The sequence below is a fragment of the Hungatella sp. L36 genome, assembly GCF_014288035.1.
Genome location: NZ_JACOPC010000003.1, coordinates 1 through 57,671, shown reverse-complemented (window position 1 = coordinate 57,671; position 57,671 = coordinate 1). Strand labels below are relative to the sequence as shown.

The following is a 57,671-nucleotide window of genomic DNA, read 5'->3' as shown; positions in this document are numbered from 1 at the left end:
TATCGGCCGTCTCAGCCAGAATATTAGCTTCAAATTCATCGTTTAAATCATAGACATTGCAGGCGAACATTAAGTCCTGCCAGACCAGAATTCCGTAACGGTCACAGGCGTCATATACGTAATCCTCCGGATAGTAACCGCCTCCCCAGATCCGGATGCAGTTAAAATTAGCCCTGGCGCAGTCACGGATCAGCCGCTCACTGCGTTCCTCACTCAAATGGCCGAGGAGATTGTCTTCCGGTATGTAGTTGGCACCCATGGCAAATATCTTCTGGCCATTGACCACAAAGGCAAACTGGTTCCCCCACTCATCCGCATCGGTGCAGACCGTAACGGTCCTTAAACCAATCGTTCTCTCCCACACATCGAGAACAGAATCCGACATCCTTAACTCCACACGGACCGTGTACAGCGGCTGCGCGCCGTATCCGTTCGGCCACCACAGCTGCGGGGCTTCGATAAGGGCTTCGATGGTTTCATTTATGCCGACCTCTTTTTCCACGGTAAGTACGGTTCCGTCCGGTGCTGTGATTTTACATGCAAGCATACCGCTTCCAGCCGTGTCACTTTCGCTGAGCTTCCTTACACTGCTTTCAACCGACAGCTTCACCCCGCCGGCTCCGTGTTCCTGGCGGATTCTCACATCATCGAGACGGGCGATGGAAAAGCCGGACAGATAGACACTTCTGAAGATTCCGGCATCGGGAAGCTGAGGGCCCCAATCCCATCCAAACATATAATGGGCCTTTCTGAGCGCTCCGTTTCCTTTCATGCAGCCGGTAGAAGCATAAAAGATATCTCCCTCCCGGTCCGCCTTTTCGATAAAGGCGGTGGGGGAATGGAACGCAACAGCCAGCCGGTTTACAGCCTTTAACTTTCCCTTTACATCAATTCTCCAGGTGCGGTGCATATCATTTACCGCGAGGAGCAGTTCATCGTTCAAATAAATGTCTGCGATTGTATCAAGTCCCTCGAACACAAGGCACTGTTCTTCTTCCCGGAAAAAGCTTTCCGGCACTTCAAACTCTCTTTCATATCGGTAATCGCTGCGGGAAAGCTCCCGTGTCTCATACTCATTCGTCCGCCAATAGGGATCTTCGATGAGACCGCCATCCATCATATCGGTCAAAACAGTTCCCGGTACAGATCCCTTATGCCATTCCTTCGATTCCATATCGCACCAGTTCCAGGTGCCATTCAGTGTAATTCGATGTTCCATAATCTGCTCCTGTTAGCCTTTGATACCGGACGTAGCAATACCTTCTACGAAGTTCCTCTGGAAGAACAGGAAGAAGATCACGACCGGAATTACGAAAATAGTTGCTGCCGCCATAAGGTGCGTCCAGTCAACCGAGTACTGGTTTAGGAAACCCTGAAGACCTAAGGACAGCGTCAGTTTTTCTGTCTTGTTGATATAAATGAGCGGTGCCAGGTAATCGGACCAGGCATTGATAAACGCATAGATACCGACGGTTGTCAGCGCAGGTCTTGAAAGCGGAAGTGCAATGGCGATGTAGCGTTTGAATTCGCCTGCTCCGTCAATCTTCGCCGCCTCCATTAAGGAGTTGGGGAGACCCGCAAAAAACTGTCTCATAATAATGATGTAGAACGGGCTGCCAAAGAATGTCGGCAGAATCAGCGGTACATATGTATTGGTGAAGCCCAGTTTAGACCAGATCTTATATAACGGGATCATGGTTACCGTATAGGGGATCATCATCGTTCCCATAATCAGAGCGGATATGATGGGGGCTCCTTTCCATTTGATCTTGGCAAGAGAGTAGGCTACCAGCGGGGTAGCTACCATCTGTCCCACTACGGAAAGCAGCGTGATGAAAATGGTGTTCATCATATATCTGACATAAGGAATCTTCGCCATGGCCTCCGGGAAATTGTTCCAGATGATCTCTCTCGGGAACAGTCTGACCGGCAGCTGAAAGGCGTCCGCGTTTGTCTTAAGGGCCGTCGTCACCATGATTAAAAATGGTGAAAAGAAGACGAGACTCAGCACGATGACAAGTACATACTTCGGAATCGGTTTTAAACGTTTTTTATAATACGCGCTATTGTTTTTCATCCTTATTCACCCCCTACGCCATTCTCGGATACCTTCTTCGTGATCCTGGTCATTACCAGCGTCAGTACAAATACAATGACAAACAACAGCCATGCCATCGCAGAAGCCCGCCCCATCTTCATATAGGAGAAAGCCGTATTAAACAGATACAGAGGATACATTAAGATCGAGTTAGCCGGCCCGCCGCTGGCATTGCTGGCGCCGCCGCCGGAGCTTGCATTAATAATAACATATACCTGTGTAAAATACTGGAACGAGTTGATGATATTCAAAATTCCCTGATAAACCAGAACCGGCGCCACACACGGCATCGTAATCCGGAAAAACTTGTCAAAAGCATTAGCTCCGTCGATCTCGGCAGCTTCATAATAGCTGTTCGGCACATCCTGAAGCGCCGCAAGGCAGATCAGCATGGTCGTACCGGTACACCAGGTACCCATTAATACCAGCGCCCACTTCGTGTAGGCCGGATTAACCAGCCAGGACGGCCCGTTGATGCCGATCATCTCCAGGACACGGTTGATATAGCCGTATGTAGGGTCGAACATCCAGATCCATACCATGGTAGCCGCAACCATCGGGATAATGGAAGGCATGAAGAAAATGGTTCTCGCCACACCTCTGCCCTTAAACTTACTATTTAATAAGGAAGCAAGGAGCATTGCAATGAATAAGTTGATGGGAGTGGATACAAAGGCCATGAACAGAGTATTTCTCAGACTCTTGAAAACCAGCGGGTCCTGGAAAATATACTGGAAGTTCTCAAGGCCGATCCATTCCGGCGGCTTCACCGGGTTAAAGGACGTGAAGCTGTAGTAAAACGAGGTGAGCAGCGGTATCAGGCTGAAACATACGAATCCAATAATCCATGGAAGTGCGAACAGAAATCCATTGATATTGTCCCGCCGTTCTGATTTGCTCATTTTCTTGGCAGTCGGTTTTGACATTGGACTACTCCTTTCTGATGTGTGCGATCGCAAAAACGATCCGGATATCAGTACCCATTCAGCCGTATAGCTGAATAAATACGAATATCACATATGTGCTGCGGCATCATATGTGATATTCGTTACCGCTCACAGGGTAAACAGTAATGATATTCTGATTGTCACGGTGACCCGCTGAGCTATCGGTTACTGAAGCATCTTTGCCTGGTCGGCAAGGCCCTTCATGGCCTCCTCCGGCGTCTGCATACCGTTGTAAGCATAGTCAAGATACTCTTCAATTAAGGAAGTATATTTTGCAAGATCTTCAATCTTCGCATACTGGATGCCGTTTTCTGTCTTAAGTGCTTCAATAAACATATCGAAGTTCGGCTGTGCCAGAATATCCGGATCATCATATAATGCAAGCTGTGTCGGCAGGTTTGCCATACCGATTAACAGTTCTTTTGTTGCCTCAGAGTTTGTGAAGTACTTAACGAAATCCCATGCTCCCTCTTTTTCATTCGCTACGACCGGAATGCTTAAGGAGTTGGTCTCATAACGGCTGGTTCCTGCGATCTCCGGATGTGCTTCGGTTCCAGGGATCAGCGCTACGCCGTAGTTTACGTCGGAGTTGAAGTTCTTCATCATGGCTGCCATCCAGGTTCCGTCAAAACGGAATAACTGCTTTCCGGCGAAGAACATGTCGTTCTCTGTATAACGGTTGGTGTTGGCGGTTGCTACGAATTCCTGAACCTTCTCAATTCCGTACTGGCTTCTGAAGTCGATGTTCATCTTAAGACTGTCGAGGATCGCCGGATCATCCGGTGTTAAGGTTAATCCGTCATCTGACCACCACTTTCCGCCGAATGCGTAGATCAGTTCCTGTCTTGCACTTGCCAGCGGGAATAACGGATAGCCGAGTCTTGTAATGGTTCCCTTATCGTCAACCTCAGTGGCCTTTACCGCCATCTCATACAGCTCTTCCATGGTCTTCGGAGGCTCTGTGTAGCCGATCTCCTCAAGAATGTCCTTATTATAGAACATCTGAATAATCATGGATGCCAGCGGGGCGCCGTATACGGTGCCATCAAGAGTGTTGGCTTCCAGGGATTGGTTTGAAAATACGCCCGGCAGATCGTAATTATCAGCCGCTGCCAGATCGGAGATGGACTCTACCAGACCGTTGGTGGCGTAGGAAAGAACATCCTGGTTGGATACCTCGATAACGTCAGGCGCCTCATTGCCGGAAATGGAAACAATGATCTTCTGCTTATCGGATACGCTCAAACCCTCTACAAAGTACTTATCCTGGCTCTCGTTATAAGCCTTAATCGCATTCTCAAAACAGGTAGCCTCATCACCTGTATGGGAATACCAGAAAACAACTTTCTTTCTGTCACCACTCTCTGCCTTTGTATCCCCCGCTGCCTCTCCGGCTGTTGTCTCTTTTGCGTCTCCGCCTGCAGCCGCAGTGGTGTCAGTTGTGGTGCTCTTTCCGCCTCCGCACGCTGTCAGTGAGGTAATCACCATAGCAGTCGCCAGCAGGCAGGACATAAATCTCTTCTTCATATAATTCTCCTCCTTCTCTTTGCATAAAAGCAGTTATTAATATTCGTCATATTATTCAAACTTTTTTTATGCTTTTTTAAATCATTTTTTCTTTTGGTGATTTTAGAATATCATACTTTTTGTTAGTTTTCAAGTATTTTTTTTCTTTTTTTTCGGCTTTTTTATCACTTTTTTTAATTAACCGCTTACTTTTTTTAATTCCCTCTCTTTTTTTATATGTTTTTTAGTTTGCTTTTTCATACTTTATGTCTGGTTTTTATATATTTCCGCAATTATTCCAAACAATTTGGCAACTGACGTGACCCAGACTTCTTTGTAGGTAGACTGGTTGCCGCCGGGCCAGTACGGGATATCGGAATTGCCGTCCGTCTCAATTCCCACAGGCAGCTGTCCCACACAGGTACCCGGAAATGTGGAGAAAAGCTGCTGATATCCTCTGCCTGCACCGTACATAAGAGAGCGTCCGAACGGATTTTTGCCGAACAGCCAGTCCGTCTGGGAGGCCGCGGCTTTCATCAGAAATGTATCCTTTAGATATCCGCCCACAGCAGCCGCGCCTTTTGCCGCGGACAGCATCACCGCCGTATTTCCCCGAAAGGAAAACCATACCGGGAACTGGCGCACTCCATAGCCCGGTTTCACTCGGGTTCCCGCTTTTACCTGAAGCGTGTGATTATCTTTCTCTGTCTCATAATCCGCCTGCAAATGAAGCAGGCGGAAAATATCAGGATCCTCCGCTGTCTCCGAATAGAGTCCGGCCGGAAGCATTTCATAGGGGGAGGCATGCCCCAGCAGATCCTTTAAATATTTTCCGTACAGACGAATTCCCTCTTCCCACAAGATCTTGTCGGGATGGTTTTCCAGCACGCGGCACAGCAGTACAAGTGCCGTGGCCGGAACGTGTTCCCTGGCCTGGTGATTGTAGTGGATGATATCCTGATGGGTCTCGTCCCTGTAGAAGAAGCCGCGCATTCCTGTCTTCGAGGAATCCTTTTCCTGGCAGTCCAGAAGTTTCCTTCCATACTCTGCCGCTGCCTCCGCGTACTCCTCCTTCTCCGTCACTTTCCAGATTCTGGCGGCGGCGGTCACGATCTCTCCGTAATAAAGCGCCGCAGAGGAAGAGTATGTGTGTTCCCACGGAAGCGGCAGTTCCATGCCATGGGTCTGGTAGCGTTCCTGCGCAAATCGGAAGTCCTCCTCCGCTGCCCCCGCACACCGCCAGGCCAGCTCCCGGTCGTAATCGCCCAGACACTCGGCTGCCAACGCAAAGACTCCGGCGCAGATAAAATTCTCGAGGGCGTGGTTATGGACCCGCACATTGGAAGCGTCATCGTCATTGCCTATTTTTCCATCGGTCCACCGGATCAGACCGAGGCTGGTGGCCCGGTAGCCGTCTCCGAATCTCGTCCGGAAGATGAATTCAAGTCCCCACAGGGCCTCTTCCATCAGTCTCTGACAGAGCAGCGTGCTCTCTCTTCGCTCAGCAGCGAGCTCCAGAAGGCTCTCTACAGTCTCCGCGGTCTGGACCGTCTGCTGGGACATGTCGCCCGCGTCGTGCCAGCCGCCGCAGTAGGGAAGCTTCAGGCCTTTATGCTCCGCGTATGTGTCCATATGGCAGAGGCCATGCTTGCCCGGAACCGGATAACCGCACCGCTCACAGAACAGGAAGTTTATTCCTTTCCACGTTACGTCCTCCAGAACACCGTCCCTTATCGGAAACCATTCTCCTGCCATGCCGCCTGCACAGATTCGGTATTCCCCCTCCTGCGTCAGCTCTGAAAAGTCCGCGATTTGGAAGTTTTCTCCCCTCCAGGCCACATTTTCCAGACGTTTCTCCAGGCAAACCTGTCCCTTTCGGTCCTCAATTGTAAATGTATCCGTATCCGCCCCCGCTGCCAGCACCGCCTTCTTAGACGCACCTGGCTCATAGCCGCAGGTGGAATAGCAGAATCGATTTGACTCCGGGAGCCATCCGCTTTCCTTTCCCGGATTTTCCACGGTCTCCAGCCAGATTTCCTTTACATAGAAGACGGCGTTCTCGCCGCTGGCGGTATCCCGGCCATTGATCCGGTAGCGGAACCCAAATCCGCTCACGCAGTCCCGGGGCAGAGACGGGAACTCCCAGATACAGTCGTTCCACTGGTGGTTATTTAAGTTCATCATGTGAAAACCCCGTCGGCGGTACCGGTCCGGTACTTTGAGTTCTCCGTCATTTTCCAGATACATGGAGAGACTGACCGTTCTCGATCCGTCGCACTCCGGCCTGATCAGGGCGCGTACGCGGTGAAACGACGTCCAGTCCGCCTCCTTCACCGGAAATGCCGCATGAATATGGCCGTAATATGCGCAGTCCCCATCCTGCGGCATCCCTTCTGGCCAGCACTGGCACAGGAGAGGGGCCTCCATGGCCAGCACATTTTCCTCTTCTATCCGGACAGTTTCCACCGTTCCGCGTTCCATAGACACAGGATTGCCGCAGCAGCCCTCCCCGTCTCCGCTCCAAACGGTTCGCCTCGCCGTCACCTTTTTTTCTCTCTCCGTCTGTTCCAGAGATGCCTCCTCGTGGAGAGGCAGCGGTCTGTGAATGTAACCGCTCTCCATCAGTTCCTGCTGAAACTCTGTATTTATCTGCATATTCCGTCCTTTCTGTCATCACTCCGCATTCCGCCGGGAGACCGGGATTTATATTCCTGTCAAGCTTAAAAGGCTGGTAACGTCTATAAAGCTAGTACAGCATTGCATAAATAACTAAGTAATAGCGCCTGATATCTGCGTCAGGTGTGCGTCTGCGAAGCGACGGCGTAGTGGACCCTACGGCTAGCTTCGCAGGCGTGCTCCTGGCGTAGATAGCGGGTGCTATTACTTAGGAATTTATGCAGCGCTGTACTAGTACAGTACTGGCTGCCTCACGATCCAGAAGCACCTCGCAGTTCGGATGCAGCTGCAGAATGGAGGCCGGTACCGCTTCAGTCACAGGTCCTTGCAGGGCCTGTCTTATAATCTCCGCCTTGTGTGCTCCCTTTGCCGCCAGAATAATCCGCCTGCTCTGCATGATCGTCCTGATCCCCAGTGTCAGGCCGCCCAGCTCGTGCCCGTCGGGCACTCCCGTCTCTCTTCTCACCCTTGCCTCGAAAATCTCGTCCATGGGAGACACCCAGGTATCGCTGCCAAACGGTGTTCCCGGCTGATTGATCCCGATATGGCCATTCCAGCCGATTCCCAGTATCTGCAGATCCGCACCGCCGTGTTTTCTGATACTGTCCTCGAATTTTCTGCTCTCCAGCTCAAAATCATCACTCTCTGTGAGCGGCATCAAAAAGCGCTCATCCGGCACGCCTAAATGGTCCAGCAGCTGGGTGCGTATCATGGCATAGCAGCTGCCCGCATAGCTCCGCGGTAGATTCGTCAGTTCATCTACGTTAAAGAACACGGCTTCCGAGACGTCAAAGGGATGGAGCTCATACAGCTCGCTGACAATTCTGTGCATATTTGTAGTCGTCTGCCCTGTGGAAAGGCCGATTACGGAATTCTTCTTCTCCAGAATCTGCCCGATGATTCTCCAGGCAGCGATTTCGTCAAATTGTTTTTCATTTTCTGCAATGGTTATCTTCATGATTTATTCTCCTGTTATTAAATGCTGTTTATTCGTTCCCTTTCTTCCAACTATTCCGCCTTCAGGCACCCTACGGCCGCCGCACCGATTACACCGGAAAATGCCGCCTCGAAGCCGGATACCCGGAATCCTTTTGATACGTGGCGCATGGTCACTTTCTCCAGGAGATTTTCCACGCGCCGGAAAAACCACGGATCTGACATCAGGCCGCCTCCGGCCACCACCATATCGGGATCTGACATGCGCACCAGATTCATAATGGTACAGCTGAGCACCGCAGCGGCTTCCTCCGCAATGGAAAGGCAGAAGTCATCGCCCTCCCGGGCCAGCCGGAATACGGCCGCCGCCGGATATCTCCCGTTCAGTCCCAGCTCCAGAAGTTCCGCAGGGGCCTCCCCCTGCCTCTCTTCGACCATCTTGTGGATTCCGATTCCGGAAGCTGTGAGTTCACAGCAGCCCCTTCGTCCACAGACACACTCTCTGCTGCTCCTGTAATCCACAACCATATGGCCGATTTCCCCGGCATCACAGTGGGCCCCATGCAGCACCTTTCCGTCAATCACGAATCCGGCAGCCAGCCCCGTTCCCGCATTCACGTAGATAAAATCAGAACAGTTCTTTCCCTCGCCCCACAGAAGCTCCGCCGTCGCCGCACTCCTGACATCGTTATCGATTCCCGCCGGCACTCCCAGCCGATCAGCAACCATTTGCGCCAAAGGAATTGGAATTCCTTCTTCATGATTCACGGAATGCCAGATCCCATTTCTGTAATCGCTGATCCCTACAATGCCGATTCCTGCTCCCCGGACTCTGTCCCCCGGGGCTTCCTCTGCCACATAGTTATCGAGACACTGTAGCAGATGAGCCGCTATTTCCTCCTGTCCGGTCAGCCCGGTCGGATATCTCCTGTAGCGCAGAAGCTCGCCGTCCTCCCGGACTTCTCCGATGATAAGCTTCGTTCCTCCATAATCAATTCCCAGATACGTATTCATTCCCTTTACTCCCTTTTTACGCTTGAAATTTATGAAAAGGTTTTCATATTTTTACAATACCATCCGGTTATCCGCTTGTCAATTCGTGATATTTCATAAATTTAATCCCGTATTTTTGTGAAAAGGGTTTCATTGCAATTTCATTTCGTTCGTGATATACTGGGAAGACCCCCGGTTCTTTATTCGTGGGAATCCGCCAGATCTTTAGGAGGGGCAGTTTATGAAATCAACGATTACAATTACCCAGATCGCCCAGGAAAGTGGCGTCTCGGTCGCCACCGTCTCCCGTTTTTTAAATGGCAAAGTGCCGGTCTCTGCTGATAAAAAAGCCCGGATCGAAGCAGTCGTCAGAAAATATGATTTTACGCCCAACGCGCTCGCACGCGGGTTAATATCGAAGAGAACCATGACGCTGGGTGTCATTTTGCCGGATATCACCAATCCATATTTTGCGACCATTTTTCAGGAAGTCCAGAGATGCGCCGCTGAGGAGGGATACTCCGTCTATCTGTGCAACACCCGTTTTCACCATGGAGATGCCCCGATCGACGAGACAGGATATTTCCGTATGATGATGGATAAAAAGGTGGATGGAATTCTGATCATCGGCGGACAGCTGGACATGGCCGAAATCAGTCCTGCCTATAAAGAGGCACTGAACAAGCTTTCAGCCTCGCTCCCCGTCGTGGCGGCAGGCCGCGAGATTCCCGGCGCCGGCTGCATCTTTATTGACTCAGAGAACGGAAGCGGCGTCACGACTGCCTACAACTATCTCTCCTCGCTGGGACATAAAGATATCGCCTTCGTCGGAGGCCAGCCCGGCGTCACCATTACAGAGACCCGTCTGGAATCATACAAAAAAGCTGCCGCTGCATCAGGCCGCGAGGTACGTGAGGATTTGATATCCCTCTCCGACTATTATCTCCCGGATGGATACCAGGCCGCCGAGGCCCTTATATCCAGAAATGCGCCATTTACCGCCGTGATCACCATGAACGACAATGTGGCCCTCGGCGCCATCCGCGCATTTGCCGACCACGGCCTCTCAGTCCCGCGCGACGTAGCCCTCATCAGCTGTGACCGTTTCTACTTCGCCGACTATACGATCCCCCGCCTCACCAGCATCCATCACCACAGCCGCCGCTGGGGACAGATGGTCGTCCGCACCCTGATCCAGGCCGTCCAGGGCTCCACCGAAAACGCACGCATCACCTTCCCTCCGGAACTGATTATCGGTGAAAGCTGCGGAACACATCTGCAGCATTAGGTTTCGGCGTAACCTTCATACTTTTTTTCTGATTTTTCTATTGTTTAAAAACTTTTAATATGATATACTGAGTTTATAAACAGTATTTGGAACTATATTCTTATTTTTTTTCATATTTGAGAGGTGATACGATGAAAACCCTTGATGAAATTATGCCAGTACTTCAGCAGCTCCTCACATTAGTGGAACAGCACTTTGGAACCAAATGTGAAGTCGTGCTCCACGATCTCACGAAGGATTACAACCATACCATTGTCGATATCCGCAACGGAGACATTACGCACCGTTCCATAGGCGGCTGCGGAAGCAACTTAGGACTGGAGGTCCTTCGCGGCACCGTGCTGGATGGGGACCGTTTTAACTACGTTACCACCACACAGGATGGAAAGATCCTGCGCTCCTCATCCATTTATCTTAAAAATGATCAGGGAGACGTCATCGGATCGATCTGTGTGAATCTGGATATCACGGAGACGCTTCAGTTTGAAGGCTATTTACGCCAGTTCAACCAATTTGATAACTTTACATCCAACGACGAGGAGATTTTCGCTCCCGACGTGAACAATCTTCTCAGCCATCTGATTCAGATGGGACAGGAACAGGTCGGAAAGCCTGCCCTGGAGATGAACAAAAACGAGAAGATCGAATTTATCCGTTTTCTCGACCAGAAGGGCGCTTTCCTCATCACAAAATCTGGGGAACAGATCTGCGAACTTTTGGGAATCAGCAAATTCACCTTTTATAATTACCTCGAAATCAGCCGCAGCCAGTCCGATTCTTCTGACAGCGACCAGACCTGACACGACACGCGGGAGACAGCATTATGAAGGAGCGCTCATCAACTTCACTGACTGAAGGGCCCATCACCCGGTCGATTCTGCTGTTTACAGGCCCCCTCATCATCGGGAACCTGTTCCAGCAGCTTTACAACACCACGGATTCCTTTATCGTAGGCAATTTCGTAGGCAGCGGTGCGCTGGCCGCCATCGGCGCCAGCGCCCAGATTATCAATCTGTTCATCGGTTTCATCATCGGCCTGACCACCGGTGCGGGAATCATCATCGCACAGTATTACGGCGCAGGGGATGGCACCCGTCTTCACTCAGCCGTCCATACGTCCTTCTGGTTCTGTATCCTGGGAGGAATTCTGGTTTCTATCGCAGGCTGTCTTCTCTCCCCCCTTATTTTAACCGCCATGAACACCCCATCCGAGGTCATTCCCGACGCGGCGCTCTATCTGCGCGTCTATTTCCTCGGGGCACTGTTCAATATCCTTTACAATATGGGAGCCGGTACGCTGCAGGCGACAGGAGATACGAAGCACCCGCTCTACTATCTCTGCCTCTCCTCTGTGGTCAACGTGGTGCTGGACATACTCTTCGTCACCGTCTTCCACATGGCCGTGCTGGGGGTTGCGCTGGCCACTTTAATCGCCCAGCTGGTCTCGGCTGTCTGTGTGTTATGGAAGCTGACTCATACCGATGACATATACCGTCTGGTTCCTTCACAGATACGTTCCGACCAGGCCATGCTGGTAAAGATATTAAAATTCGGCATTCCCACCGGGCTTCAGACCGCCATCACCTCCCTGTCCAATGTCATTGTACAGAGCTATTTGAACGGCTTCGGTTCCCTGGCCATGGCTGGCAGCAACATTTACGGGAAGGTAGACAGCTTTGCTCTGCTCCCGGCCAACTGCCTGTCCCTGACCACGACCACCTACATCGCTCAGAACATGGGGGCCAGGAAGTTCAACCGTGTGAAGAAGGGCTTTAAAAGCTTTCTGTGGCTCGGCAACCTCTACGCAGTCGTCATGGGAATCCTGCTCTGCTTCTTCAGCGCGGGCCCGCTTAGGCTCTTCACCTCCGACCCGGAGGTCGTCCATTTCGGAGGCATGATGGGGCAGGTTCTCGGACCGGGTTATATTCTGCTGATTACGTGCCAGATCCTGATCGGAACCGCCAGAGGCGCAGGGGATACGTTCAGCACCATGCTTCTGTCTATCCTGAACTTATGCGGACTCAGAATCCTGTGGCTGACCATCATGATCCCCCTCTTCCCATCCATCTACACACTGTATCTCGGCTATCCCGTTACCTGGGGAACCGCCGCGGTCTGTATGGGAATCTACTACCGCAAAAAAATCAAACCGCGCCTCGGGCTGTCCTGAATGTCATTCATGAGAGTTTTGACGTTATTCCGATTTCCAGAAACTACATTCTGCAGATGCACAAAATCATGTACAGCCACATGAATAACCCGATTGCCGGACAGACAAAAAATGTTCAAAACTATATCAGTGCTGCCTACCCGGATGGACACACAGAAATTTTATTTACTCCACTTGCTCCCTTCGAAACGCCGGAAGCCCTTGATAGAATTTGCGAAGAATATAATCGAGTCATCGGAAACATGGAAGTTGAGCCCTTGATTGCAATACCGGTATTTATTCATGACTTTTTATGCATCCATCCCTTCAATGAGGGAAATGGCCGAATGAGCCGCTTACTCACGACACTGCTTTTATACCGAAATGGTTTTTATGTTGGAAAGTACATCTCACTGGAGTCTAAAATTGCACAGGCGAAAGACCTTTATTATGACGCCCTTAGCCGATCACAGGCTGGATGGCACGAAGGCTGCGAGGATACCATTCCATTCATTAAATACTTGCTTGGTACTATACTGGCGGCATATAAGGATTTTGAAGATAGATTTTCCATTGTTGAGACCAAATTACCTGCGATTGACATGGTAAGAAAAGCAGCTCAAAACAAAATCGGAAGATTTAATAAGCAGGATATCCGGGAGCTGTGCCCGTCCCTAAGCATCAGTTCCATTGAGGGTTCTTTGCGAAAGCTGGTAAAGTCCGGTGAATTAAAACGTGAAGGCGCAGGAAAAGCAACCTGCTATATTCGGTTGAAATAAATGATGGAAGATGCGTATTTTTGCGATTTGGCTGCCAGGGCAGCTCTCCCTTAAATACCGCATCTTCTTTTCATATCAATTATACATAATATATTTGAATCTCAACCTCAAACATCCGGTTCCATGGCATCCAGAGGTCAAACCGGTACGGTTCCTGCGGAAAGTACTTCGCCTGGAACTCCTCCAGCCGCTTCTTCACAATCTCACGAACGACCGGTTCCTTATCCTTTAAATCGAGACGGTTCAGAGCCGGATCGATATCCATCAGATGATCGGTCACGTCTCTGCGCACCTCCGCCATATAGCCCCAGTCCTCCAGATACCGGAAGAACAGGAATTCTTCGGACGCTTCCCGCACCGCCTCCGATAAGCGCCCCAGCTTCTCCGCCGCGTTCCATGCGCACAGATGGGACAGCACCGTTCCAAGGGTGTTGGATGAGGTGTTCCATCCGCCGTAGGCAGCCAGCTCCTTCAGCATGTCCTGCTCGTATAGAAACTGCATCAGCGCCCGGTCGGCCCCATTGGGAATCGCACAGTCGGCAATTCCCACCGCCAGCCCTCTTTCCCTGTATCTCCTGATTCTTGCAAGAAATGCGGGCAGGTTCCGCTCACTCTCCAGAATAATGTCGTCGGTAAGGATTTCCTTTTCCAGCTTTAAGCTGAACGGTGTAGGCGGATTGACCGCCAGCACGAAATCTGCCTCCGCAGATGTCTCCGCCTCGCCGCATCCGGCTGCCAGCAAGTGGGACAAAACCGTCTCACCGATACTGCGGTCCTCATACGATGGAATCTGTGTCTTTCCGCGCAGGGAGGAGTAATCGACGTAAACGGCAGGCGTCAGACCGCTCTGTCCATTGACCGCCCGGGCAAGCAGCGTACAGCCGATCTCATCCGCCCCCGGATACATGGCAATACGGGAAAGCAGATTTTTCTTTGCCATGACGGAGCTGAGTTTTTTCCGTTCAGAGGGAGCGTAACCGTACTCCCGGCAGTCGTCCAGAGGTATAATCATATAGTCGATAACGCCCTCCTCCACCAGTTCGATGGAACGGATATGGTTGTTAAAATTGATGCGGCGGCGCTCTAAGAAATCGTTTAAGTATTCCTCCGGCACTTCCCGGCAGATGGTCTCCAGTTCTTCCAGCTCCTCCGGAGCCGCCGCCTTCACCGACTCCTTATCCCGGATCACGCCGTAACGGAAAATGCGGTAGCCATAATCCTCATAATAATCCGGTTCTTCCCCGCTGCCATCCCTGGCCGGCGCCCGGGTAATCAGTTGAAAAACGTATATCTGAATCCCAGGCTCCAGCTTCTTGATCTCCTTTAAACGCTCCAGCCGTTCGGCACAGACCGCCTGCGGCAGGTGATGGAGCCTCGACGGCACGATCCCTCCGTATAGCAGCATATCCATGGATACCACAAGATGGGAAGCTCCTTTTACCTGTCCTTTCGTCCATTCCCAGACAGCCTCCACGTCAGCCTCCTTTTTAAAGTCTCCCAGAATCTCCTTCGGAGGCATACTCAGTTCCAGCCCGCTCATCCTCCCGATATAGTCCGGATAAATGTAATTGCAGGGCCGCTCGTCCAAAGGGATAAATACAATCTTTGACATATTGCATCTCCTTTTTCATACTTTTTTTAATATTTTTATTAATCGTACACGTTTCTTGAGTTTCTGTCAATATAGTCAATATGCCGTATTTATCCGCTCTATCTTATGGAACATTCCCAATATTTTTGATTTTTTTACTTTTATATTGTGTTACATCCCAAATTGTGCTAACATGGATGGTATCTAAATTTTAATCTGTTTTTATGCTTTTTTCATACTTTTAGGAATATTTTATTCTTTTGGTGTAACCTGACAACAGCAGCAGGATAACAGCTTCCATGCTGCTCTGGCATTCTGTGGGATAGTGATTGCGTTAAGGCATTACAGATGTGCAGAATGCGTTTTGAAACAGAAAGGAGATTTGCCTCATGACCGTCTATTGCAAGGGCCAGCCGGGAGAGCTTCCGGAGATTCTGGACTTTATCAACATGGTATTCAGCATGCACCGGGCCCCTCATAACTTCCGGACTCTCTTACCCAAACTTTACGGTGCGGACCGCCAGACTGAATGGTGCCACTATCTGGCAAAAGAGGACGGCAAAATAAGCGCCGTCGTCTGCGTTCTCCCCATCACCCTGGAGCATAGCGGCCATACGATCACCTGCGCCACCGTGGGCAGCGTCTCCGTACATCCTTACAGCCGCGGAAAAGGCTATATGAAGCAGCTGATGGCTATGGCTGCCGAAGATATGGAACGCCAGGGTATCACCTTAAGCATTCTGGACGGCAGACGCCACCGCTACCAGTATTACGGCTACGAGCCCGGCGGCCACTATCTGGAATACCGTTTCAATGAGGATAACTTCCGCCACTGTGCGGCCCGTTATCCTGATACTCCGCTCACACTGCGCCCGGTCGCGGCCGGGGATACCGAACGGATCGGGGAACTGAGCCGCATGTATTCCGAGCTTCCCGTTCATACAGTCCGCTCCGTCCAGGATTTCTTTGATATCTGCACCAGCTGGGGCAGTGACCTGTACGCAGTGGAGCTGGAAAAAACTGTGAACTCGGCAGATTCCCCGGTTCTCCAAAAAATCCCAGAGACAACAAGTTCCTCGGATCCGCAAAAATCCGCACAGCCCACAGCGCCCGCAGCCGGTTACATCTGCGGTACAAAGGACCATGTCTACGAGCTGGTTCTATCGGATGAAACACTGCTTTTCCCGACTCTGAAAGCATGGTCCGCGCTCCACGGCTGCGAATCATTTACGCTGGCGGTCCCTTCCTATGATAGGGAACGAATCCGGGGAGTGTCCGGTTTCTATGAGCGTTTTTCGGTGCGGGAAGAAGATAATTACCGAATTTTCAACTACAGCGACGCGATTCGATTCTTCCTCTCCATCAAATCGGAGACAGAGCCCTTAACTGACGGCCGTCTCGCACTGAAAATCGGCGGCAGGCCCACATTAGCCATAGCAGTCTCTTCCGGAGTTATCACCATAGAACCATGCTGCGGCACGCCGGATCTCTGTTTGAGCGATGTGGAAGCGGTGGACCTCCTGTTTTCTCCGGCCTCGTTCTATGGCAGAGATCCGTCCTCCCCGCTTTTTTCCGTAAACTGGTTCCCGCTGCCGTTATCCGTCTCTCACCTAGATAAATGTTAGGAGGTATTTACAATGTACCGAATTTTCCCATCACCAAAACATTGCACGTTTTATCACAATACACTATCCTGCACCAGCTACGGCACTGTGACAACAGCGCCTGAGATTGAGGAATCCTGCCGGGCTGCCGGCTTCGATCCATCCACGCTTCTGGCTGCTGTATTTCCAGGTGGCTTTTCGCCGGAAGGGATCACGCTGACAGCCGAGTACGTATCGTGTGCACCGGAAGGCTTTCAACTGAACATCGCGCCTTCCGGTATACGGATCTCCTGTGGGGACGGCGCCGGATTCTTCTACGCACTGGGTGTGCTGGTTCAGCTGGCTGCCCAGGCAGACGGTGCCCTTCCATGTGCAGAGATTGCAGATGAGCCTGCCCTTTCTGTCCGGGGTATCATGCTGGATATTGGCCGTGACAAGATTCCTTCCATGGAGACACTTCGGGGGCTGATCGATTTATTTGCCGCCATGAGAATCAACCATCTTCAGATGTATATGGAGGGATTCAGCTTCGATTACGAGGATTTCCACTACCTCTTCACCAATGAAACGCCCATGACTCCAGCGGAATTCCGGGAACTCTCCCTGTATGCCAGGGCACATTTTATCGATCTCGTCCCTAATCAGAATGTTCTGGGACACATGGAGAAATGGCTGGAGAAACCGCAGTTTCGAAGCCTGGCTGAATGCGAGGACGGCTATATCTTTGAAAATCTCTTCTGGCGGCCGCCGATGACCCTGGATGTCCGCGACAGCCGAAGCTTTGAACTGGCGGAAATGCTCCTGGGCACGCTGATGGATGCCTCCGTCTCCAACTACATCAATGTCAACATGGATGAGCCCTTTGAACTGGGCATGGGAAAGAATAAGGAGGCCGCAGAAAAAGAAGGCCGCAGAAACCTGTACTTTGAGTATGTGGAAAAGCTTCATGATTACTGCACCTCGCAGGGCAGGAAGATGCTCATGTGGGGCGATGAGATTCTGCACCACCCGGACTGTGTATCCCGTTTTCCAAAGGACGCTACCCTGTTAGACTGGATCTATGAGGGCGACGCCCATTTTGAAGACCACGCCAAACTGATGCAGAAAACCGGCTTAAACTACTGCCTCTGCCCCGGAACCAGCTCCTGGGGTTCCTTAACAGGCCGTTCCGACAATATGGCGAAAAATATCCGGGATGCAGCCTCCTGTGCCATCCAATATGGCGGGCGCGGCATTATCACGACCGACTGGGGCGATCTCGGCCACTGGCAGTACTTGAGCGCCAGCTATCCTGGATTCGCCTATACCGCCGCCTGCTCCTGGAGCGGACCTGAAAGTGATTCCGATTTAACGGCCTGGTTCTGCAACCGTTTCATCTATGAGAGCCCCGCTGAAAACGCCTTCCAGGCCGCCTGGGATCTGGGCAATTATTACCATCTGGAACATGCACCGCTGTACAACACGACGCTGGCCTTCGCAGTCATGTCCAGCAAATACACCTTTGAATCCATAGAAGAATTTGATGCAAAGATGGAGCGCCTCCTGACACTTTCCGCCAACATTGCGCGGACAAACTCCATTCCGCCGAGAGAACCGGCTATTCGAATGGACTTTGCAGCTATGAAAGAGTATTTGGACCGGGTGGAGACGGAAATTTCCGAAATTTCCCTTTCCTGCGCCGATGCCGCACTGATTCGCGCAGAGATGACAAATGGCCTGCGTATGGTTCGCCATGGACTGCATCTGTATCATACGATGACCGCACTCCGGGACGATCCGGAAGCATTTTCCCGGGAGATGGCGGTTCTCTTCGATGACCTGGACGAAATACTGAAGATTCATTACTCTCTCTGGACAGCCAGAAACCGAAGCGGCGGTTTCCAGAGAAGCACGGCTCACATGAACCATCTGCTGTTCTTTTACAAGAAGATGCAGAAAGAAAGCGGAATTTCCGCCAAATAGATGGAAAATCCCGTCCGTAAAGAGGGGAGGCCGTCTAACGATCCAATCAACAAACCCCCGTTTGGGAATTCAACATTCCATAACGGGGGGTTAATTTTACTTTTTTCCAGCCTCAGTTCTTTCTTCTATTCACTCTTCAATCCGCCTGCCTCGAGTCCCAGCAGCCGGCAAATCTGGAGATAGAGATGTTCCACATCCAACGGCTTGCCTTCAAATCCACTCATACCGGCTTCCATTGCCGCGTCCACATCCTCTTTGAATACATTTGCAGTCATGGCTATGATGGGAACGGCGGCCGCGTCCGGCCTGTCCATGGCCCGTATGGCCCGCGTCGCCTCCAGGCCGTTCATCTCCGGCATCTGAATGTCCATGAGAATCACCTGGAATTCTCCCGGATCGCTCTCTTTAAACCGCTCCACCGCAAGCCTGCCGTTTTCACTCCGGCTCACCACCGCTCCCTTCAGTTCCAGAAGCTGAATGGCGATCTCGGCGTTTAAATCATTGTCTTCCGCAAGCAGAATCCTGACTTCCTTTAACAGCTCTTCTCCGACATGGCGTTCGTTCACGCTCACTCCATCGTATACAGGGCTGCCAACAGGCAGCGTAAGCGTGAAGTAAAATTCACTGCCGCGGCCCGGTTCGCTCTTCACCCGCAGTTCTCCACCCATCAGCTGCACAATACTGTGGCTGATCGGCAGCCCTAGTCCGGTTCCCTGGCTCTTGGCATAATTCGTCCCCACCTGTTCAAAGGTATCGAAAATACGCGTCTGGTCTTTCAGATCAATGCCCACTCCAGTATCAATCACCTGGAATTCATAGACCGCATTCTCACCGACTGTATGCTCATCGACCGCATTCTCACCGACTGTATGCTCACCGACCGCATTCTCACCGACTGTATGCTCACTGGCCGCATTCTCACCGGGGCCCGGCTTCTCCGTCACCCGAAGAATCACAGAGCCTCCCTCCGGGGTAAATTTAAACGCATTGGAAAGCAGATTCGTCAGAACCTGTCTCAGACGAATGACATCACCGGTCACTCCACCGTGAGAAATATCGGTCTCAATCCGGTAATTCAGGCCGCGCCTGTTCGCGTCTGTCTCCATCATTGTCCGCAGCTCATTCAGCATACGTTCCAGAGAGAAGGGCTCGCTGGCAATGGTCAGCATCCCGCTGTCCAGACGGCTCATATCCAGAATATCATTGATCAGATCCAACAGATAATGGGAAGAAGCCCGAAGCTTCACAAGCATTTCCCGTATATTCTCCGGCACCCCCTCTGTCATTCCGGCCAGATCCGCCAGACCTACCACAGCGTTCATAGGGGTCCTGAGTTCATGGCTCATGCGGGAGAGGAACTCGCCCTTCGCCCGACTCTCCGCCTCAGCCTTTTTTAAATCGCTCTGCATAACTGCGGCCTTCACACGGACACGGTTGACCCACAGAACCACAGTAACCAGAATCAGAAGAATCGCAGTTAAAATCCCCACAAACATCATGGGATTGGCATAAATCAGTTCTGTTATGGAAAGCACGCCCGTACCCGCGGAAACCATATTGTGATCCAGCAGTTCTGCGCTTCTGTCGCTGGGTATGCTGTTGATTGCCTTATTCATAATCGTCAGCAGCTCCGGGTCCGCCGGTCTTGCCATTGCCAAACAGATATCCATGCGGTCATTAATCAGCGTCACAGGTACGACGTTGGCAAAATGACTCTTCTGAATTTCATGTTCCATGTACGTGGCCAGACCGTAAGCAAAATCTGCCTCTCCACGGTTCACCGCCTTTAACGCCTCATTGATATTGCGATAGCTCTTCACCTCGGCAGCCCGTATGCTCTTTGGCAGCGCTCTTCCTTCAATCACCGCCCCCACAAGCTCACTTTCCGGAAAGCCGGACGCTTTGTTGCGCACGATAATACTGTTCATACTGGCAAACGGAGCCGTAAGCACCATCTTCTGATTCAGCGAATCCGCTTCGTCCCCCAGATAAAATCCGAGTATATCCGCCTTCCCCTGGCGCACCAGATCCATTGCTTCAATATAAGAGTCGGTGGAAACATAGTTAAACTCCAGCCCGGTAAACTCAGTGACCTCTTTTAAAATATCATACGTCAATCCATCATGCATATCATCCGGATCTTCGCAGGTCAACGGATGAAAATCATGCGGCATGGCCACTGTTACGCTGCCCTTCTGCCGAATATAGTCCTCTTCCTCTTTCGTGAGACGAATATCGACAGATGATGCATTCAGGAAATTGGCGGCGTAGCGTTCTGATGCAAAATCAGGATTGGAATCTGCAATTTTTGCCATAGCCATATTAAGGCCGTCCAGAACCTCCTGATTTCCCACATTCGTCACGATATAGTACGGCTGTGAATCATAAGAAACAACCGCCCGAATCCCCTGTTTCTGCTCCACACTGTTTCCCAGCAGCAGATCTACCTCTCCCTCCTGTAAATACGAATAGAGGTTCCCGTCCACCAGCTGCTCGTAGGAATAGTACTTCAGCGTACAGTCCAGATCGTTCATGGACAGATATTCTTTTAACCGGCGGATATTTTCAACGGCGCGGTCATAAACTCCTATGGTTTTTCCATTGAGGGACCTTAGATTATAGCTCTGAACAGAATCATCGTTCTCGCGCGCAAAAATAACCGACTTGCTGTAACCAATATTATAATCTGGATAGGAATAATACGCTTCCAGGCCAGGAAGATAATAATTGCCTCCCATCAGTTCATACTTTCCCTCAACAAAGCCTTTGAGCATAACCTCCGGAGTTGTATCAATATATTCGTACTCCCATCCGGTGTATTTGGCTATCTCATTGAGGTAATCCATCACCAGGCCATGACGGCTTCCATCCGGATCTTTTTCCGTTATTCCTTTCGCTTCACAAAATGCTACACGAAGCACACGCGGCTGACTCTCCGCAGCCATCGAGGTGATACAAAGCACTGACATTATCATGATCACCAGGCTTACCGCAGCCCAAAGTCCGAACCTTTTCACGACCGATGCTTGTTTCATCATCCGCACTCCTTCGCCGGAATTCCCTTCCGGACAGTATCTGTAATTACTTTTTTCACTAAAAAGTATACTATTCTGAGTATAACAAAGTGCATTGGAAAAAGCAATCTTTTGAAGGCCGCTCTCCCCACCACACCATGGTAAATGCAGGAAAGAGGCACCGCCCGCCGGTTCTGCACCGTTCGGGAAGCGCCCCTCCTGTTACTTTTTTAAACATCCGGATCCCGCATTTAACTATCCTGCGTCTCCGCATTTCCGTTTTTTATATGCACATCAAGCTGATTATACGGAATCTCGATTCCTGCTTCATCAAAGCGAAGCTTAATCTGTTCCATCATATTCCATCTCGTAGACCAGTAGTCCTCCGTGGCAACCCATCCGCGGCCGCCGATCGTGACAGAGCTGGCCCCCAGTTCGTCCACGTAGACATCAATAGATTCCTCTTTTAGAATGCAGGGATGATTTACATAAATCTGCTCCAGAATCTCCTTTGCCCGTTTCAGATCCGAACCGTAACCAATGCCGATTTTAATATCGACACGCCGCTTGTCCATGGCTGTCACATTGGTTAAGGGTGAGTTGGACAGCGTTCCGTTGGGAATTACGACCTGCTTGTTGTCAACCGTATTCAATACTGTATAGACAAGACCAATGGTATGCACCGTTCCCTCTCCGTCTTTGGAGACAATATAGTCACCAACCCGGAATGGTTTCATCATCAGGATCAATACTCCGCCGGCAAAGTTCGCCAGGCTTCCCTGGACAGCAAGGCCTACGGCGATACTGGCCGATCCCAGCAGGGCCACAATAGAAGCCGAATTCACACCGATCTGCCCGGCAATGATGAAGCCCAGCAGGCAGTACATGGTCGCATTCAGCACGGACAGCAAGAATTTCCTTAAGCTGATCTCCATATCCATCCTTGTAAAGGAACGGTTCAGCATGTGGTAAATAATTTTAATAACTCTGGAACCAACGGCAAAGATCGCCAGTGCAATCAGCAGCTTGATTCCAAATGCGATCAGTCCCGGAATCCAGCCTTTCATCGTCTCCAGCATAACGTTGGGCTTCAGCTGTTCTAAATTCTGCTGGACCTCCTGCTGCAGGGCCGCCAGAGATTCTTCCGGAATGCTCGCGCTTGAACTGCCAGTGATCATATTCTTATATCTCTCCAATCAAATCAATTAATTCTCATGTTACCGTCCCTCAGCCATTTTCGCCTTGGGCTTCTTTCAGGCAATTCCATAAGCTTCAGACTTCTAAGCCTTTATTTTTTTGCCTCATTCTTTTTATCGGTGATCTTCTCCGCAACAGGCTTCTTATCCTCGATCTTTTTTGCCTCTGGTTTTTTATCAGCGATTTTCTTTGCCGCAGGCTTCTTGTCTTCTATCTTTTCCGCCACGACCTTCTTATCTGCGATTTTCTTAGTTGCTGGCTTCTTATCCTCGATCTTCTCCGCCACGATCTTCTTATCCGCGATTTTCTTTGTCTCCGGCTTCTTATCCTCGATCTTTTCCGTCACAACCTTTTTATCCGCGATTTTCTTTGTCTCCGGCTTCTTATCTTCGATCTTTTCCGCTACGACCTTTTTATCTGCGATTTTCTTTGTATCTGGCTTCTTGTCCTCGATTTTTTCTGCCTCAGCCTTCACTTCCGCCATTTTCTTTGTATCTGGCTTCTTGTCCTCGATTTTTTCTGCCTCAGCCTTCTTATCCGTGATTTTCTTTGTATCTGGCTTCTTGTCCTCGATTTTTTCTGCCTCAGCCTTCACTTCCGCCATTTTCTGAGCCTCCGGCGTCTTGTCCTCGACTTTTTCCGCCTCAGCCTTCACTTCCACCGCCTTTGTTACAGCAGTTTTTTTCGCCGGCGCCTTCTTCACAGCTGCTTTTGTTCCAGCCGCCTTTACTCCGGCGGTTTTTGCAGCGGTGGTCTTCGCAGCGATGGTTTTCGCTCCGGAAGCTTTCTTAACCACTTTTTCTTCCACCGGCGTGCAGGTAAAGATCATAACAGAGAGCGGTGCCACCGTAATCTCGATGGAATCCGGCCTCTCGTCCTTCTCTGCCTTTTTCGAGCTCTTCGCGCGCGGATTGGTGCGTCCTTCGCCGCCATAGCTTTCCGCGTCACTGTTGGAGATCTCTTTATATTTTCCGGCAAACGGAACGCCAACCCGGAATTTCTCATGCAGTACTGTATCGAAGTTGCAGACAATCAGAAGTGTCTCCTCCTTCTTTTTCGTCCTTCGCAGGAATACCACAATGCTTTCTTCCGAATCCGTACAATTTACCCACTCAAAGCCTTCAGGCTCATAATCCATCTGGTGCAGCGCCGGATAGTTTACATAAATCTCATTTAAGGACTTCACATACTCCTGCATCTGTTTGTGAACCGGTTGTTCTGTAATCTCCCAATCCAGTTTCGCATTCTCATTCCATTCATGAACCTGTGCAAACTCCTGTCCCATGAACAACAGCTTCTTTCCCGGATGGCTCATCATAAAACCATACGCAGCACGCAGGTTCGCAGCCTTGGTCTCCAGTTCCTCTCCCGGCATCTTACCGATCATGGATCCCTTTCCGTGGACCACCTCGTCGTGTGAGAACACAAGAATAAAATCTTCGCTGTATGCGTAAAGCATGCTGAAGGTCAATTCTCCGTAATGGTGCTTTCTGAAATAGGGATCGCACTGCATGTATCCCGTAAAATCATTCATCCAGCCCATATTCCATTTATAATCGAAGCCCAGGGCGCCTTCCTTGATATCGCCGGTGATCTCCGGCCATGCGGTCGACTCCTCAGCGATCAGAACGGCTCCGTCTGCCCTTCCTTTAAATACGGAATTCAAATGTTTTAAGAATTCCACGGCCTCCAGGTTCTCGTGGCCGCCGTAAATATTAGGAACCCACTCCCCCGGATTCTTTCCGTAATCCAGGTACAGCATGGAAGCCACAGCATCCATACGGATTCCATCCGCGTGGTACTTGTCCGCCCAGAACAGTGCATTGGCGATCAGGAAGTTGGATACTCCCGGACGGCCATAGTTATAGATCAGAGTGCCCCAATGCGGATGAGCCCCCTGTCTCGGATCCTTATGTTCATAGACGCATGTCCCGTCAAAATTAGCCAGTCCGAAGCTGTCCCTCGGGAAATGTGCCGGAACCCAGTCGAGGATCACGCCAATGCCCTGTTCATGCATATAATCCACAAAATACATGAAATCATCAGGCGTTCCATACCGGCTGGTCGGCGCGTAATACCCAGTCACCTGATAGCCCCAGGATGCGTCCAGCGGATGCTCCATGACCGGAAGCAGCTCGACATGGGTGTAACCCATCATCTTCACATACTCCGCCAGTTTTACCGCGATCTCACGGTAATTATAGAATTCAGAACCGGTGATATCGTTCCCGTTCTCATCCCGCTCCGTCTCTTTCCGGATCCACGATCCGAGGTGGATCTCATAAATGGACATCGCCTGATTTTTAGAATCCGTCTTCGCACGTTTTTCCATCCAAGCGTTATCCTGCCACTCATAACGGCCCGTATCCCATACGACAGAAGCCGTGTTCGGACGCAGCTCGCAGAAATTACCATACGGATCCGCCTTTAACTGCGGCTCCCCATGGCTGTTCTTAATCTCATATTTATAAATCAGCCCCGATGCCAGACCTGGTATAAACAATTCAAAAATCCCGGAATCGCCCAGGCGTCTCATCTGATGACGTCTTCCATCCCATAAATTAAAATCTCCGACAACACTGACGCGCATGGCGCACGGCGCCCACACGGAGAAATAGACACCTTCCACACCATTCACACTCATCGGGTGCGCGCCCATCTTCTCATAGATTGTATAATGAACACCCGCTTCAAACTTCTTTAAGTCCGACTCTGTATACAGCGGTGAAAACGCGTACGGATCGTAAAGCTCCTCCGTCGTGCCATTATCGTAAACCACAAGCAGGGTGTATTCCGGAATATTCTTTCTCGGAATCAGCGCTGCGAAAAAGCCCGCCTCGTCTGCCAGTTCCATCGGGAATTCCTTTCCCGAGGAGGCAAGTCTGACCGTCACCATGACTGCCGTCGGTATGAATGCGGAGATCAGCAGCCCATCGTCCGTGATATGCGGTCCCAGCAGCTTGTGGGGGTCCGCCGCTTCTGAATATACAATCTCTTCAATCCCGGCCCAATCCATCAAATCATACAACTTTTTGTCCATACAATATCCTCCTGGTCCCTGTTTATTCCCGCGTGCAACGAGCCGGGCGGACGCGCTTGCGGGTCCATCCGGCGACTGCCGCGAGGGTCGGAATCCCCGCCGCTCACGACGCTGCATTTTTGATACCCCGCTGACTGCGGCGGGGTTTGCGACTGAGTCTATTTTAGCATTCATATGCGTATTTTACAATAGAATCCCACAGCACTTTCCGTATTTTTCCGACAAAAAGCCTCCGAAATCTACACGTTTTCCTATTGTTCTTCCGTCAGGGAATCCGCCTGTTTCCTGGCATAGGCCAGCATTAAGTCAACAACGCGGCCATAGCTCTTCACACCATCCGCCTGACTGTTTATTTTCAAATATGCATCATTCAGCTGGTTGGACACCTCCGCCGCCTTCCCGTCGTATCTTGCCCAGAATTCATTATTTCCTCTCAGATCTACCCAGGCCCGCTCGTCCAGAGCGCCGCACAGCTCCAGATACGCATCCATATCGGTCTTCGCCAAGGCGTTGGTCGCATAGACCCATCCGGTTAAGTATCCGCTGTAACGGTAGGATGGAGAGTCAGAACCAATGCACGCCAGATAGCCGATAAAATTTGCCTCGTCCTCCCTCATAAACCCCCGCAGATGGGACAGCTCATGGCAGATCGTATGGGGAATGTTGTAATCCGGCATCTCCCGGTTGTAATTCGCCTCCACGGTGAAGGGTGAATACTGGCCGCACAGCTGCTGAACCGAAAAGAAATACGACCACGCCAGCGGCTTCGGCCTGGGATAGTAGCCTGCAAGCTGGGGATACTGTTCTCCCAGCCGTCTCATGGCCGCCACGCCTTCCCGGTTGGCAGCCTTCATCTCCATGGCCGCTCCGACGCCGTCTTCACAGTACTGATTCACAGTCTTTGTCAGCGCGGCACAGAGTTCTGTAAGTTCGTCCTTTGAAGACTTTCTGACTTCCAGACCGGAGTAGCTGGAGAACGGTTTTCTATAATAATTGACACCACAGTTAAATGTAAACAGGAAAAAAATCCCCGTCAGCAGAAACAGCGCCCTCACAAGCACCCTTTTAATCCGTCTGATATGAGTCACCGTATACCAGACCGCTGCTGCGATAAGGAAATAAACGGCTGACTCCACTACGGAAAATGGAAAAATCCCGGATATTCGTCCCAGTGTTCCCACGATAAACGGATAAACGGTTACTGCATACCATTCTCCAAATCCCGGTACGAGACGGGCCAGAAGCTGAAAAAGCAGTGATAACGCAAACAGGACGCCGGATGCCAGAAGCAGCCGGATCTCCCGCCGCTTCTGTGCAGGATTCTCCTCTGCGCCGCTGTTCATACTCTTTTGCTGAATTGTCTCTCCCATACGTCTTCCCCCCGAAGTATTCCGCCATGCCCCACACAGCGGATTGTTTAAAATAACGGTACCATATTTTTATGGACATTTCGTGGAATGTTTGTGAATATTTTCTTACCATTTAAGAAAACCCCTTGCGGAATCCCGGAAACTCATTTAAACTCTCTTATGGACAAAATATATGGATAGAAAAGAAGGTCTCTATGAAAAAGGAAGATAACAGACTGGAGAAGAGCGAGGCATTTGACTGGAAGGCCGAGATCATAAGCTGGATTAAAATTATTATTGCGGCGGCCGTCATCGCCTTTGTTCTGAACAACTTCATCATCGCAAACAGCAAGGTTCCAAGCGGCTCCATGGAAAATACAATCATGACCGGAGACCGTGTCATCGGTTCCAGGCTGTCTTACAGATTCGGCGATCCAAAGCGCGGCGACATCGTTATCTTTCACTTTCCGGATGATCCGACCGGTACCATTTACTATGTAAAGCGGATTATCGGTCTGCCCGGAGACACCGTAGATATCATCGATGGAAAGGTCTATTTAAACGGATTTAAGACGCCTCTCGACGAACCTTACATTCGGGAGCCCATGGACCCGGAACCGCCGGCCCGTTTCGAAGTGCCGGAGGATTCCTACTTTATGATGGGCGATAACCGCAATTTCTCCGCAGACGCCAGGCGCTGGGAGAATAAATACGTAAAGCGTGATAAAATCATTGCAAAAGTACTGTTCCGGTATTATCCGGGCATCGGAAAAATCGAATAAGTAATGGAAAATGCGGAAGTCCGCCGGTTGTTCCCGGCAGACCTCCGCATTTTCTGTTATATCTTCGTTTTCCTCTACCACTGGTAGTACTGAACCAGCGCCTGAGTCCCCAGACTTCCTTTTCCCTGCGCCTCCATATCTTCATACATGGAAAGCACGTAATCCAGCACTCCCAGATGAACGCCTGCGTTCTCCGCTTCCTCGGAGGCAAGCTTCATATCCTTGATAAAATGCCGGATAAAGAAGCCGGGATCAAAATCGCCAACAAGGATACGGGGCGCTACCGTCTTAAGCTGTGCGCTGCCCGCCGCTCCCGTTCCGATCGAATCCACCATCTGGGCCACATCGAGTCCGGTGGCCTTCGCGTAGACCATGGCCTCGCATACGCCGGAGATCGCGCCGGCTATGGCAATCTGGTTACACATCTTCGTATGCTGGCCATTGCCTGCTTTTCCTTCGTACTTGATGTTCTTTCCCATGGCCTCAAAGAGCGGCATGCACGCGTTAAAGTCCGCTTCATCTCCGCCGGCCAGGATCGTCAGCGTTCCCTCTCTCGCCCCTGTGTCTCCGCCGGTTACAGGTGCATCCAGGGCCTTCAGCCCCGCTTTTGCGGCATCCTCGTATATCCTGACCGCCAGCTTCGGGCTCGTTGTCGTCATATCAATCAGAAATGTGCCCGGATCTGCACTGGCGACGATTCCATCGTCTCCGAAGTATACTTCTTCCACATCCTTCGGATATCCCACGATGGTAATCACCGCGTCACGCCCGGCGGCACAGGTCTTCACGTCCTCACACCAGACCGCGCCCTCTACGATCACATCCTCTGCTTTTTCCTTTGTTCTCGTGTAAACCGCCACCTCAAAACCAGCCTTCATCAGGTTGCGCACCATGGATTTCCCCATGATCCCGATTCCGATAAATCCCACCTTTTTCATGTATCCTTATCCTCCTTCTCGTATTGTCCATCTTCTATTCCGATTTTAACACGAGCTATGGCGGTTGTAAATTACCGGCGGAAACTTTTTGGAGTCATTCGGAATTCCCGGTTACCGTTCCCGGCCTTCTTACTTCGCGCTCAGCGCAGCCATGGTGATATAGTTGTATGGTTTGTTAAAGTGAGGAAGGAAAAACGCATCGAACAGTTTCAGCTTATCGATGGTTACCTGCTCCTCAATCGCCATCGAGAAGAGATGGATCACCATGGAAATATCGTAGTCCGAGCTGATCTGCGCGCCCAGAATCACTCTCGTGTTCTTGTCATAGACGATGCGCAGTTTTACCTTATAGTTTCCATTTTCCATAAATTCCGCTCTCTGCCAGTCCTCAAAATCCGTGGTGAGCGCCTCGATTCCCAGCTTCTCGGCTTTTGCCAGGCTGATTCCCGTGCTCACCATGTTGAGGCCCCAGATGCTGATGCCGTTAGAGCCCTGAACGCCCACGGATTCCAGCTTCGTGCCGCAGGCATTGTGAGCCGCTATAATTCCGGAGCGGACCGCATTTGTCGCCAGCGCAATATAGTCTGTGGCCTGAATCGCGTTGTTGTAAACCGTTGCACAGTCTCCGACCGCATAGACGCCCGGAATGCTGGTCTCCTGACATAAATCCGTCAAGAACGCGCCGTTCTTAAACAGCCTGATCTGTTCTCCGCCCAGTGCAGTATTGGGCTTGAAGCCAATTCCGAACACTACCATGTCGGCATCGTAGCTTCCCTTGTCCGTGACTACCTTCTGCACGCGAACGGAACCTTCCAGCTTTTTCACAGTCTCTCCAAAGGCCAGTGTAACTCCGTGCTCCTTCAAATTATCCGCCATCTGATCGGAAAATTCTCTGTCATAATATCCGGCCAGACAGGTCTCCGCACAGTCGATCAGTACCACTTCCCTGCCGTTTCTCTTAAATGCCTCCGCCAGCTCCACGCCGATATAACCGGCGCCGACCACTGCGACACGCTTTACGCTCTCATCCTTCAAACGCTCAATCACATCCTGAGCATTCTGGAACAGCTTTACGAACTGTACATTTTCAAGCTCCATTCCCTCGATGGCCGGACGGATCGGGAGTGAACCGGTCGCCAGGATCAGCTTGTCGAAATGCTGCTCATACGTATTGCCCTCACGGTCAGCCGCATAGACGATCTTTTTATCGTAATCGACAGAGGTCACCGGAGTTTCCATGTATATTTTGGCGCCCTTTGCCTCAAACGCCGCCTTATCCGAGTAAAACAGCCCCTCCGGTCCCGATATCTGTTTGCCGATCCAGAGCGCCATACCGCAGCCCAGGAAACTGATGTTGCTGTTGGAATCAAAGGCGATTACCTCTTTATCCTTATAATTATCCAGGATTGTGTTGAGCGCCGCCGTTCCCGCATGATTTGCCCCGATTACTACAATAGTTTCTTTCATGTGAATATCCTCCTGTTCATGATTTAAATGAGTAAAACCTTAGTTCAAAAAAATGCTTCAGATAATTAGAGTATCTCCAATATGGTCTCATTATATCACACCCTTAAAATAATAACAATAACTATTATTAAATATTTAATATTTTTTCACAATGGTAATTGGACCCCATAATGTCTGTAAAGAATCGTACGGCCGTCCGGGCTTTTGCATCAAAATACGGGAAGGCAAAGTACACCTTCCCGGGGAATTTCTTTTTCATAAGCCGCCGCTCCATATGAATCAAAAATGAGAGTATCAAAATGCCCGTCGCCGCCGAATCCGGCCGGAGCATTTTAAATACTCTCAAAAAAACTTTTCATTATTTTTTATCTCCCACAACCGCCTTCACAGTCTCTTCCATTTCTTCAAATGTCCAGTCTAACGGCGGGCATTTATGGAAAAAGGGGTGTTGTGGATTCATGCAGGATATATTCACCATGCGTCTGTCGAAATCGAATTTCAGTGAGAAATCGCCAATCAGCAGATGCGCTTCTTTTCGGTTTTTCATATTATCCAGCAGTCTCCGTTCCAGCTCTTTTGACTTTCTTACCTCGTATAAAAAATCGATTGTATGTATCATAGCGCCCCTCCATACTGCGATTGTACCACGGGCTGTCTCATTCGTCAAAAGCAGCGGACCGGCTCCCGGCTTTCTGCTCTCACGTACCGGACTTCTCCCGGCTGGCCGGAATCAGTCCGAAATATTCCAGTATGCATTTCAGCTGTGGATTCCAGAAGCCCCAGTTGTGGTTCCCTTCACATTCGCAGTAATGGTAATCCAGTTCCGGGCAATTTGTTTCCATAAACTGCTTAAATTCCACATTCAGACCGTAAAGGGGATCCTGTTGTCCACAGCTGTGGTAGATTCTCGGCTTGGGTCCTGTGGATGCAGCTGTCTGTTTCGCCAGATACTCCAGATCGTCCTTCGATCCCTTATACTCCTCCTCGTCGCCAAAAATGCGGTAAACATTATCCATAAAATCGGAGACCGAGAACATGGTTCCGGCTGCCTTCATGGCCTCGAAGGGGCTGTTGGCCGCCGACATTGCAGCGACACCGGCGTACTGTTCCGGGCAGGTCAGCGCCGCCTTTAAGGCTCCGTAACCACCCATGGAGAGACCGCCGATAAACGTATCCTCTCTCCTGGTGGATGCCGGGAAGAAATTGCTCACAACGATGGGAAGCTCCTTTGTGATGTAATCAAAGTACAGGTGCCCGTATTTTCCATTTGTGTAAAAGCTTCTGTGTGCCGAAGGCATAACCACGATGACATCGTGATCCCGGACCAGCAGCTCCAAATCGCTCTTTCTGATCCACGCAGTGTTGTCGTCTGCATGGCCGTGCAGCAGATACAGGACGGGATACTTTTTATCAGGAGCCGCCTCCGGCTTCCTCCCCCTTTTTTCAGGAAGAAGAACGGTCAGCGGTGAATCCATTCCGAGGTAGTATGAGTGAAAATCTACATTTAAAAGTGCCATATGTATTCTCCCTTCTTTCTGCGTCTATGCCCAGATAAAGCTGATGGCATACAATACGATAAATGACAGGATGGAGCAGAAGCCTCCATACAGGGTCCAGGATTTGAACGCTGTCTTTAAATCAATTCCCATATACTCCTTTGTCAGCCAGAAACCGGAATCGTTGACATGAGAGAAGCTGGTCGCTCCGAACATGGCGGACATACCGATACAGGCAAGATACATTGGAGAGTAGGTGGAAATCTGCGGAAACGATGCAACAATTCCCAGTGTCATAGTCAGCGCCACCGTGGTGGAGCCCACGCCGATTCTCATTAGAGTAGAAATAATATAAGCTACAAGGATAATGGAAAGGTTGGCATTCTGCAGGGCATTGCCGATCAGGGTTCCCATCCCGGAATAATCCAGAACGTAACGCAGCACGCCGCCGGCCGAGGTAACCAGGACAATCATAGCCACAGGCTGAAGGGATTTTGCAAGAACGGACTCCACCGTCTCCATGGTAATCCCTTTACGCACACACAGAAAGATGATTCCGGCCACATTGGCGATGATCAATGCCAGATACGGCTGGCCGATAAATACGCAGAAATCCAGGAATCTCTGCATTCCGGCCCCCTCCGCAGTCATCATGCCTGCGGATGCGCTGATTAAAATCAGGAGAATCGGCAGAAGCACGATGGAGATAACCAGGCCGAAGGACGGCCCACCCGCAGTACCCTCTTTCTTTTCAGGAGCCATAACGGCATTTTCAGGAACCGGTACATACATTTTCTTAGCAAACGGAACCGCTACCGCGTAGCTGATCAAATATTTCGGAATTACGAGTACGAGTGCCAGGATCGTGACCGTTCCCAGATCCACAGGAAGGCTTCCCGTGATCAGCATGGGAGCCGGTGTGGGCGGAATCGCTGATCCGATACCGAGCCCCGCCGTCATCGGAAGCACATAATATAGTAAGGATTTGTTTGTCTTCTTTGCAATAGAATAAACGATTGGCATAAGAATAATGAAAGCCGGATCAAAGAATACCGGAATACCGATGATAACGCCCGCAAGCCCCAGTGCAAACGCAGAATTCTTCTCACCGAATACCTTGACCAGCTTGTCGGCAATCGCCTGCGCCGCGCCGCTGACTTCCAGTATGCCGCCAAACATGGAACCAAGTCCGACGATCAGTGCGATCCCCTTTAGGGTGTTTCCCATACCATCCGTGACAGCCTGAGTAACCAGCGAAAACGGCATACCGCTTCCAACTCCGATTATGACTCCCGCGATGAGAACCGACAGAAGCGCATGAAGCTTCAGTTTAATAATCAGGAACAAAAGTACCACGAACCCCACCAGTGTGGCAGTTATCAGCTGCGCCGGATTAGCTACATAATCCATAATAAAAATACCTCCCTGTTTCATTTTATCTTTTTTCATAATACGTATGATGTCTTTGCCTCTATAAAATATCATTACCGGATAAATATGTCAAGTATTTTCATATAATTTTACTTTTTACACAAATTATCCCACTCTATTTTGTGCATATTTTCTCCAAATACGTATGATCTCTTCTTCAGATATCGATTTGACGCTTTCTGAACCCTCAACGTCTTAAATTCAACGGCCATCAGGTGACAAACCGCCGGTTCTATGTTAAAATAAACTCAATTCAACAGGGAGGTAAAATGGGTGAGCAGCTTAGAATTTTATAATGGGAAACCGTTGGCAGAGCAGGTAGCCGACTACATATTAAACTATATTATAGATAACAATCTGGAAGTAGGGGCTAAGATCCCCAACGAATTCGAACTCGGCAAGATGATAAACGTCAGTCGTACTACGATTCGCGAGGCTATCAAGATCCTGGTATCCCGACAGATCCTGGAGATCCGGCGCGGCGCCGGCACTTTCGTCTCCGAGAGGCAGGGAATCACCGACGATCCGCTGGGACTTACCTTTGTAAAAGACAAGACCAAGCTGGCGCTGGACTTAGTCAGCGTACGTCTGATGCTGGAACCTGAGATCGCCATGATGGCGGCCGATCACGCGACACCGGAACAGATCGGGGAGATGAAGCTCCAGTGTGATCAGATCGAAGAGCTGATCAAATCCGGCCGTGACCACATGGAGGCCGATATCCGTCTTCACACAATGATCGCCTCCTGCAGCGGCAACAGTGTAGTAGAAAAACTGATTCCGGTCATCAATTCCTCCATCGCCGTGTTTGTCGATGTAACCAACCGCGCCCTGGGCCAGGAGACCATCGAGACTCACCGCGAAATCGTAAACTGCATCGCAGAACGTGATGCAGAAGGCGCAAAATGCGCGATGTACATGCATCTGATCTACAACCGGAGAGTATTCCGGCAGCTAGAGAAAGTAGAGAAGCCTCTTGGATAAACAGTACTTCATATATTTTTCCAACGCCTTGTTGACTTTGTCCTGCGAGTATGGTATTTTGGTTTTATAAAATACATCATACGTATTATGCCTTTGCCAGGAAAAACATAGAATTCAGGAGGAAACGCTATGAAACTAAAGAGTCAGGAAGTCCGTGCACTGGCGCCGGAGATGGATCCGCTGCGCATGGGAATGGGCTGGAAGGTGGATGACTTGTCGAAGCCTCAGATTATAGTAGAGAGTACATTTGGAGACAGCCACCCGGGCAGCGCTCATTTATTGGAACTTGTGGAAGAGTCCGTGAAGGGAATCAATCACAGCGGAGGCAAGGGAGCACGGTATTTTGCCACCGATATCTGCGACGGCATGGCACAGGGACACGACGGGATTAACTACTCTCTCGCTTCCCGGGACACCATCTGCAACATGATCGAAATCCATGCAAACGCCACGACATTCGACGCGGGTGTCTTCATTGCCAGCTGTGACAAGGCGGTTCCGGCTCATCTGATGGCGATTGGGAGGCTAAAATTTCCGTCTATCGTCGTAACCGGAGGCGTTATGGACGCCGGTCCCGACCTCCTCACGCTGGAGCAGATCGGAATGTACAGCGCCAAATGCCAGAGAGGGGAAATCACAGAGGACCAGCTGACCTGGTACAAGCAGCACGCCTGTCCCTCCTGCGGCGCCTGCTCCTTCATGGGAACGGCTTCCACCATGCAGGTAATGGCCGAAGCGCTGGGTCTCATGCTTCCTGGCACCGCTCTGATGCCTGCCACCTGTGAAGATTTGAAGAAGGCGGCCTACGATGCCGGAGTACAGGCGGTAAAGCTGGCAGAGGCCGGGCTTAAATCCACCGATATCGTAACGATGAAATCCTTTGAAAATGCCATCATGGTGCACGCCGCCATATCCGGCTCCAGCAACTCCCTGCTTCACATACCTGCCGCAGCCCATGAGTTCGGTTATGAACTCGACGCGGACTATTTCGACCGTATGCACCGGAACGCCCACTATCTGCTGGATATCCGCCCCGCAGGCAAATGGCCGGCCCAGTATTTCTATTATGCCGGCGGTGTTCCCAGGATCATGGAGGAGATTAAGAGCATGCTTCACCTCGATGTCTTAACCGTCACCGGCAAGACGCTGGGTGAGAATCTGGAAGACTTAAAGAAAAACGGTTACTATGAGAAATGTGATGAATACCTGGCGAAGGTCGGAAGGAAACGCACCGACATCATCCGAAGCTTCCAAAATCCCATTGGGGACAATGGCACCATAGCAATCCTTCGCGGCAATCTGGCGCCCGAGGGTGCGGAGGTGAAGCATTCCGCCGTTCCGAAAGAGATGTTTCAGGCCGTGTTAAAGGCAAAACCCTTCGACTGTGAGGAGGAGGCCATCGCCGCCGTATTAGACAAAACCATACGGCCAGGAGATGCCGTCATCATCCGCTATGAAGGCCCGAAGGGAAGCGGTATGCCGGAGATGTTCTACACCACGGAGGCTATTTCCTCCGATGAAGAGCTGTCGAAGAGCATTGCGCTCATCACCGACGGACGTTTTTCCGGCGCTTCCAAGGGACCGGCCATCGGCCACGTATCCCCCGAAGCCGCGGAGGGCGGACCGATCGCCCTGATCGAAGAGGATGACTTAATCGAGATCGATATCCCCGCCAGAATTCTCCGTATTATCGGAGTCAGAGGCGAGAAGAAAACACCGGAGGAAATGGATGCCATACTGGCCGTGCGTCGGAAAAACTGGACGCCGAAACCGGCCAAATATACCTCCGGCGTGCTGAAGATCTTTTCTGAACATGCCGTATCGCCTATGAAGGGCGGGTATATGGAATAAAAATCGAAAAAGAGTGCCTCATAAATTCGAGGCGCTCTTTTTTCCATTCTTCTCATCAATCGCACAGTTCACCTTTTCTCTCAGCCGCAGCAGATACTCCGCGTCCTTCGGATACTTCTTAAAGGTAATCCGATACTCCAGTCCCTCATGAATCAGGCGTTCCACGTATTCCCGCCCGGCCAGCTCCTCCAGCCTTTCGAAGGCTCTCAGATCATACATCGCCTCCGTAAAGACCATAAAGCGCAGCGATTCGTAAGGGGTCCCGTCTTTCGCCGGGTAGACGACGAACGGGTCCCCCGACGGGAAGCCGCCGCCTGCGTCTGTGACCAGATACGGATTCACTGCGGAAACGGAGTGCTGGGAATTATAAAAATTGTATCCCCAGTGCAGAAATCCCTTCATGCGGTACAGATACAGCTGAACCCCCAGAATCCTGTTTCTGGCGGATGGCATGGCCATAAACTGATTGCTCACCTCATGGCCCTGGACGCAGCAGTAATACGTCCAGAGATTCTCCACTCCCGCCTCGAGAAATGGCTCCAGGAAGTCGTTGCAGACAATGGGATGTTCCACCACTCCGGCCTGATAGATGGTAAAGCTGCTCAGCGCGTCGATCACATGGCAGTCCGCCAGGAGAGGCCAGATACTCTCCTTCGCCGCGCGGTAGGTTTCCATCTGTTCCCCATGAGGTTCGTCTGAAATATGAAAATACGTCTGTTCAAACACCCCCTCCTCCTTAAGGACGCCTTTCAGCTCCGGCAGAAAAGCGCTCAGGAATCTGCGGTACGCCTCGCCTGCCGCCTCTGTGTCCCAGCCAAATATCTGTTTTTTCTCCCCATTTACGAGGGCCATCACCTTCGGTGCATGCTTTGCCCCCCACTGGGTGAACAGGTGGGAAATCTCCAGATATTTGATCCCGTTTCTCCTGCACATAGCTATCCACCGGCGCAGAAGCGAGAAATCAAAGGTATAGCCGCCCTCCTCTTTCTTCACGCCCGCCAGCTGAACCGTAGTTCTCTCACCGCCCACCAGCGTATCTAAAGGCGGGGTAAAGACCGGGGTCAGAAGCATGTTCACGCCATGCTCCGCCGCCGTGTGCACAAACTGCTCCAGGATCTCCCAGTATCTTTCTGAAAATGGTTCCACGTTATAATAATCGGCCAGACAGTCTGCATGCAGCCATTCCGTATAGATCAGCCTCTGCTCCGGCAGAACGCTGTGAACCGCCGAAATCGTAACCGTTTCAGACCATAAAAGCTCTGTCCCTCTGCTTACTGAGACAGTTACCGGATAAGAGCCGCCGCACATTTCCGGCGTGACCAAAAGATCGATCCATGCGGCTCTCCACTGGGATGCATAGGGCCGCAGGATTCCGCCGCGCACCGGCGTCAGAAGGTCCGGGCAGAGGCACGGTTCTGTGAATAAGTAATTGTCATCCAGCTGTTCCCGGTACGCCGCCATGGCCGCCGGAACCAGCTCGACCTTTCGCATGCGGATGCGGTCCGCAATCTCCGAGTCAAAGCTTACCGTGATCTCCTGCTCATTCAGCTCACAGCCGCCATACTCCATATAATAGGCCAGCTGCATGGAGATTCTCTCTCCGCCCAGGGCCGTGACGGTTTTGCCGAGACGCCGCTCCGGCCGTTTGTCCGGAAATACCTTCTCCAGACTGTCTGTCAGCATAAATTCATAATTTGCCATACTTTCTTCCTTTCTCAGCCCTTCACGCCGCTCAAGGCGATTCCTTCCACAAACTCCTTCTGAAGGAAAATGTACAGAATAAAGGGCGGCATAAATGTCAGAGCAGCGCCCGCCATGACCAGGCCGTAATTCGTGGCGTAATTTCCCTGGAGGGAGGCCAGGGCCAGCGTCAGGGTGCTCCGGTTCGTGTTCGTGATGGCAATTAACGGCCACACGAAGTCGTTCCAGGTGGTGATAAACGTAAACACGGTCAGGGACACAAGGACCGGCTTGATGAGCGGAACGACGATGGAGTAAAAGATCCGGAATTCCCTGCAGCCGTCAATCCGTGCCGCCTCGATCAGATCATCCGGCACACTGGTGATAAACTGGCGGATCAGGAACACGCCGAAGGCGTTGACCACCGGAAGCGCCAGGATTAAGTAGGTGTTAAGCAGATGAAGCTTCTGCGCAATCCGAAACAGCGGAATTAAGATCACCTGGGACGGCACCATGAGCGTGGCTAAATAGACCGCAAAGAGAAGCTCGCTTCCCACAAATTTCTTTTTTTCGAAGCCGTAGGCCGCGGTCGAGGAGATCACGGCGTTAAAGAAGCAGGCGATTACCACCACCGAGACACTGTTGAATAAATATTTGCCAAATTCGAAATTTTTGAAAATGGTTGAATAATTTCTAAGATTCAATCCAGCCAGACCAAAATTCAATTCCATCGAATACGTCTGCCGCATGGAGGTTAATATCATATAGACAAACGGAAATAACGCCGCCAGTGCCAGCACCGCAAGGAGAACCGCTTCCGCCCAGAGAACGGGCTGTACCTTCTTTTCCATCTTATTCCCCTCCTTTTCCGCTGAATACCTTCTTCTGAAGGATCGAAATTACTATGACAATCAAAAACAGAACGAACGCCATGGCGCTGGCATACCCCATCTTATACTGTTTAAAGCCGGACTGATAGATGGACATTACCATGGTAATTGTCGCCGTTCCCGGGCCGCCTCCGGTCATCGTGTAGACCAGATCGAACACCTGGAAGGACCAGATCGTCCCCAGTGTGATGACCAGATACGTAATTGGCTTCAGAGCCGGAACCGTGATATAGAGGAACTGCTGTAGGGGAGACGCGCCGTCCACCTTCGCCGCCTCGTAAAGGCTCTTCGGCACGTCCATGAGTCCAGCGTAATAGATTACCAGGAAGTACCCTACATTTTTCCAGATCGCTACAATGCTCACGCTGATCAGCGCCAGATTATACCGGCCCAGCCAGTTTACCTTGCCGATGCCGACAAGCCCCAGGATGTTATTGATGATTCCGCCTTCCGTGGCAAGCATGAACTTCCACACGGTTCCGACCAGGACCATGGAGGAGATCACCGGGATGAACAGGGCGCTCTTGAAGAAATTGCCGACTCTTCCACGAAAGCGGGAAGCCAGCAGATTGGCTATCACCAGCGACAGCACGGTCTGAACCGGAACCGTCACAAGCGTGTAGATCACGGTGTTGCGGATTGCCGGCCGGAAAAACGGATCGCCGGCCATACTCTTATAATTGTCCAGGCCTATCCACACCGGCGGCTTCAGCACGCTGTATTCCGTAAAGCTAAAGTATCCGGTCATGCACAGCGGAAGTAGAGAAAACAGCACCAGCAGAAGAAAGCTGGGAAGCACATACAAAAATCCATTGTTTTTTTTGATAAATTCAGATATCGCCTTCAAACGAATGATCCCCTTTCTAAAAAGATGCCGCGGAACATTTTCTGCGAATGTTTCCGCGACACCTAGCACTGCATTGCGCAAATACCAGTGAATTCAGCACTAGATTCTTTCTTCCCTTACTTGTTCTGTGACAGCGTGTTGTTCGCATAGTCGGCCGCATTCTTCAAGGCCTCCTCGGGCGTCATCTGTCCAAGCATCATAAGCTGAAGGTTCTTATACAGGTTATCGTAGACCGCTGCGGAACCCTGTACGGCAGGAAGGGTAATAAGAGCGTCCTTGTTGTCCTCATATACAGCCTTAAACGCCGGGTCATCGTGATACTCCTCATCCCTGGCGATCGGCGGAAATGCCGCCATCTCATGGAACTTCGTCATGGAAGGGCCGCTCAGCATGTATTTCACCATTTTCACTGCCAGGTCCTTATTCTTGCTGGCGCTGATCAGGACCAGGGAGTCCGCTGACGCAAATGTCCCCATCTTCTGATCCTTCAAGGAGGTGAAGAAGCCCCAGTCGATGCCGGCCTCCTTAAATCCCGCTCCCTGATTCGTCGGGCTCATGACAAACGCCGTGTTGCCTGCCTTGAATTCTGCAAATACCTGGTCTTCCGACATGGAGGTAATGGATTCCGGCATGATTCCATCCTTAAACCGTAAATCTGCCAGGAACTGGGCCGCTTTTATGCCCGCTTCGCTGTCAAACTCTGCTTTTGTGCCGTCTGCATTGAAGATCTCTCCGCCTGCCTGCCATAAATAGGGGAAGAAGATGGAGTTCATGGCACCCTTGGATTTGTCTCCCCACTGCTGGAGCAGCGGAGTCTTGCCGATGGCCGCCACCTTCTGGCAGGCATCCTTAAATTCATCCCAGGTCTCAGGAACGCTTTGAACACCGGCCTCCTTTAAGATAGCCTTGTTATAGAACATAACGCGGGCGCTGCCCACCACGATCGGCATGGCGTACTGCTTTCCGTCAATGACACCTTTATCGAGATAGTAGAAATTGTCTCTGTCCTCTGCTGTCAAAAAGTCGTCAAACGGTGCGATGGCACCTGCTTTTATGTAATCGTTGATCATCTCCATGTACATGTATCCCACATCAGGCCCCTGTCCCGATGAAATTCCGGTCAAATACTTTTCTTCGTAATTGCTCCAGGGAATGATTTCTATAGAAACCTGGGCGTTGTTTTCCTCTTCGAACGGTTTTAAGATCTCTCCCCATACTTCCTTGTCGAGAGACTCCTCCGTGCCGAAGGGCGGCATCCAGAGCACCAGCTTCGTCTTTTCTCCGCTGGCTTTCTCCCCCTCTGTGCTCTTATCGGCAGCCGCATGTTCCTTAACAGGTGTTCCCCCTGTCTCATTGCCCCCGGCTGACGCTGCATCCTTCTGTCCATTGGCGCCGCACCCAGTAGCCAGCATCCCGGCCATCACCCCTGCAAGTGCCAGACTCAGACATTTCTTCATTCTTTTTTTCATTGTTTTTGCCTCCTTTTCCAATCGGTTTGATGATGGCCCTATCATAACACCGAAAATACCCCCCTGTATATTTTCTATTTTTGTACTGTTTTTCTAATTCTCAAATGCTTTATATAGAGATCTCGAGGCACTGTGATATACATTTCTTTCACTGATTCTCAATTTTAATCAGTTTTTTATGCATTATTTTTTCTTATAACGGCCCGGTGTCGTATTTTCAAACTGTTTAAACACCCGGATAAAGGCGGCGTCACTGGAGAAGCCCACGGACAGCGCTATTTCCTTTATATTTTCGTCCGTATTCACAATGAGCCGTTTGGCCTTTTCAATCCTCAGACTGTTGATGTACTGTGCGATTCCGATTCCGTATTTCTTCTTGAAGGTGGTGGATAAGTACGTATTGCTCACGCCAAGCATGTCGGAAATACTGTAAAGTCCAATCATGGGATCTTCAAAATTTAAGTTGATGTACTGTCTGGCCCGCTCCGCAATATTTTCCTTCTGGTCCAGCTGGCGCTTCTGCTGCCACCGGATCAGATAGCCAAAGCCTTCGTGAAGGAGCTTCAGCAGCTTCTGTCCATCCTTTGCTTCAGATAAATTCCTGGTGTATTCCTCCATGCGGTACTCGGTACAGCTCCCTGCATGGTTTTCCAGAGCCATCAGAATGGGATTGATAACCGCGTATTTTTTCGCCCTGCTCGTGTAGACGTTGCGGTCGGTGCCGATATACTGATTAAAAAGAAGATCCAGCAGCCGGTCGGCCTCCTCGTACTTCTCCTCCAGCATGGCCATCTCGTACTCCGGCATCACGCTTACATAGGCGGCGTTCTCCTGCCTTCCCACCATTGTTTCGTCATAGAAGAACACACGGCCCCTGTCATTTTCACAGAATTCCGCAACCATCTGCGCCTGATGAAAGCTGGTTATGATGTTAGACATGGAATCATAGATTCCGCCCAACATAATCCTGCATTCCACCAGCGAGTGAAGGCTGTCTAATATTTCCGCGGCAATGGCCTGCATCTCCGCCTTTCCGTACTCCGGCTCCATATGGAACAGCAGTGCGAGGCTTCCGTCAAACTCGGCGGTCATGACGGCTATATCCTCTTTTTCCTTCAGCGCCCCGCGGATCCGCACATCCGCATCGTGAATCTCATCCTGGCTGAATCCCATGGGGTTTCGAATCAGTCCGGCCTGAAACAGGGAGTATTCCATCTGAATGCCGAATTTCTGCATGGAGGCGAAAATCACGGAATTATTGCGTTCCTCGCTGCTTAAGAGATTGCACAGGAACAGGGCCTCTATGGCCTCCCTCTGTTCCTCCAGCTTCCTGGTGCTCTCCACATTCATTTTCAGCATCCGGCTGATTCCGCTGTCAATCAGATCGTAATCATCCAGGAAACGGCCGCCCTCATCCGTCTTATTCACGACCTTATCCAGAATATCCTTCAGCGGCTTTGCGTTGCGGCGCCCCAGAAGGACGAATAAGACCGCGCCGAATATCATACACAGCCCGATGGAAACATAGGCGATATTCCGTATGAAGTAACCGGAGTCCAGCAGCTTGCGCCGTTCGATTAAGGTGACGTATTTGATGCCGTAATAATCCGAATCCATCACGGAACCGTAGTTGCCCTCCATCTTAAATAACGGCTTTCCGCCGTTTGCCTGCAGACTTTCCTTTAAGTCCGCGTGGTTAATTCCGGAGCCGAAGCTGGCATAGACGGAATCATCCGCGGCAACTACCGCGGTCATGGTGTTTCCCATCCCCTCATTTGCGTTACGGAGAATGGATTCCACCTCCGATTTATTGATGAGAATCATCAAAATGGCTGTTTTATCGCTGGATAAGTCGTAGGGAAGCTGGCGGAACAGGCACAGCTCCATACTCCCGTCGCCCTGAGGCATGAAGCTGTAGCCGTCTCTCTTCTGGCCACCGGCCGTCTCCAGCCACTCCTCATATCCGTCCAGCTTTAACTCATTTTTCAGCAGATAGTATTTCTCCGCTCCAAAGTATCCCAGATCGCCGACCACATAGTTCAAATGGGGATAGTAGACGTATATTTCTTTAATAAAGGTATTGGAAAGCTTGTAATCATAGAGCTGGCGTGAAAACTGAACGAGAAAATCCTTGTCAATTTCACTCAGCTCCTTTGAGCGGCTCAGCTTCAGGTTCACAGCGTTCATCTGCAGCTGGGCGGCAAAACTGTCGATATCATTCAGGCGGATATCGATGCTGGTCTGAAGCACGGATGTCAGGCCGTGATTCAACTCTTCAATCTCTCCGGAGAACTCTTTTACCATCCAGGTCGTGAGTGCCACCAGCATGCCGATCATGACGACGGATACGATGATAAAGGACCGCACCCACAGATAGAGACTCTTTGTAATCTTTCCTTTTTTCATCCGTTCATACCATACACCGGACTACAGCGCGCTCTGGTTACGTCTCTCGATATCCATCACCTGGTCCACACGTCTCTGGTGTCTTCCGCCCTCATATTCTGCATTCAGCCATTCTTCCGTAATCATCTTCGCCATCTCTGTACCGATCACTCTGGCGCCGAAGGCGAGGACGTTGGAATCGTTGTGCATTCTGGAAAGCTTCGCCGTGTATGGTTCACTGCAGACGCAGCAGCGGATTCCCTTTACCTTGTTGCAGGCCAGCGATATGCCTACGCCGGTTCCGCAGATGGCGAGCCCCAAATCCGCCTCGCCGTTTGCCACTGCATTGCCCACCTTTTCTCCGTAAACCGGGTAGTCGCAGCTCTCCGTGGAATTCGTGCCGTAATCGATTACCTCGTATCCTTTTTCTTCCAGGAACTTCTTCATCTCATTCTTCATCTCAAGGGCTGTATGGTCATTTCCTATTGCTATTTTCATTTTCTTCTCTCCTGTTTTATAGATATATGATTTATAACTGCTCCGTGTTATGCACACCGAAAAATCCCTGAATCCGGTCCAGTCTGGAGGTCATGGACAGAAGGAGTAAGTCCGCCGTCGTCAGCGCCGCCATCGCTTCCACCACCACCACGGCCCGCGGTACGATAATCGGGTCGTGACGGCCTTTGATCGCGATATCCGTCTCCTCCATACCGCGCGTCACGGTCTTCTGCTGCTGTGCGATAGACGGCGTCGGTTTGAAGGCCGCCCGCAGCACGACCCGGCTTCCGTCGCTGATGCCGCCCAGGATTCCTCCCGCGTGGTTCGTCTCCTTCTTTATCTTACCGGATTCGTCCATGCGAAACGCGTCGTTGTTTTCCGAACCGACCGACTTCGCGGCCTGGAATCCGTCTCCGATCTCAAAGCCCTTCACGGCCCCGATGGACAGGATGGCTTTTGCCAGAGATGCGTCGTACTTTTCAAAGACCGGATCACCCACTCCGGCAGGAAGTCCGTCGATCACACACTCCACCACGCCGCCCACAGAGTTGCATTCCGACATCATACGGTCCAAATACGCTTCGGCTAAAGCAGCGGCTCCTGCATCCGGCATGTAGAGACGGTTTCTGTACATCTCTTCCGGATCGAACTGTGCGGGATCCGCTTCGTACGGTCCTACGGCCTTCGTATAGGCGCATACCGTGATACCCAGGCTCTTTAAAAGCCTGGCCGCTATGGCTCCCGCGGCCACACGGCCGATGGTCTCCCGGCCTGAGGAGCGGCCGCCGCCCCGGTAATCCCGGAATCCGTACTTCTCGTCAAAGGTGTAATCCGCATGGCCAGGACGGTACACCTCCATGATGTTCCCGTAATCCCTCGATCTCTGGTCCGTATTCATCACAGCCATGGAGATCGGAGTTCCTGTCGTCTTCCCCTCAAACACTCCGGAAAGGATTTCCACCCGGTCCGCCTCCTGGCGTTTGGTGGTGAAACGGCTCTGTCCCGGTTTTCTGCGGTCTAAATACGCCTGAATGTCTTCTTCCGTCAGCGGAAGCCCCGCCGGACATCCGTCCACCACGACACCGATTCCCTTTCCGTGTGATTCTCCCCAGGTTGTTACCTTCAGTATGGTCCCCAGTGTTGATCCTGCCATGTATGATCTCTCCTTATCTCAATTCTTGCTTCAATCCACGCTTGTTTTGTTAAAACCGGGGCCCGCGTCCATTGTGCAAACGGACCGGCCCCCGGTTCTCAAATACCATTTTCTGCAATCACTCTCCGACCTTTACGATCACGCAGCTGTTGGGTTCATTGACTCTGATTTCTTTGCCGTTCATGATCAGCAGGCCCTTCTTATAGTCCACGGAAAAGAAAGTAATGCTGCCGTTCTCATGATTAATGGAAGCGATATGCTTGTCATCCGGGAATACACAGATGTCCTTCGGGTAGCTTCCGCTGATGGGCAGACAGCAGATATAATCCAAAAGGCCCGTCTTCGGGTCGCGGTCATAGACGGTTACCGTGTTGTCGCCTGCGTTACCGCAGAACATGTGCTTCTCATCGGTGGATAAGCGCATGGAGCTGGCAGCGGTCAGTTGGGATAACGCCTTCGGCCCCGTCGTGGATATGGTCTGTATCTTCTCGATCTTCGGCTGGCGCTCGCCCGTCTCGTAGGAGTAAACGTCGATCACATTCTTTAACTCGTATAAAAGATAGAAGAATCTGCCATCCGAGCTGAACCGAAAGCATCTGGGCGCGGATTCCAGCTCGCAGCGGAGTGCATCCACCAGCATCAGCTTCTCTTCTTTTTCATCGAACCGGTAAATCTTTACCTGATCGATCCCTAAATCGGCCACCATAACGAATCTGCCATCCGGAGTCCTTCTCGTACAGCTTACGTGCGGCCGGAAATTTCTCTCCGCCACGCTGCCGAGTCCCTTGTGGAACACTCCGTCTACGATGTCACCCACTGTTCCGTCCGGGTTCAGTCTCAGCACTGTGGACTTCCCATCGTGGTATCCGGATACAAATATATACTTGTCCTCAGCGTCCGTAGACAGATGGCAGCCCCTCATCCCCTTGATATTAGCGGAATTCAGCCTTGTAATCGCCCCGTTCTCGTGAATCCGGAATGATACGACACCCTCGTCCGCGATGGAGTACAGGGTCTTTCCGTCATTCGATGCGATGACATAGGAAGAGTTGTCCACTTCCATCTCGCATCTCGGTATAAAACGGCCTTTGGCCACGTCCACATCGTACACCGTAATCCCTTTTGCCTGGCCGTTGTAGGAGTAGGAACCTACGTATGCCATATACTTTCCTTTCATATTCGCGTCCTCCTGGATTGTTCCTTGTATAAACTAAAAATATCATATCATAAAAATGTATTTTTGTTAAGGAGAAACTATTGACATACGGATAAAATCCGGTATAATGTATTTTGCCGTGTGTTTATTATTACTAAACTTTTTAGTTATTATTATCATCAGTTAGTATAACTAAACTCCAGGCTTATATTTATTAAAAGGAGGAGCGTATGGATATCGGTGCGAAATTAAAAGAACTTCGGATCTTAAAAGGCCTAACCCAGGAAGAGCTGGCAGACCGTGCGGAGCTGTCAAAGGGATTCATTTCCCAGCTGGAAAGGGACTTAACTTCCCCCTCCATCGCGACTCTCATGGACATCCTGCAGTGCCTTGGGACCTCCATCGGAGAGTTTTTTAACGAGACTCCGGAGGAGCAGATCGTCTTTGGAAAGACAGATTACTTTGAAAAGCACGATCTGGAGCTGAAAAATGAGATCAAATGGATCATTCCCAACGCGCAGAAGAACATGATGGAGCCCATTCTTCTGACACTGGAGCCGGGCGGGGAAACGTACCCCGACAATCCGCATGAGGGAGAAGAGTTTGGCTACGTCCTGCAGGGCAATATCTCCATTCATATAGGAAGCAAGACATATAAAGCGAAAAAAGGGGAATCCTTTTACTTTGTTTCAGATAAAAAGCACTACTTAAGCAGCAAGGCCGGCGCAGTCTTAATCTGGGTCAGCTCTCCGCCTAGCTTTTAAATTACATGGACTGCACGGGAAACGGATGAAGGAAATCTGCTTACGTGCTCATAACGAGGAGGATAAAGGGTCATGGGTCAGCCATTAATTGATTTAAAAAACATTACGAAGGCATTTGACGGCACGGTTGTGCTGGACGATTTAAATCTTTCCGTAAAGGAAAATACATTTGTCACACTGCTTGGACCCAGCGGCTGCGGTAAAACCACAACGCTCCGGATCATCGGCGGATTCGAACGGCCGGATCAGGGCACGGTCATCTTTGACGGCCAGGATATCACCAGCCTTCCGCCAAATAAACGCCAGCTGAACACCGTATTCCAGAAATACGCGCTGTTCACCCATATGTCCATTGCGGAAAATATCGCATTTGGACTGAAGATCAAAAACAAACCGAGGACGTATATCCAGGATAAGATCAAGTACGCCTTAAAGCTGGTGAACTTAGACGGCTTCGAAAACCGTACCGTGGACTCATTAAGCGGCGGCCAGCAGCAGCGAATCGCCATTGCACGCGCCATCGTCAATGAGCCCCGCGTCCTGCTCCTCGACGAACCGCTGGGAGCGCTGGATTTGAAGCTCCGCCAGGATATGCAGTATGAGCTGATCCGTTTAAAGAATGAACTGGGAATCACCTTTATCTACGTGACCCATGACCAGGAGGAAGCCCTCACCATGTCCGACACCATCGTCGTCATGAACCAGGGCTATATCCAGCAGATGGGCTCTCCGGAAAGCATCTACAATGAACCGGAAAATGCCTTTGTGGCTGATTTTATCGGGGAAAGCAACATCGTTCCGGGCATCATGATCCGGGATGAGCTGGTGGAAATCTTTGGCGCGAAGTTTGTCTGTGTCGATAAGGGCTTTGGCAACAACAAGCCGGTCGACGTGGTAATCCGCCCGGAGGACATCGATTTGGTGGCTCCCGGACAGGGCTCGATCTCAGGCGTGGTAACCCATTTAATCTTCAAAGGCGTTCACTACGAGATGGAAGTCACCACACCGGATGGCTTCGAGTGGCTCGTACACAGCACGGATATGTTCCCGGTCGGACAGGAAGTGGATATCCACGTGGATCCATTCGACATCCAGATCATGAACAAGCCGGCTTCAGAGGATGAGGAGGCCGTGGGAGTCAATGAGTAAGAAATTATTATCCGGTCCCTATCTCATGTGGATGATCGGTTTCACCATCATTCCGCTGGCTTTGATCGTATTTTACGGTCTGACAGACAGAAGCGGGGCGTTCACCCTGGCGAATATCTTATCCATCGCCACGGCGGAACACAGAAAGGCGCTGTGGCTGTCCCTCGGGCTGTCCTTAGTCAGCACCATTATCTGTTTTATCCTCGCCTATCCGCTGGCCCTCATTCTGCGGTCGCGGGGCATCGGCCAGGGCAGCTTTATCGTCTTCATCTTCATCCTGCCGATGTGGATGAATTTCCTGCTGCGCACGCTGGCATGGCAGACGCTTCTGGAGAAGAACGGAGTGATCAACGGAATTTTATCGGCGCTCCATCTGCCGACCCAGGGCTTAATCAACACACCGGGAGCCATTATTCTCGGCATGGTATACAACTTCCTGCCATTTATGGTTCTTCCTATTTATAATGTACTGTCCAAGATCGATGACAACGTCATAAATGCCGCCCAGGACCTGGGAGCCAACTTTTTTCAGATCCTGTTCCGCATTCTGCTCCCGTTAAGCATCCCGGGGATCGTCAGCGGAATCACCATGGTGTTCGTGCCGGCGCTTACCACCTTCGTTATCTCCAATTTACTGGGCGGAAGCAAGATTCTCTTAATCGGCAATGTCATCGAGCAGGAATTTACCAAGGGAAGCAACTGGAACCTGGGTTCCGGCCTCTCTCTTGTCATGATGATATTTATCTTAATCAGTATGGCGCTGATCGCCAAATACGATAAAAATGGGGAGGGGACTGCATTTTGATGGGCAAAAAGACTGGTATACTCAAACGTTTTGTTCAGGACTTCTATCTTGTCCTCATCCTGGTATTTTTGTACGCTCCGATTGCGACCATGACGGTGCTGTCTTTTAACAGCTCCAAGTCCAGGACTCAGTGGGGCGGCTTTACCACACGGTGGTACACGGAGCTGTTCTCCAGCAATACCATCATGACGGCGCTCTACAATACGCTGCTGATCGCCTTTCTGTCCTCGATCATCGCGGTCATCATCGGCACGGCGGCGGCTATCGCCATTAATAATATGAAGCGTGTTCCCCGCAGTATTGTGATGGGAATCACCAATATTCCCATGCTGAACGCAGATATTGTGACCGGCATCTCCCTGATGCTGGCATTTATCGCCTTCGGAATCTCCCTCGGGTTTAAAACGATTCTGATTGCACATATTACCTTTAACATTCCGTATGTCATTTTAAGTGTCATGCCGAAGTTAAAACAAACGGATAAGAGTACTTATGAGGCCGCCATGGATTTGGGCGCAGCTCCGGTCTACGCCTTTTTCAAGGTTGTATTTCCGGATATCCTTCCGGGCGTGCTCTCCGGTTTTCTGCTGGCCTTCACCATGTCGCTGGATGATTTCATCATCACCCATTTTACCCGCGGCGCCGGCATCAACACCTTATCCACGTTAATATACAGCGAAGTACGCCGCGGCATCAAGCCATCCATGTACGCGCTGTCCACTATCATCTTCTTAACGGTGCTGATTCTCTTACTGATTACCAATTTTGCACCGAAACGGAAGAAACATTAAGATCATTTTAAAGGAGACAGATTATGAAAAAAAGGTTTTGTTCCATCATGGCCGTTGCGGCCGTGGCCGCATTATCCGCCGTCACCATGAGCGGCTGCGGCAAATCTGCCGAAAAAGCAGGAGGCGCCGGAGAAGTTTACGTTTACAACTGGGGGGAGTATATCGATGAGGACGTCATCGCCCAGTTTAAGGAGGAGACCGGGATTGATGTCATCTACGATATGTTCGAGACTAATGAAGAGATGTATCCCGTCATTGAAGCCGGCGGCGTGAAATACGACGCAGTCTGCCCATCCGATTATATGATTCAGAAGATGATCGAGAATAACATGCTTGCCGAAATCAATTTTGACAATGTTCCTAACATTAAGGAAATTGATTCCAAGTATATGGATATGTCCAGGAGCTTTGACCCGGACAACAAATATTCCGTGCCTTACTGCTGGGGTACCGTGGGAATCCTCTATAACACCAGCATGGTGGCCCCGGAGGATGCACCGACGAAGTGGTCCGATCTATGGGATGAGAAATTTAAGGACAATATCCTGATGCAGGACAGCGTCCGCGATGCATTCATGGTGGCTCTAAAATCTCTGGGCTACTCGATGAATACCACCAATGAGGCGGAAATTGCCGAGGCGAGAGACTTACTGATCAAGCAGAAGCCTCTGGTTCAGGCGTATGTGATCGATCAGGTCCGCGACAAGATGATCGGCGGCGAAGCTGCCATGGGCGTCATCTACTCCGGTGAAATGCTTTACATTCAGCAGGAGGTGGCCGATCTCGGACTGGATTACTCGCTGGAATACGTAATCCCCGAAGAGGGAACCAATCTCTGGCTGGATTCCTGGGTAATCCCGGCCAACGCTCCGAATAAGGAAAATGCAGAGAAATGGATTAATTTCCTCTGCCGCCCGGATATCGCCAAAAAGAATTTTGAATACATCACCTACCCGACACCGAACAAGGGCGCCTTTGATCTGCTTGATTCTGATCTTCAGAACAACAAGGCTGTATTCCCGGATACGGACTCTCTGAAAAACTGTGAAGTCTTTCAGTATCTTGGAACCGATGTAGATTCTATTTATAATGAATACTGGAAAGAAGTGAAATCGAATTAGGGCTGCATCGCTTACGCATGACAGTACCCGCCGCAGTCAGGAGGACGTATCGTGGTAAACGCATTAGAAACAATTTTACAGCAGGTGGTCGATATCACCATTCTCCTGTTCGAATTTATGGGAGTTCTGGTCATCATCGCGGCAGGGCTTCGCGGGATTTATGATTCCGTGAAGAGAAACCCCTCCATTCGTCTGAATCTGGCCCAGGGCATGGCTCTGGGGCTGGAATTTAAGCTGGGAAGCGAGATCCTGCGTACCGTAGTGGTCCGCCAGCTGTCGGAAGTGGCCGTGGTGGCCGCGATTATCGCCCTAAGGGCGGCACTGACATTCCTGATCCATTGGGAGATCAAGGTGGAACGGGAATCTGAGTAAATATGGTATAGAAAAGAGGAATTTCAGCTCATTTCATTGAGTTGAAATTCCTCTTTTTTAGTACCGTATATTTTTCTGCCGTATCATATTAAACTTTATAATGGCCGTGTTTATATACTCATTGGCATGAATCAGAGGCCGATCCGATGAACTGTAGTTTATTCCCTTCAAGTATAAAAAAGGTTTACATCCCAGCTGATTCATATCTGCATATTGGTCCAGCCCTTCGATCTCTGTCGTCAGAATAGTGTCGATCTCCACTTTGTCCCATTCGATTTTTTCACCGGAAAGATTGTAGATGTATTGAAAAATGGAATTCTCATATTTGCTGAATTCACGAAATGCCTCCTCCCCTCCGATGAGTGATAAGCTAAAATAATCACGGCAGAAAGCACATACCGTATCATCGGCCAGAAACATCTTCTCCGCTACTACGAGCTGTTCGCCGCTCTCCATCTGCAGCTGCTGACAAATGGCTTCATCCCTGTCGATTTTCTGAATGTTCAGCAGCCTGACAGAAGGTGTATATCCACTGTTCTCAATCATTTGAGTAAATTCCATACAAGGATTGAATTTAACCTTAATATTGAGAGAATCTACGTTTACAAAAGTGCCTTTTCCCTGACGGCGAAAGATAATGCCCTCTGAGGCCAGGTCATTGAACGCCTGTCGTATGGTGATGCGGCTGACACCGATCATCTCAGCCATCACCTCTTCTCTGGGAAGCTTATTATTACGGGAAAGGTCCATGTTCTTGATATATTTATGTATTTCACGCTTTGCCTGCTCGGAAAGTGTCAGTGTGTTCAGCTTCTGGTACTCCATGTGATAGCCTCCTGCCTTTTTCTTTAATCATAGTTGGTGGGAGGCTCTTTGTCAACGTTTCAAACCCTTGCTTCCATTTAAAAGAAGATTTAGAAGAATGGCGCTGGCGCTTACCATAAAAAGGCCATTGCTGCAGATCATGCTGAGCGTGGAGGGAAGACCTGCAAAGATATCTGAGGCGAAGGTGGCACCAACGCCAATGGCAATACTGGTTCCTACAATCGTGAAGTTATTGTTTTCAAAGAAATTCAGCTTGGACAGTATGGAGATGCCTGAGGAAGTAATGACGCCAAACAGAGCCAGGGTGGCTCCTCCCAGAACTGCCTTCGGAACAACCGTTATCACCGCAGATACCTTGGGGAATATGCCAAGAAGAAGCATCATCACTCCGGCCGTCGCAATTACCGAGCGGCTTTTTATCTTTGTGAGGTCGATCAGGCTGACATTTTCATTGAACATGGTGGAGGGGACGGAGTTAAAGGCTCCTGTAATAACCTGTGAAACCGCCTGCGCCTTGATGCCTTTAATCTTAGTGGCATTGTCTGTATGTGTTCCGGCGATCTCATCCAAAACGGAGAAGACGCCAATGCACTGAATCATATTTATGATACAGAAAATGGTCATAATCAATATGGAACCCGCCTCAAACTGCGGTGTACCAAAGTAAAAGGGTGTCACCAGCCGGAATGCACTTGCCTCCTGAATTGGTGTTATATCCACCATTCCCAGGAAAGCCCCGACCACCGTTCCGCCGATAATCCCCAGCAGAAGAGACATGGCCCGCCAGATTCCTTTGCCGAACTTCTCCACCAGGATGATAAAGATTAAAACGCCAAACCCCAGCAGCAGATTCTGCACCGATCCATAGGTACTGCTGCCGGCTCCGCCGGCCAGATCCTGGATAGCCGTAGGGGCCAGGCTGACACCGATCAGTGTAACGAAGGTACCAACGACCACCGGCGGAAACAGCATAAGAATCTTATCCAGGAAAAAGGAAAGAAGAAAGATCAGGACACCGGATACCATAATGGCTCCAAACAGGGTGGGAAGGCCGTAAGTATTGCCAATCATGATCATGGGAGCCAGAGGCGCAAAGGAGGAGCCCAGAATGATAGGATATCTGGAGCCTATGTATTTGCTCAGACCAAATACCTGGATCAGAATGGCAATTCCGCTGGTAAAAAGGTTGGCTGATACCAGAAACGCAGTGGTCCTGGCATCCAGCCCCATGGCGCCGCCCATGATAAGAGGAACCGCTATGGTTCCGGGGCACATGGCTAACACATGCTGGAAGCCTACCAGCAGGTTCTTGCCAGGGCTTATTTTCTCAGAAAACATATCCATATAAGGTCCTCCTGCTAGTCCCAATAGCCTTCATGAACTTTGGCTGCATCTGCTTCCACTTCCGGAACAGGTCCCACCACCTCAATTGCCTTTTGTCCCCGGGAAAATACTTCACGGCAGGGAAGGTCAAAGGTTGGATTCTGCTCATTGCTGCCAGTCAGCTCCAGCAAACGGCGCTCGGTCATGCCATAAACTACGCGGCCGATATTGGCCCAGTAGATGGCGCCGGCACACATTGCGCATGGTTCCGCTGTGGTATATAAGGTACAGTCCCAGAGAAAATCCTTTGTAAATTCATGGGATGCACGTGCGGCCAGAGTTGCTTCCGCATGACCTGTACAGATTTTGTCTGTGATCTCGATATTCCCCTGCTCCATCACAATGTCTCCGTCCTTGTTCACTAAAAGCGCTCCGAAGGGCGTGTTGCCCACAGCACGGGCCTCCCTGGATATCTCAATTGCACGTCTTAAATAGTATTCATGGCTCTGATAACTCATATAAAATCCTCCTGCGGAATAGTATTAGGTAATAGGTATTACCTTTTATTTGAACCTATCATAACACGCAGAAGATATGATGTCTATGTGAAGGATATACGATATACAGAGCAATAATTGTACAAAATAGACAAAAACACGGTGTTTCACTTACTGCGATCGATTCTCTGCCGCTTCTTATCGTCATCGTCCGCCGCATGTTCCCGGAAGTAAACGATCTCCACAAAAAAGAGGAATGCCCGCTCAATTGAATGAGTGGACATTCCTCTTTTTTAATCAGGGGATTATTTAACCCCCTGCATTTCCATTAATTTTTCTTTCTGGCCTTTAATTCGCTCTTCAGCGTCATTTTGATGATCCCGGTCTTATACATCACCATGGCACAGACTACCGTGACACCCATACACAATAGCACTACGAATCCCTCTTTGCCCCCCAGCGGGTAAAATGCATTGATGACAAACACCAGAATCAGCGGAAAGATCATGGTGAGTGATTTTCCCTTTGCCTCGTATTCTCCGCAGTCGTCATTGACAAAGCTTAAGAGAATTCCGCCGAACAGTGCAGGAAGGAGGTACTGAGTCGCCGTCTGAACCGCCGGACTCGTAAGCAGCGGGCGGAGCGGTACCAGGAGAATGACTCCCAGCACAATAATCAGTGTGGTAACAATGGAGGAAACCGCGACGCCGATCGTCGCAATGGTGTCTCCCTCATCCGTGCCCTGTGAGGTATCTGTGAGCACCTGGGCGTTGATGACCACCGGTATTTTTAAGTTCATGACATTTCCGGTTAAAAAGGTTAAGTACGCGGAGGAGCCCAGGATCGGCGTGTAGCTTAGTACCTCTGCAATGTTTGTGGGCAGAAAGACTGCCAGCAGTCCGCCTCCCACTGCAAATATCTGTCCGATGCTCTCCGGCCATACGCCGTAGACCGTGGATATGACCGCAGGAATTCCCAGCATAAACCCAATTGCTATGATGACGCCGATACGCCCGGTCCGGTGGATGCTTGTCTCGTAATTTTTATCCATGATAATACCTTCCTTTCCTTTTCCCCATTAACCAAGTATCCTGACCCACAAAAGGGACGACGCCATGCCCAGCAAAAGCGTATCTGCCATGACGAAATTTCGCAGCCAGAGAATCTTAAATTTCTTAATAACAGCCATATGTATCATGACGATCACGCAGGAGGTAACGACTACCGCCAAATAGACCGGTCCCTTCATAATCTGAATCGGAAGGAATGCTTCAATGATGGCCAGGGACAGCACGCCGGTCAGGAGCGCGCCCATCGCTCCATGTGTGTTTTTCGCCTTCTGCAGACTGGTCTGCACCCGTTTTCCAAAGATCAGGACGCCGACAATCCCGCCCAGAATACAGATACTCATAACAAACATGACGGTACCGACGATGGAGGCATCTCCCGCCGCGTTAAGCGCAGCGATGGATTCATAGCCGGCTCCCGTGGCTACCATGTCGGCCGCCATCAGTTCATACGTAACGGAGCCCACCACGGATAAACGGAACCATGACCACGGGACTCCCAGAACAGCCGCAAGACTGAACAGACCGATGACGATGGAAATGGAGGGGACGATGGAATAGATGGCCGATGAGGTAATAGCCGTCTTCAGTTTCTCTTTTGTCAGGCCGATTTCCAGACCGTGACGGTATGCTTTTCTCAGTGTAATTACGCAGAATATCAGGATATATACGATTCCCGCCCCGACTAACGCGTAGAGAAGCGGACTGTTCATTATTTCGTTAAATGTCATGATTCTTTTCTCCTTTTTTATATGGCAGGGATCATTTCCTGGCAAGGAAAATTCTCCCGGTCAGGAAATCTCCCCGGTCAGGATATCCCCTCTGGTCAGGATATCTCCTCTGGTCAGGTAGTCTCCTCTAGTCAGGTAGTCCCCTCTGGACAGGTAATCCCCTCTGGTCAGGTAATCCCCTCTGGTCGGGTAATCTCCTCTGGTCAGGTAATCCCCTCTGGTCAGGATATTTCCCCTGGTCAGGAAATTTCCCCTGGTCAGGATATCCCCTCTGGTCAGGATATCCCCTCTGGTCAGGATATTCCCTCTGGTCAGGATATCCCCTCCGGTCAGGATATCTCCTCTGGACAGGAAATCCCCTCTGGTCAGGATATCGCTCCTGGCTGGACTCCTTCGGGAATCGGTGAAAGGTATACTCCGCCGGTTTCCTCCTCCAGTTCCTTCTTTGCGGTATCGAGGATCTCCGGATTTCCATAGATCTTCGCACAGGCCAGGGCAATCGCACGCGCTACCGCCTGGCTGGCCTTGTCACCGATGGAGGTTCCCACCTGTGCCGTCATCTGCCATGTATGTGCGCCAGTCTCCGGGATTCCCGCCGCCGCCGTGATCTGAGCGGTCGGTACCTGATAGCTCACGTCTCCCACGTCACTGGAGCCGGTCATCACTTTGTCTCTCATGGCAGGCGTGTAAGGCATAATAAAGGTATTGAGAGGCCGCCTCGCAAATTCTTCCTCGCTGATTCCGTTCTGCTTTGCTCCGTTTTTCACCACCCGCTCTCTCTGCTCCTGCGGCATGGCGGCCAGGAAGTCTCTCGCAATGGCGAATTCCTCTTCCCCAAAATCCGGGGCGCCGGTTTCCAGGTACGCATCGGACAAAAGCCTGGAAAGCGTCGGATTGGGAATCGTGTCGCTTAAGCCACCTAAGACCTTGATGCTTACCTTCGTCTCTGTCATCAGCGCGGCGCCTTCCGCGATCTTTCTCATGCGCTCCAGGATCTCTCCGCTCTGAACGAGCTTTGGAGCACGGATAAAGTAAAGAAGCGAGGCGTGATCCGGTACAATGTTGGGGGCCTCTCCACCGCAGTCTAAATACGCATAGTGCACACGGGCATCGGAAATAATGTGTTCCCGCAGGTAATTCACGCCCACATTCATCAGCTCACAGGCATCCAGTGCGCTGCGCCCCAGCTCCGGAGCCGCTCCCGCGTGGGCGGTCCTTCCTTTAAAATCGAACCGGACCTTATAATAGGCTACCGTTCTCACCGACATGGACATGTTGCCGTCCATCGGATGCCAGCTGAACGCCGCATCAATGCCGTCAAAGCAGTGCTCCTTTACCATAAATGCCTTGCCGAATCCAGTCTCCTCGGCCGGACATCCGTATAATTCCACGGTTCCCGTCACTCCGGTCCTCTGTAAATACTCCTTCACCGCAATCGCCGCCCCTACGGCCCCTGCCCCCAGGGCGCTGTGGCCGCATCCATGTCCGTACTTTTTTCCTTCGATGGGACATGGCTTCGCACATCCGGCTTTCTGGCTTAAATCCGGTAAAGCATCATACTCGGCCAAAATTCCGATGACAGGCTTACCGCTTCCGTATCTTCCCACAAATGCAGTTGGGATCTTCGCCACCCCTTCTTCCACCTCAAAGCCTTCCTGTCTTAAAACCGCCTTGATCTTCTCCGCACTCTGATCTTCCTGATAACCAAATTCCGCATAATCCCACACGGCCCGGTTGATTCCGGCAATGATATCTGCCTTTTCTGCCACAATGTCATGAATGAATTGTTTTTCTTCCATTTTCCCTCTCCTTCTGTGCATTTGTTATAGTTAATATTATCAGATACTCGGGTTCAGGAGGAAATATGATTCATTTATAGAGATATATAAACAATCTATATGGTGATATTAAACAATATCGAAAATCATTGTATTACAGGCTGGATTTTTTAGAACAAAGTGCCTTCGGCACTCTCAACTCCCCTGCCCCTCACTCATGAGGGGTTTTGGGGTTTTCCTTTGTCACTTTTTGTTGTAAAATATTCTTATGTATAAAAAGAACATTCTTCAA

45 protein-coding genes and 1 pseudogene (1 of these 46 running past the window's edge) are annotated in these 57,671 nt (G+C 50.6%); 15 read left to right on the top strand and 31 right to left on the bottom strand.

Going from position 1 to position 57,671, the window contains the following annotated elements:
* From H8S80_RS09065 to H8S80_RS09035, 7 genes are all read right to left on the bottom strand, one after another.
* Positions 1 to 1,219: the 5' portion of a beta-mannosidase gene (locus H8S80_RS09065; protein WP_117630607.1), read on the bottom strand. It extends 1,268 nt beyond the left edge of the window; only the first 1,219 of its 2,487 coding nucleotides appear in the window; its start codon is at positions 1,217 to 1,219; its stop codon lies beyond the left edge, outside the window.
* 12 nt (positions 1,220 to 1,231) lie between these two features.
* Positions 1,232 to 2,077, bottom strand: coding sequence for a carbohydrate ABC transporter permease (locus H8S80_RS09060; protein WP_029467223.1), 846 nt, complete (start codon positions 2,075 to 2,077; stop codon positions 1,232 to 1,234).
* A gap of 2 nt (positions 2,078 to 2,079) precedes the next feature.
* Entirely contained in the window at positions 2,080 to 3,024 is a 945-nt protein-coding gene (locus tag H8S80_RS09055) for a carbohydrate ABC transporter permease (protein WP_002604858.1), read from the bottom strand.
* A 186-nt stretch (positions 3,025 to 3,210) separates the two neighbouring features.
* A complete protein-coding gene (locus H8S80_RS09050) occupies positions 3,211 to 4,572 on the bottom strand; it encodes an ABC transporter substrate-binding protein (protein WP_117630606.1) in 1,362 nt (453 codons plus the stop codon).
* A 243-nt stretch (positions 4,573 to 4,815) separates the two neighbouring features.
* Positions 4,816 to 7,206: a glycoside hydrolase family 9 protein gene (locus tag H8S80_RS09045; RefSeq protein WP_117630605.1), complete on the bottom strand. Its 2,391-nt coding sequence runs from the start codon at positions 7,204 to 7,206 to the stop codon at positions 4,816 to 4,818.
* A gap of 229 nt (positions 7,207 to 7,435) precedes the next feature.
* Positions 7,436 to 8,185, bottom strand: coding sequence for a 6-phosphogluconolactonase (locus H8S80_RS09040; protein ID WP_002604861.1), 750 nt, complete (start codon positions 8,183 to 8,185; stop codon positions 7,436 to 7,438).
* A gap of 50 nt (positions 8,186 to 8,235) precedes the next feature.
* Positions 8,236 to 9,177: an ROK family protein gene (locus tag H8S80_RS09035; RefSeq protein WP_117630604.1), complete on the bottom strand. Its 942-nt coding sequence runs from the start codon at positions 9,175 to 9,177 to the stop codon at positions 8,236 to 8,238.
* A gap of 220 nt (positions 9,178 to 9,397) precedes the next feature.
* Here H8S80_RS09035 and H8S80_RS09030 point away from each other — a divergent pair, with 220 nt between their 5' ends.
* The 4 genes and pseudogenes from H8S80_RS09030 to H8S80_RS09015 form a co-directional block, all read left to right on the top strand.
* Positions 9,398 to 10,444, top strand: a complete 1,047-nt coding sequence (locus H8S80_RS09030) for a LacI family DNA-binding transcriptional regulator (RefSeq protein ID WP_002604863.1) — start codon at positions 9,398 to 9,400, stop codon at positions 10,442 to 10,444.
* 131 nt (positions 10,445 to 10,575) lie between these two features.
* A complete protein-coding gene (locus tag H8S80_RS09025; protein WP_002604864.1) occupies positions 10,576 to 11,244 on the top strand; it encodes a helix-turn-helix transcriptional regulator in 669 nt (222 codons plus the stop codon).
* A gap of 23 nt (positions 11,245 to 11,267) precedes the next feature.
* Positions 11,268 to 12,614 (top strand): MATE family efflux transporter, encoded by a 1,347-nt coding sequence (locus H8S80_RS09020; protein ID WP_117630603.1) that lies wholly within the window; start codon positions 11,268 to 11,270, stop codon positions 12,612 to 12,614.
* A pseudogene (locus H8S80_RS09015) lies at positions 12,602 to 13,372 on the top strand (Fic family protein); the annotation flags it as partial. The gene H8S80_RS09020 and the pseudogene H8S80_RS09015, both read left to right, overlap by 13 nt.
* 79 nt (positions 13,373 to 13,451) lie before the next feature.
* Here the strand turns inward: H8S80_RS09015 and H8S80_RS09010 are convergent.
* Positions 13,452 to 14,984 carry a DUF4127 family protein gene (locus tag H8S80_RS09010; RefSeq protein ID WP_117630602.1) on the bottom strand — a complete coding sequence of 511 codons (1,533 nt, stop codon included), beginning with the start codon at positions 14,982 to 14,984 and terminating at the stop codon, positions 13,452 to 13,454.
* Positions 14,985 to 15,352: 368 nt separating this feature from the next.
* On the opposite strand from H8S80_RS09010, the gene H8S80_RS09005 reads away from it, so the two are divergent.
* Both H8S80_RS09005 and H8S80_RS09000 read left to right on the top strand, forming a co-directional pair.
* Positions 15,353 to 16,588, top strand: coding sequence for a GNAT family N-acetyltransferase (locus H8S80_RS09005; RefSeq protein WP_117630601.1), 1,236 nt, complete (start codon positions 15,353 to 15,355; stop codon positions 16,586 to 16,588).
* Between the two features lie 12 nt (positions 16,589 to 16,600).
* Positions 16,601 to 18,529, top strand: coding sequence for a family 20 glycosylhydrolase (locus tag H8S80_RS09000; RefSeq protein WP_117630600.1), 1,929 nt, complete (start codon positions 16,601 to 16,603; stop codon positions 18,527 to 18,529).
* 125 nt (positions 18,530 to 18,654) lie between these two features.
* On the opposite strand, the gene H8S80_RS08995 is transcribed toward H8S80_RS09000, so the two are convergent.
* From H8S80_RS08995 to H8S80_RS08980, 4 genes are all read right to left on the bottom strand, one after another.
* Positions 18,655 to 21,567, bottom strand: coding sequence for an ATP-binding protein (locus tag H8S80_RS08995; protein ID WP_117630599.1), 2,913 nt, complete (start codon positions 21,565 to 21,567; stop codon positions 18,655 to 18,657).
* A 227-nt stretch (positions 21,568 to 21,794) separates the two neighbouring features.
* Positions 21,795 to 22,721, bottom strand: coding sequence for a mechanosensitive ion channel family protein (locus tag H8S80_RS08990; RefSeq protein WP_117630597.1), 927 nt, complete (start codon positions 22,719 to 22,721; stop codon positions 21,795 to 21,797).
* A 110-nt stretch (positions 22,722 to 22,831) separates the two neighbouring features.
* Positions 22,832 to 25,780 carry a 1,4-alpha-glucan branching protein GlgB gene (gene glgB, locus H8S80_RS08985; RefSeq protein ID WP_117630596.1) on the bottom strand — a complete coding sequence of 983 codons (2,949 nt, stop codon included), beginning with the start codon at positions 25,778 to 25,780 and terminating at the stop codon, positions 22,832 to 22,834.
* Positions 25,781 to 26,031: 251 nt separating this feature from the next.
* A complete protein-coding gene (locus H8S80_RS08980; RefSeq protein WP_117630595.1) occupies positions 26,032 to 27,150 on the bottom strand; it encodes a DUF3810 domain-containing protein in 1,119 nt (372 codons plus the stop codon).
* Positions 27,151 to 27,344: 194 nt separating this feature from the next.
* On the opposite strand from H8S80_RS08980, the gene lepB reads away from it, so the two are divergent.
* Positions 27,345 to 27,911, top strand: coding sequence for a signal peptidase I (lepB, locus tag H8S80_RS08975; RefSeq protein WP_002604874.1), 567 nt, complete (start codon positions 27,345 to 27,347; stop codon positions 27,909 to 27,911).
* 74 nt (positions 27,912 to 27,985) lie between these two features.
* On the opposite strand, the gene H8S80_RS08970 is transcribed toward lepB, so the two are convergent.
* From H8S80_RS08970 to H8S80_RS08950, 5 genes are all read right to left on the bottom strand, one after another.
* Complete coding sequence (locus H8S80_RS08970) at positions 27,986 to 28,849, bottom strand: NAD(P)-dependent oxidoreductase (protein WP_117630594.1); 864 nt, start codon at positions 28,847 to 28,849, stop codon at positions 27,986 to 27,988.
* Between the two features lie 129 nt (positions 28,850 to 28,978).
* On the bottom strand, positions 28,979 to 30,316 hold the full coding sequence (gene nox, locus H8S80_RS08965) for a H2O-forming NADH oxidase (RefSeq protein ID WP_002604876.1): 1,338 nt from the start codon (positions 30,314 to 30,316) through the stop codon (positions 28,979 to 28,981).
* A gap of 358 nt (positions 30,317 to 30,674) precedes the next feature.
* Entirely contained in the window at positions 30,675 to 30,935 is a 261-nt protein-coding gene (locus H8S80_RS08960; protein ID WP_117630592.1) for a hypothetical protein, read from the bottom strand.
* Between the two features lie 79 nt (positions 30,936 to 31,014).
* A complete protein-coding gene (locus H8S80_RS08955) occupies positions 31,015 to 31,833 on the bottom strand; it encodes an alpha/beta hydrolase (protein ID WP_025530667.1) in 819 nt (272 codons plus the stop codon).
* Positions 31,834 to 31,857: 24 nt separating this feature from the next.
* Positions 31,858 to 33,222: a GntP family permease gene (locus H8S80_RS08950; protein ID WP_002604880.1), complete on the bottom strand. Its 1,365-nt coding sequence runs from the start codon at positions 33,220 to 33,222 to the stop codon at positions 31,858 to 31,860.
* 294 nt (positions 33,223 to 33,516) lie between these two features.
* Between H8S80_RS08950 and H8S80_RS08945 the strand changes: the two genes are divergently transcribed.
* Complete coding sequence (locus H8S80_RS08945; RefSeq protein ID WP_117630591.1) at positions 33,517 to 34,227, top strand: FadR/GntR family transcriptional regulator; 711 nt, start codon at positions 33,517 to 33,519, stop codon at positions 34,225 to 34,227.
* 129 nt (positions 34,228 to 34,356) lie between these two features.
* Positions 34,357 to 36,078: a dihydroxy-acid dehydratase gene (gene ilvD, locus H8S80_RS08940; RefSeq protein WP_117630590.1), complete on the top strand. Its 1,722-nt coding sequence runs from the start codon at positions 34,357 to 34,359 to the stop codon at positions 36,076 to 36,078.
* Positions 36,079 to 36,096: 18 nt separating this feature from the next.
* Here the strand turns inward: ilvD and H8S80_RS08935 are convergent, their stop codons facing one another.
* From H8S80_RS08935 to H8S80_RS08900, 8 genes are all read right to left on the bottom strand, one after another.
* The gene (locus tag H8S80_RS08935; protein WP_117630589.1) at positions 36,097 to 37,779 is read right to left on the bottom strand and encodes a DUF4091 domain-containing protein; all 1,683 of its coding nucleotides are present in this window, start codon (positions 37,777 to 37,779) and stop codon (positions 36,097 to 36,099) included.
* Between the two features lie 14 nt (positions 37,780 to 37,793).
* Positions 37,794 to 38,609 carry a carbohydrate ABC transporter permease gene (locus H8S80_RS08930; protein WP_002604885.1) on the bottom strand — a complete coding sequence of 272 codons (816 nt, stop codon included), beginning with the start codon at positions 38,607 to 38,609 and terminating at the stop codon, positions 37,794 to 37,796.
* A 1-nt stretch (position 38,610) separates the two neighbouring features.
* Positions 38,611 to 39,495 (bottom strand): carbohydrate ABC transporter permease, encoded by an 885-nt coding sequence (locus tag H8S80_RS08925; protein ID WP_002604886.1) that lies wholly within the window; start codon positions 39,493 to 39,495, stop codon positions 38,611 to 38,613.
* A gap of 116 nt (positions 39,496 to 39,611) precedes the next feature.
* Positions 39,612 to 40,964 (bottom strand): ABC transporter substrate-binding protein, encoded by a 1,353-nt coding sequence (locus H8S80_RS08920; RefSeq protein WP_117630588.1) that lies wholly within the window; start codon positions 40,962 to 40,964, stop codon positions 39,612 to 39,614.
* A 183-nt stretch (positions 40,965 to 41,147) separates the two neighbouring features.
* Positions 41,148 to 43,370, bottom strand: coding sequence for a helix-turn-helix domain-containing protein (locus tag H8S80_RS08915; protein WP_002604888.1), 2,223 nt, complete (start codon positions 43,368 to 43,370; stop codon positions 41,148 to 41,150).
* Between the two features lie 21 nt (positions 43,371 to 43,391).
* Positions 43,392 to 43,847, bottom strand: coding sequence for a ribose 5-phosphate isomerase B (rpiB, locus tag H8S80_RS08910; protein WP_002604889.1), 456 nt, complete (start codon positions 43,845 to 43,847; stop codon positions 43,392 to 43,394).
* 31 nt (positions 43,848 to 43,878) lie between these two features.
* The gene (aroC, locus tag H8S80_RS08905) at positions 43,879 to 45,000 is read right to left on the bottom strand and encodes a chorismate synthase (RefSeq protein WP_002604890.1); all 1,122 of its coding nucleotides are present in this window, start codon (positions 44,998 to 45,000) and stop codon (positions 43,879 to 43,881) included.
* A gap of 118 nt (positions 45,001 to 45,118) precedes the next feature.
* A complete protein-coding gene (locus tag H8S80_RS08900; RefSeq protein WP_002604891.1) occupies positions 45,119 to 46,177 on the bottom strand; it encodes a lactonase family protein in 1,059 nt (352 codons plus the stop codon).
* A gap of 209 nt (positions 46,178 to 46,386) precedes the next feature.
* Here H8S80_RS08900 and H8S80_RS08895 point away from each other — a divergent pair, with 209 nt between their 5' ends.
* From H8S80_RS08895 to H8S80_RS08870, 6 genes are all read left to right on the top strand, one after another.
* Positions 46,387 to 46,920 carry a helix-turn-helix domain-containing protein gene (locus H8S80_RS08895; protein WP_002604892.1) on the top strand — a complete coding sequence of 178 codons (534 nt, stop codon included), beginning with the start codon at positions 46,387 to 46,389 and terminating at the stop codon, positions 46,918 to 46,920.
* A gap of 72 nt (positions 46,921 to 46,992) precedes the next feature.
* Entirely contained in the window at positions 46,993 to 48,069 is a 1,077-nt protein-coding gene (locus H8S80_RS08890; protein WP_002604893.1) for an ABC transporter ATP-binding protein, read from the top strand.
* On the top strand, positions 48,062 to 48,874 hold the full coding sequence (locus H8S80_RS08885; protein ID WP_002604894.1) for an ABC transporter permease: 813 nt from the start codon (positions 48,062 to 48,064) through the stop codon (positions 48,872 to 48,874). Before H8S80_RS08890 ends, H8S80_RS08885 begins: the two co-directional genes overlap by 8 nt.
* On the top strand, positions 48,874 to 49,665 hold the full coding sequence (locus tag H8S80_RS08880; RefSeq protein ID WP_025530656.1) for an ABC transporter permease: 792 nt from the start codon (positions 48,874 to 48,876) through the stop codon (positions 49,663 to 49,665). The genes H8S80_RS08885 and H8S80_RS08880 overlap by 1 nt, the downstream gene beginning before the upstream one ends.
* A 23-nt stretch (positions 49,666 to 49,688) precedes the next feature.
* Entirely contained in the window at positions 49,689 to 50,786 is a 1,098-nt protein-coding gene (locus tag H8S80_RS08875; protein ID WP_002604896.1) for an ABC transporter substrate-binding protein, read from the top strand.
* Positions 50,787 to 50,837: 51 nt separating this feature from the next.
* Positions 50,838 to 51,158: a DUF1622 domain-containing protein gene (locus H8S80_RS08870; protein ID WP_002604897.1), complete on the top strand. Its 321-nt coding sequence runs from the start codon at positions 50,838 to 50,840 to the stop codon at positions 51,156 to 51,158.
* A gap of 57 nt (positions 51,159 to 51,215) precedes the next feature.
* Here the strand turns inward: H8S80_RS08870 and H8S80_RS08865 are convergent, their stop codons facing one another.
* From H8S80_RS08865 to H8S80_RS08840, 6 genes are all read right to left on the bottom strand, one after another.
* Positions 51,216 to 51,983 (bottom strand): GntR family transcriptional regulator, encoded by a 768-nt coding sequence (locus H8S80_RS08865; RefSeq protein WP_055653312.1) that lies wholly within the window; start codon positions 51,981 to 51,983, stop codon positions 51,216 to 51,218.
* Between the two features lie 51 nt (positions 51,984 to 52,034).
* Positions 52,035 to 53,327 (bottom strand): uracil-xanthine permease family protein, encoded by a 1,293-nt coding sequence (locus tag H8S80_RS08860; protein ID WP_002604899.1) that lies wholly within the window; start codon positions 53,325 to 53,327, stop codon positions 52,035 to 52,037.
* Between the two features lie 14 nt (positions 53,328 to 53,341).
* Positions 53,342 to 53,824 (bottom strand): nucleoside deaminase, encoded by a 483-nt coding sequence (locus H8S80_RS08855; protein WP_117630587.1) that lies wholly within the window; start codon positions 53,822 to 53,824, stop codon positions 53,342 to 53,344.
* 307 nt (positions 53,825 to 54,131) lie between these two features.
* A complete protein-coding gene (locus H8S80_RS08850) occupies positions 54,132 to 54,854 on the bottom strand; it encodes a hypothetical protein (protein WP_002604901.1) in 723 nt (240 codons plus the stop codon).
* 27 nt (positions 54,855 to 54,881) lie between these two features.
* A complete protein-coding gene (locus H8S80_RS08845; RefSeq protein ID WP_002604902.1) occupies positions 54,882 to 55,601 on the bottom strand; it encodes a DUF5058 family protein in 720 nt (239 codons plus the stop codon).
* Between the two features lie 365 nt (positions 55,602 to 55,966).
* Positions 55,967 to 57,400, bottom strand: a complete 1,434-nt coding sequence (locus tag H8S80_RS08840) for an amidohydrolase (protein ID WP_002604903.1) — start codon at positions 57,398 to 57,400, stop codon at positions 55,967 to 55,969.
* Between the last annotated feature and the right edge of the window lie 271 nt (positions 57,401 to 57,671).

Bases quoted from the DNA above. Each gene is read 5' to 3' on its own strand.
- H8S80_RS09045 (WP_117630605.1), bottom strand. From the start codon at position 7,206: ATGCAGATAAATACAGAGTTTCAGCAGGAACTGATGGAGAGCGGTTAC.
- H8S80_RS09050 (WP_117630606.1), bottom strand. From the start codon at position 4,572: ATGAAGAAGAGATTTATGTCCTGCCTGCTGGCGACTGCTATGGTGATT.
- H8S80_RS08995 (WP_117630599.1), bottom strand. From the start codon at position 21,567: ATGATGAAACAAGCATCGGTCGTGAAAAGGTTCGGACTTTGGGCTGCG.
- H8S80_RS08895 (WP_002604892.1), top strand. From the start codon at position 46,387: ATGGATATCGGTGCGAAATTAAAAGAACTTCGGATCTTAAAAGGCCTA.
- H8S80_RS08880 (WP_025530656.1), top strand. From the start codon at position 48,874: ATGGGCAAAAAGACTGGTATACTCAAACGTTTTGTTCAGGACTTCTAT.
- H8S80_RS08845 (WP_002604902.1), bottom strand. From the start codon at position 55,601: ATGACATTTAACGAAATAATGAACAGTCCGCTTCTCTACGCGTTAGTC.
- H8S80_RS09055 (WP_002604858.1), bottom strand. From the start codon at position 3,024: ATGTCAAAACCGACTGCCAAGAAAATGAGCAAATCAGAACGGCGGGAC.
- H8S80_RS08855 (WP_117630587.1), bottom strand. From the start codon at position 53,824: ATGAGTTATCAGAGCCATGAATACTATTTAAGACGTGCAATTGAGATA.
- H8S80_RS08920 (WP_117630588.1), bottom strand. From the start codon at position 40,964: ATGAAAAAAAGAATGAAGAAATGTCTGAGTCTGGCACTTGCAGGGGTG.
- H8S80_RS09020 (WP_117630603.1), top strand. From the start codon at position 11,268: ATGAAGGAGCGCTCATCAACTTCACTGACTGAAGGGCCCATCACCCGG.
- H8S80_RS08915 (WP_002604888.1), bottom strand. From the start codon at position 43,370: ATGAAAAAAGGAAAGATTACAAAGAGTCTCTATCTGTGGGTGCGGTCC.
- H8S80_RS08970 (WP_117630594.1), bottom strand. From the start codon at position 28,849: ATGAAAAAGGTGGGATTTATCGGAATCGGGATCATGGGGAAATCCATG.
- H8S80_RS08875 (WP_002604896.1), top strand. From the start codon at position 49,689: ATGAAAAAAAGGTTTTGTTCCATCATGGCCGTTGCGGCCGTGGCCGCA.
- H8S80_RS08955 (WP_025530667.1), bottom strand. From the start codon at position 31,833: ATGGCACTTTTAAATGTAGATTTTCACTCATACTACCTCGGAATGGAT.
- lepB (WP_002604874.1), top strand. From the start codon at position 27,345: ATGAAAAAGGAAGATAACAGACTGGAGAAGAGCGAGGCATTTGACTGG.
- H8S80_RS09060 (WP_029467223.1), bottom strand. From the start codon at position 2,077: ATGAAAAACAATAGCGCGTATTATAAAAAACGTTTAAAACCGATTCCG.
- H8S80_RS08865 (WP_055653312.1), bottom strand. From the start codon at position 51,983: ATGGAGTACCAGAAGCTGAACACACTGACACTTTCCGAGCAGGCAAAG.
- H8S80_RS08860 (WP_002604899.1), bottom strand. From the start codon at position 53,327: ATGGATATGTTTTCTGAGAAAATAAGCCCTGGCAAGAACCTGCTGGTA.
- H8S80_RS08990 (WP_117630597.1), bottom strand. From the start codon at position 22,721: ATGATCACTGGCAGTTCAAGCGCGAGCATTCCGGAAGAATCTCTGGCG.
- nox (WP_002604876.1), bottom strand. From the start codon at position 30,316: ATGAAAGAAACTATTGTAGTAATCGGGGCAAATCATGCGGGAACGGCG.
- H8S80_RS08980 (WP_117630595.1), bottom strand. From the start codon at position 27,150: ATGGGAGAGACAATTCAGCAAAAGAGTATGAACAGCGGCGCAGAGGAG.
- H8S80_RS08850 (WP_002604901.1), bottom strand. From the start codon at position 54,854: ATGGATAAAAATTACGAGACAAGCATCCACCGGACCGGGCGTATCGGC.
- H8S80_RS09040 (WP_002604861.1), bottom strand. From the start codon at position 8,185: ATGAAGATAACCATTGCAGAAAATGAAAAACAATTTGACGAAATCGCT.
- ilvD (WP_117630590.1), top strand. From the start codon at position 34,357: ATGAAACTAAAGAGTCAGGAAGTCCGTGCACTGGCGCCGGAGATGGAT.
- rpiB (WP_002604889.1), bottom strand. From the start codon at position 43,847: ATGAAAATAGCAATAGGAAATGACCATACAGCCCTTGAGATGAAGAAT.
- H8S80_RS09005 (WP_117630601.1), top strand. From the start codon at position 15,353: ATGACCGTCTATTGCAAGGGCCAGCCGGGAGAGCTTCCGGAGATTCTG.
- H8S80_RS08900 (WP_002604891.1), bottom strand. From the start codon at position 46,177: ATGAAAGGAAAGTATATGGCATACGTAGGTTCCTACTCCTACAACGGC.
- H8S80_RS09025 (WP_002604864.1), top strand. From the start codon at position 10,576: ATGAAAACCCTTGATGAAATTATGCCAGTACTTCAGCAGCTCCTCACA.
- H8S80_RS08890 (WP_002604893.1), top strand. From the start codon at position 46,993: ATGGGTCAGCCATTAATTGATTTAAAAAACATTACGAAGGCATTTGAC.
- H8S80_RS09035 (WP_117630604.1), bottom strand. From the start codon at position 9,177: ATGAATACGTATCTGGGAATTGATTATGGAGGAACGAAGCTTATCATC.
- H8S80_RS08950 (WP_002604880.1), bottom strand. From the start codon at position 33,222: ATGGATTATGTAGCTAATCCGGCGCAGCTGATAACTGCCACACTGGTG.
- H8S80_RS08885 (WP_002604894.1), top strand. From the start codon at position 48,062: ATGAGTAAGAAATTATTATCCGGTCCCTATCTCATGTGGATGATCGGT.
- glgB (WP_117630596.1), bottom strand. From the start codon at position 25,780: ATGGACAAAAAGTTGTATGATTTGATGGATTGGGCCGGGATTGAAGAG.
- H8S80_RS08930 (WP_002604885.1), bottom strand. From the start codon at position 38,609: ATGGAAAAGAAGGTACAGCCCGTTCTCTGGGCGGAAGCGGTTCTCCTT.
- aroC (WP_002604890.1), bottom strand. From the start codon at position 45,000: ATGGCAGGATCAACACTGGGGACCATACTGAAGGTAACAACCTGGGGA.
- H8S80_RS08935 (WP_117630589.1), bottom strand. From the start codon at position 37,779: ATGGCAAATTATGAATTTATGCTGACAGACAGTCTGGAGAAGGTATTT.
- H8S80_RS08840 (WP_002604903.1), bottom strand. From the start codon at position 57,400: ATGGAAGAAAAACAATTCATTCATGACATTGTGGCAGAAAAGGCAGAT.
- H8S80_RS08960 (WP_117630592.1), bottom strand. From the start codon at position 30,935: ATGATACATACAATCGATTTTTTATACGAGGTAAGAAAGTCAAAAGAG.
- H8S80_RS09010 (WP_117630602.1), bottom strand. From the start codon at position 14,984: ATGTCAAAGATTGTATTTATCCCTTTGGACGAGCGGCCCTGCAATTAC.
- H8S80_RS09030 (WP_002604863.1), top strand. From the start codon at position 9,398: ATGAAATCAACGATTACAATTACCCAGATCGCCCAGGAAAGTGGCGTC.
- H8S80_RS09000 (WP_117630600.1), top strand. From the start codon at position 16,601: ATGTACCGAATTTTCCCATCACCAAAACATTGCACGTTTTATCACAAT.